The sequence below is a fragment of the Cellulosimicrobium cellulans genome (assembly GCF_001722485.1).
In the GTDB taxonomy this organism is placed as follows: domain Bacteria; phylum Actinomycetota; class Actinomycetes; order Actinomycetales; family Cellulomonadaceae; genus Cellulosimicrobium; species Cellulosimicrobium cellulans_A.
This window is the reverse complement of record NZ_LWGL01000001.1, coordinates 1-56,369: the sequence shown is the minus strand read 5'-3', so window position 1 is coordinate 56,369 and position 56,369 is coordinate 1. Positions and strand designations below refer to the sequence as shown.

Sequence of the window (56,369 nt, the reverse complement as noted above, 5' to 3'; positions counted from 1 at the left end):
CGCGTTGTTCGCCGTCTCGGGCGCCGCGACGCCCTCGATGGCGCCGCGCCCGAACCGCTCGGGCCGCTTGCTGACGCGCTTCTCCGTCGCGTAGGCCGCGAGCGACGCCATCACCGCGCCACCGCCGGGCAGCACGCCCAGGACGAAGCCGATCACCGACCCGCGCCCGATCGCCCCCGACGACTCCCGCAGCTCCTTGCGCGACGGCCAGACGTTGGCCACCGCCGCGGGGACGTGGGGCTTGCCGTGCCGCTGCTCAAGGTTGTAGAGGATCTCGCCGACGCCGAACAGGCCCATCGCGACGATGACGAAGTCGATGCCGTCGGACAGCTGCAGGCTGTCGAACGTGAACCGCTGCGCCCCGCTGAACGAGTCCCGGCCGATCGTGGCGAGCAGGAGCCCGAGCGAGGCGGAGATCATCGCCTTGACCATGCCGCCGCTGCCGATGGACGCGACGAGCAGCACGCCGAGCAGCGCGAGCGCCGCGTACTCGGGCGGGCCGAAGTCCAGGGCCCACTGCGCGACGAGCGGCGCGAGGAGCGTCAGTCCGATGATGGAGACCGTCGCGCCGACGAACGACCCGACGGCGGAGATGCCGAGCGCCGTGCCGGCCCTGCCCTGCTTCGCGAGCGCGAAGCCGTCGAAGACGGTGACCACGGACGACGCCTCGCCCGGCAGGCGCAGCAGCACCGAGGTGATGGTGCCGCCGTACTGGGCGCCGTAGTAGATGCCCGCGAGCATGATGATCGCGGAGACGGGGTCGATCGTGTACGTGATCGGCAGGAGGATCGCGATCGTCGCGGCCGGGCCGAGCCCGGGCAGGACGCCGATGAGCATGCCGATCAGCACGCCGACCAGGCAGTAGAGCAGGTTGGTCGGCTGGGTGACGAGCGCGAAGCCGTCGAGGAAGGCGGTCAGGTCCACGTCGCCTCCCTCAGATCAGGTGGGGCAGCGGCACGCGCAGCCCGTAGATGAACAGGACGTAGAAGACCGCGACCGCGCCCACCGACACGAGGACGGTGCTGCGCCACGACTCCCCGCCGAGCAGCCGCAGCCAGACGGCGCACAGCAGCAGGGCCGGGATCTCGAACCCGATCAGCGGCATGAGCGCGCCGAGCGCGACGAACGTCACGACGGCGACCGCCGGGACGAGGCTGGAGCGCGTGAACTCCTCCGTGTCCTCGCCGTGGCGCCCGCCGACGAGGAGCACGACCCCGAGGACCGCGATCACGACGCTCACGGCGAAGGGCCACAGGCCCGGCCCGGGCCGCTCGAGCGACCCGAGCCCGTACCCGAGCGCCAGGACGGCGCCGCCGACCCCGAGGGCGATGGTCACGAGGGCCCCGACCACCTGGTAGCCGGGCCCGCCGTGCGGCGGGCGCTCCTCCGCGAGCTCGCGCGCGACCTCCTCCTCGAGCTCGACGAGGATGTCGCGCCCGGTCTCGTCCCGCTGCGGGGCGTGCTCCTGGCTCATCCGCTGACCTCCTCCGCGTCCCGCCGGGTCAGCCCTCGCCGCCGAGGTCGATGCCGTACTCCTCGACCAGGTCGGCGTACCGCTGCTTGTCCTCCTCGAGCTGGGCCACGACCTCGTCGCCGGGGATCTCCATGGGCGTGAGGCTGTTCTGCTCGTTGAAGGACTGGTACTCCTCCGACTCGAACGTGTCCTGCAGGCCCTGGACCAGAGCGTCCTTGACGGCGTCCGGCGTGCCCTTCGGCACGGTGAGGAAGCGGTACTGCGCCACCTCGACGTCGAGGCCCTGCTCCTGCGCGGTCGGCACGTCGGGCAGGTACTCGATGCGCTCCGGCCCGAACACCGCGAGCGGCGCGAGCTTGCCGGACTCGATGTTCTCGATCGCCTCGCCGACCTGCAGGCACGCCGTGTCGACCTGGCCGCCGAGGACGGCGGTGAGGGCCGGGGCGCCGCCGTCGAACGGCACCGCCTCGCCCTGGACGCCCGCGCTGCCGAGCAGCAGCGCGCAGGACACCTGGGCGCCGGTGCCGACGCCCGTCGTGCCGTAGGTGACGGTCGACGTCGCGCCCTTGACCGCGTCGAGCGTCGAGTACGGCCCGCCGGCGGGGGCGACCATGACGTAGTCGTCGCGCGAGATGCCGTGGACGACGTCGAAGTCCTCGATGCTCGTCACCTCGTCCTCGCTCACCGCGAGCGGCGTGATGGCGAAGAGCGAGGCGTTCTGGATCGCGATCGTCGACCCGTCCGGCTCGGCGGAGGCGAGCTCCGCGGCGGCGATCGCGCCGTTCGCCCCCTCGCGGTTGATCACCGGGAACGACTGCCCGAGCGACTCGGACAGTCCCTGGGAGACGGCCCGGCTGATGAGGTCGGACGAGCCGCCCGCCGAGGCCCCGACGAGCATCTCGACGCTGCCCGTGGGGTAGTCCTGCGCGGTCTCGTCACCGCCGCCGGTCGTGGTCTCGACCCCGCTGCAGGCCGAGAGGATGAGGGCCGCCGTCCCGAGCGGGACGGCCAGGCGCATGGTGTGGTGGCGCATCGTTGCACTCCTTGTCCGAACGCTGTGACTCACGACACTAGACGTGTGCGACGATGCCCGTCCAAGCCCCGTTCGGCATGGGGTGTTCCACTTCGCGCATCGTCAGGAGACCCCCGTGATCACGTTCGAGCAGGTGCGTTCCTTCGTCGCCGTGGCCGAGGAGCTGCACTTCGGCCGCGCGGCGGAACGGCTCCGCATGACGCAGCCGCCCCTGTCGCGGCAGATCCAGAAGCTGGAGCGGGCCGTCGGCGCCCGGCTGCTCGAGCGCGACAACCGCCGGGTCGAGCTCACGGCGGCGGGGGCGGCCTTCCTCGAGGAGTCGTACCGGATGCTCAGCCTCGTCGAGGCCGCCGGGGACCGGACCCGCCGCATCGACGCGGGCGCCGCCGGCGTCGTCCGCCTGGGGTTCACGGCCGTCTCCGCGGTCTCGGTGCTGGGCCCCCTCCTGCGCCGGCTCGCCACCGAGCTGCCCGACGTCGACGTCCTCCTCTCCGAGCGCGTGACCATGGCGCAGGTGGAGGGCATCCGGCGGCGCGAGCTCGACATCGGTCTCGCCCGTCCCCCGTTCGACACCACGCTCACGGCGTCGCGCGTCATCCTCCGCGAGCCGCTCGTCGCGGTCGTGCCCGAGTCCCACCCGCTGGCCTCGCTCGACCGCCCGCTCACCGCCGACGACTTCGAGGGGCAGGCGGTGATCGGCTACCACCCGCAGCAGTCGCGGTACTTCCACGAGCTGCTCGTGCGGTTCCTCGCCAACGCCCACCCGCGGATCGAGCAGTCGGTCCACCAGGTGCTCACGGTCATGCTGCTCGTCGCGGCCGAGCAGGGCGTGTCGCTCGTCCCGGCGTCCGCCCAGTCGCTGCGCGTCGAGGGCGTGGTGTTCCGCCCCCTCGTGCACCACGGGGGCGACACCCGGCTCGACGCGGACCCCGAGCGCCCGGTCGAGCTGCACGCCATCTGGTCCCGCGAGCACGCGACCCCGGCGCTGCGCCGCGTGCTCAAGGTCGTCGCCTCGATGGGCCCCTGAGGCGCGCGGCGATGCCTGCGGCGCATCGTCGGATGCGCAAGAGAACCTGGACAGGCATCGGTGCCGGTCCCTAGCGTCGTGCCCACCGCTCCGACGACGACGACGAGGTGTCCATCCATGAGCGCGACCATCGCCCGGGTCGACGTGGTGCCCGTGGCGGGCCACGACTCGATGCTGCTCAACCTCAGCGGGGCGCACGCGCCCTACTTCACGCGCAACATCGCGATCGTGACCGACAGCGACGGCCGTGAGGGCGTCGGCGAGGTGCCCGGCGGCGAGCGGATCCGGGCGACGATCGCCGACGCCGCGGACCTGCTCGTGGGCCGCCCCGTAGCGCGGTACCGCTCGCTCCTGCGCGAGGTCGCCGCCCGCTTCGCCGGCCGGGACACCGGCGGCCGCGGGCTGCAGACGTTCGACCTGCGCACGACCGTGCACGCGGTCACCGCCCTCGAGTCGGCGCTCCTCGACCTGGCCGGCCAGGAGCAGGGCCTGCCCGTCGCGGAGCTCCTGGGGGACGGGCAGCAGCGCACGAGCGTCCCCGTGCTCGGCTACCTCTTCTACGTCGGCGACCCGGACCGCACCGACCTGCCGTACCTGCGCGAGCCCGACGGCGCCGACGACTGGGAGCGCGTGCGGCGCGAGGAGGCGCTCACGCCCGAGGCGGTCGTGCGCCTGGCGGAGGCCGCGAGCGCCCGGTACGGGTTCGAGGACTTCAAGCTCAAGGGCGGGGTGCTGGCCGGCGAGGAGGAGCTCGCCGCCGTCACGGCGCTGCACGAGCGGTTCCCGGAGGCCAGGATCACCCTCGACCCGAACGGCGGCTGGCTCCTGGCCGACGCCGTCCGCCTCCTGCGCGGGCAGGACGAGGTACTCGCCTACGCCGAGGACCCGTGCGGCGCCGAGGGCGGCTACTCGGGGCGCGAGGTCATGGCGGAGTTCCGCCGCGCGACCGGCTTGCGCACGGCGACGAACATGATCGCGACCGACTGGCGCCAGATGGCCCACGCGGTCCGGACCGACGCGGTCGACATCCCGCTCGCCGACCCGCACTTCTGGACGATGGCCGGGTCGGTCCGCGTCGCCCAGCTGTGCGCCGACTTCGGCCTCACGTGGGGCTCGCACTCCAACAACCACTTCGACGTGTCGCTCGCGATGTTCGCGCACGTGGGCGCCGCCGCCCCGGGCGACATCACCGCGCTCGACACCCACTGGATCTGGCAGGACGGCCAGGGGCTCACCGAGCAGCCGCTGCAGATCCGGGGCGGCGCGATCGAGGTGCCGTCCGCGCCGGGGCTCGGCGTGCGGCTGGACCGCGGCAAGGTCGAGGCCGCGCACGCGCTCTACCGCGAGCAGGGCCTCGGCGCCCGGGACGACGCCCTGGCGATGCAGTACCTCGTGCCGGGCTGGGCGTTCGACCCGAAGCGGCCCTGCCTCGTGCGCTGACCGGCCTGCCCCGGCCAGGACGGCACAGTCGCGGACGGCGCGGGCCGGGCGGGGCGCTCAGCGTGCCGCGACGAGGGCCTGCGCGACGCGCCGTGCCGTGCCGGTGGTCTCGGCAGGCCGGCGCAGCCGCATCGCGAGGTACCCGGTGACGACGAGGAGGAGCTCGTCGGCGAGCGCGTCGCCGCGCTCGGGGTCGACCGCGGCGGCGAGCGCGGCGAGCCGGGCGCGCATGGTCTCGGTGTCGGTGCGGATCGCCCGCTCGACCTCCGCGGGCGGGTCGGCGTACTCGGCGGCGGACCCGAGGAAGGCGCACCACCGCGACCCGACGGGACGGGTCCGGAACGCGTCGAGCGCGTCGAAGACCGCGAGCAGCCGCCCCTCGGGGGTTCCCTGGGCGGCGACGGCGTCGTCCCAGGTGTCGAGCCAGGCGCGGTGGCGCCGCTCGAGCGCCGCGGCGAGCAGCGCCTCCTTGCTCGCGTAGCCGCGGTACAGGGTCGCGGGCGACACCCCGGCCCGCTCGAGCACCGCGTCGACCGACGTCGCCGCGATCCCCCGCGAGAAGAACAGCTCGTCGGCGGCGTCGAGCAGCTTCGCCTCGGTCGTCGCGCGGATCGCCATGCCAGCACCTTAGACTCGTCGACATGAAACGCTCGTTTTCGTTTCAGGGTATCTACGCCGCGCCGCTCCTCGTGGCGGGGACGGCCCTCATCGCCGCGACGTACGGGCTCGTCCGCTTCGCGTACGGGCTCTACCTGCCCGACGTCGAGGACGAGCTCGGTCTCGACGTCGCGGCGGCGGGCCTCGTGTCCGGAGGCGCCTCCGTCGTCTACTGCGCGGGCGCGCTCGTCGGGTTCCTCGCGGCGGCGCGGCACGCGCGGGCGCTCGTCGTCGCGTCGGCGCTCGGCGCGGCCGTCGGAGCGCTGGGGATGGCGCTCGCGCCGGGCCCGGGGACGTTCGCAATCTTCGCCGTCGCGAGCTCCTCGGGGGCCGGCCTGGCCTCCCCCGCGCTCGTCGCCGTGCTGCAGCGCGACCCCAGGACGCGCGGCCGGCCACGGACGCGAAGAGCCGCTCCAGCGGGCCGCGGCCGAAGGCCCACCGCCACGCGGTCGCCGCCGCGAGCGTCACGAGGACGAGCACGAGCAGCGGGCCGTTCGTCGTCTGCTCGTACGCCTCCTCGCCCCACGCCCACAGCACGACGATCTGGGCCGAGTAGACGGTCAGGGCCATCGCGCCCACAGCGGCGAGGGGCGCGAGCACCCACCGTCCGACCCGGCCGGCGAACAGGCACAGGCCGAGCACGGCGACCGCGAAGCCGCCGGAGCCCACCACCTCGAGCAGCGTGTCGGTGTGCGGGCCGGCGAGCCAGAGGTAGACGGACGTCGGCCAGGGGTCGTCCCAGCCGAGCGGCTCGGGCCGCAGGGTGCTCGACCACGCCGCCGCGGCGTCCTCCACGGCCGGCGTGCCGCCGAGCGGCTCGACGACCGCCGCGGAGATGCCGTACGCGACCAGCGTCGCGAGCAGGCCCCCGCCGACGAGCGCGACGCGCACCGCCGTCGAGGTGAGGTCGAGCCGCCCGATCGCGAGGCCCGCGAGCACGTACGCCATCCAGACCGCCGCCGGGTAGTGGCCCGAGACGAGGAAGTCGGTGAGCGCGCCCGAGCCGTCCTCGGGCAGCCGCAGCCCGGCACGCGCGAGAACTTCCGGGCCGTAGTACGCGAGGACCGGGCCCCCGAGGGCGAACGCGCCGGCCGCGACCGCCAGCCGGCCGGGCGACCACCGCAGGAACGGCAGCGCGAGGACGAAGTACGCGGCGTAGAAGCCGAGGATGAGCAGCACGCGCGTCCCGAGCAGGTCGAGCAGGCCCACGAGCCCGAGCAGCAGCACCGCTCGCACGAGGACGCGCGTGCGCACCTGCAGCGCCGGCAGCCCGTCGAGCGGCGTCCGGCCCCCCGAGACGATCGCGAGCGAGACGCCCGCGACGAGCGCGAAGAGGATCGACGAGCGTCCGTGCGCCACCGCGAGCCAGTTCTCCGCGCCCGTGACCGGGTCCCTCGTGTACCCGACGTGCGCGGCGAACATGCCGAGGACCGCGATCCCGCGCGCGACGTCCACCCCGCTCACGCGCCCGGCGCCGCCGAGCAGGAGGGCGGCGTGCCGTCGCGCGAACGTCGGTGCGGGCGCGGCCGGCGGGGCGACGGTCATGCGTGCGATTGTCCCCCTGATCATGGTGCGGCCGCACCGCCCAGACTGTGAGAACGGGGTCGAGAACGACCGACGCGCCCCCTACGGTGCGGGTATGACCGAAACCCCCACGAGCGGAGTCGGCACGACCGACGACCCCCGCGGCGACGCCCCCACCGGGGCGGCCGGGTCCAACCCCGCCAAGGAGTCCGAGTCCTACACGCACGGGCACCACGAGTCCGTGCTGCGCTCCCACCGGTGGCGCACGGCCGAGAACTCCGCGGGATTCCTCCTGCCGCACCTGCGCGAGGGCATGAGCGTCCTCGACGTCGGCTGCGGCCCGGCGACGGTCACGGTCGACCTCGCCGAGCGCGTCGCGACCGGCCGCGTCGTCGGGGTGGACGCGTCCGCGAAGGTGCTCGACAGCGCCCGCGAGCTGGCCGAGCGGCGCGGCACCGAGAACATCACCTTCCAGCAGGCCAACGCCTACGAGCTGCCGTTCGCCGACGGCACGTTCGACGTCGTCTACGCCCACCAGCTCCTGCAGCACCTGTCCGACCCGGTCGCCGCCCTGCGCGAGATGCGGCGCGTCGCCAGGCCCGGCGGCCTCGTCGCCGTCCGCGACGCCGACTACGCCGCCATGACCTGGTACCCCGAGTCGCCCGGCCTCACCGAGTGGAACACGCTCTACCACGAGGTCACGCACGCGTACGGGTTCGAGGCCGACGCCGGTCGTCGCCTCTTCGCGTGGGTCCAGGACGCCGGGTTCGACCCGGCCGGCATCGAGCCGTCGGCGAGCACGTGGTGCTACGCGACGCCCGAGGACCGCACCTGGTGGGGTGGCCTGTGGGCCGAGCGGTGCGTCGCCTCGAACTTCGCGGTGCAGGCCAAGGAGTCGGCGCTCGCGGACGACGTCGCGCTCGAGCAGCTCGCGCAGGACTGGCTGCGCTGGGCCGAGGAGCCGGCCGGCTGGTTCGCGGTGCTCAACGGCGAGGTGCTCGCGCGGGCGTGACGCCCGGGTGCGCGGGCCGTCCGGCGGATAGCCTGTGCCCGTGCGCATCGCGAGATTCACCACCGGAGACGACCCCCGCTACGGCCTGGTCCAGCAGGAGGGCGACCGCACCTTCCTCGCGGTCCTCACCGGCGACCCGCTCTACATGCCGGTCACGCCCACGGGCGAGCGGCTCGAGCTGGGCGACGGCGTGCGCCTCCTCGCGCCGGTCATCCCTCGCTCGAAGGTCGTCGCCGTGGGACGCAACTACGCCGACCACGCCCGGGAGATGGGCAACGAGGTCCCGTCGCGCCCGATGGTGTTCCTCAAGCCCAACACGTCCGTCGTCGGGCCGGACGACCCGATCGTCCTGCCCGACTTCTCGCAGGAGGTCTCCTACGAGGCCGAGCTCGCCGTCGTCATCGGCCGGCTCGCGAAGGACGTCTCGCCCGAGGCCGCGCCCGCGTACGTGCTCGGCTACACCGTCGCGAACGACGTGACCGCGCGCGACGCGCAGCGCACCGACGGGCAGTGGGCGCGCGCCAAGGGCTTCGACTCGGCGTGCCCGCTCGGCCCGTGGATCGACACCGACCTGAACCCGGAGGACGTCGCCGTCCGCAGCCGCGTCAACGGCGAGACCAAGCAGGACGGCCGCACGAGCGACATGGTCTTCGACGTCGCCTACCTCGTGTCGTACATCTCCGAGGCGATGACGCTCCTGCCGGGCGACGTCATCCTCACCGGCACGCCCGCCGGTGTCGGGCTCATCGACGTCGGCGACCGCGTCGAGTGCGAGGTCGAGGGCATCGGCGTCCTGAGCAACCCAGTGCTGCGCCGCGGTTGAGCGTCGTGGCGCCGGGACCGTTCCGCACAGTCGTCCGCTGGACAGGAGCGGGCGTCGCGGTCCCGTGCGCGCTGCTCGCGATGCTCGGTGCGACGGTCGCGGTCGCCGGTGCGCCCGAGGGGCCGGTGAGCGTCGCCGGGACCTTCGTGCTCGCCGTGCTGTTCGCCGCACCGACAGGCGCGATCGTCGGCGCCCTAGCGGGCGTCGCCCACGTGGTGGTCCGCCGACGCCGCGCGGTGCCCGTGACCTCGGCCGCGGAGCCCGCACGGACGGGGGAGCGCGCGTCGTCGGGCAACTAGGCTGGGCGGCGTGATCCCCGCACCTGGTTCCTCGCCCGTCCGTGTCCGCTTCTGCCCGTCCCCGACCGGGACGCCGCACGTCGGGCTGATCCGTACCGCGCTGTTCAACTGGGCGTACGCGCGGCACGTGGGCGGCACGTTCGTGTTCCGCATCGAGGACACCGACGCCGCGCGCGACAGCGAGGAGAGCTACCAGCAGCTCCTGGACGCGCTGCGCTGGCTCGGGCTCGACTGGGACGAGGGCGTCGAGGTCGGCGGGCCGCACGCCCCGTACCGGCAGTCGCAGCGCGCCGACCTCTACCAGGACGTCATCCGTCGCCTCGTCGAGGGCGGGTACGTCTACGAGTCGTTCTCGACGCCCGAGGAGGTCGACGCGCGCAACGCGGCGGCCGGTATCAAGACGAAGGGCTACGACAACTTCGACCGCACGCTCACCGACGAGCAGCGCGAGGCGTTCCGGGCCGAGGGCCGCGAGGCGGTGCTGCGCCTGCGGATGCCCGACGAGGACATCACCTTCACCGACCTCGTCCGCGGCGAGATCACCTTCAAGGCGGGCTCGGTCCCGGACTACGCGCTCGTGCGTGCCAACGGGCAGCCGCTGTACACGCTCGTGAACCCGGTCGACGACGCGCTCATGGGGATCACGCACGTGCTGCGTGGTGAGGACCTGCTGTCCTCGACGCCGCGCCAGATCGCCCTCTACCGGGCGCTGCTGGAGATCGGCGTCGCGTCGGTGATGCCGGAGTTCGGCCACCTGCCCTACGTCATGGGGGAGGGCAACAAGAAGCTCTCCAAGCGCGACCCCGAGTCGAACCTCTTCCTGCACCGCGAGCGCGGGTTCACGCCCGAGGGCCTGCTCAACTACCTCGCGCTGCTCGGCTGGTCGATCTCGCCGGACAACGACATCTTCTCCGTCACGGAGATGATCGAGGCGTTCGACGTCCACGACGTCCTGCCCAACCCCGCGCGCTTCGACCTCAAGAAGGCCGAGGCCATCAACGCGACCCACGTGCGGATGCTCGCGCCCGAGGACTTCCGCGACCGCCTCGTGCCGTACCTCCACGCCGGCGGCCTCGTGCCGGCGGACTCGTTCGCCGACCTCGAGCAGCGCCACCAGGACCTGCTGACCGCCGCGGCACCGCTCGTCCAGGAGCGCATGGTGCTGCTCGGCGAGTCCGTCGGGATGCTCGGGTTCCTCTTCACGGACGACGACGCGGTCGCCTTCGAGGACGACGCCCGGGGCGCGCTGCGCGACGACGCGGCGGACATCCTCGCCGCGGCGACCGCCAGGCTCATCGAGCTGCCGGACGGCGAGTTCGCCACGGCCGCAATCGAGCAGCGCCTGCGCGACGCGATCGTCGACGGCATGGGCGTCAAGCCGCGCTTCGCGTTCACGCCGCTGCGCGTCGCGCTGACCGGGCGCCGCGTGTCGCCGCCGCTGTTCGAGTCCATGGAGCTGCTCGGCAAGGCGTCGACCCTCGCGCGCCTCGAGCGCCTGCGGGCCGCGCTGTGAGCAGGACGGGCGCGGTGACCGGCGCCGCGGTCGACGGCGTGCTGTTCGACGTCGACGACACGCTTGTCGACACCAAGACCGCGTTCGGCGCGGCGATCGCCGCGGCGTGCCGCGTGTGGCTGCCGCACCTGCCGGAGGACCGGTACGACGAGGTCCTCGCGATGTGGCGCGCGGACCCGAACCAGCACTACCGCGCCTACACGCGCGGCGAGATCGACTTCGACGCGCAGCGCATGGCCCGTGCCAACGAGCTCCAGGCGGCGTTCGGCGGCGACCTGCTGGACGACGCCGCGTACGTGGACTGGAAGGACCTCTTCTGGGGCACGTTCGAGCAGTCGTGGACGGCGTTCGACGACGCCCGTCCCGTGCTCGACACGCTCGCCGCCGCCGGGGTGCGCGTCGGGTCGCTGACGAACGCGAAGGTCGAGCTGCAGACGCGCAAGCTCGCGGCCTCCGGGCTCGAGGACGTCCCGCTGCTCGTGGGCGTCGACACGCTCGGCTTCGGCAAGCCCGACCCGCGCGTCTTCGCCGAGGCGTGCCGCCGGCTCGGGACCGACCCGGCGCGCACCGCGTACGTGGGCGACGAGCTCGACGTCGACGCCCGGGCCGCCCTGGCTGCGGGTCTCGTCGGAGTGTGGCTCGACCGGCCCGGGACGCGCCGCGGCGGGCCGCACCCGGAGGACCCGGATGCGGCCCGCGCGTCCGGCGTGCACGTGCTGCACGGCCTCGCGGACCTCCCCGCCGTCCTCGGCGTCATGGCGCCCGCCGGCGAGTCCTCCACCTCGCGGTAGGTGCCGAGATAGAGCTTCAGGTCGCGAGATAGAGCGCTGCGGGTTCTACGTCGCGACCGGAGGCTCTATCTCGGCGTACCCGACTCGCCTCCGGGCCCTGGCGCACGCGGTCAGGTGAGGAGGAGGACGCCGGCGAGGGCCGTCGTCGTCACGACGAACGCCGACAGCCCGCCCAGGGCGAGCGACCGGCGTCCCGTGCGCAGCAGGGAGGGCACGTCGACGCCGAGCCCGAGGGCGAACATGGCGGCGGTGAACGCGGCCGTCGTGGTGAGCGCGGCCGCGTCGAGCACGACGCTTGGCATCACTCCGGTCGACCGCAGGGCCACGGCCACGAGGAAGCCGACGACGAACCAGGGGACCGGGCTCACGCGCGCACGCCCGGCGCGGTCCCCGCCCCGGCGGGCCGCCACGACGCCCGCGCCGGCCACGACCGGCGCGAGCAGGGCGACGCGCGCGAGCTTCGCGACGGTGGCGGTCGCCAGCGCCGCCGCCGAGACGGACCCGGCCGCGGTGACCACCTGGGCGACCTCCTGCACGCTCGCGCCAATCCACAGGCCCGCCTGGGCGTCGTCGAGCCCGAGGAGCCCGGACAGCCACGGCAGGACGACGATCGCGAGCGTGCCGAACACCGTGACGAGCGCGAGCGAGGCCGCCACGGCGTCGTCGTCCTCGCGGACCTGCACGGCGGACCGCCCGGGCCGGGCGACGACGCCCTGCATCGCCGAGATCGCCGCGGCACCGCAGATCGAGAAGCCGGTCGCGACGAGCAGCGCCGTCGTGCGCGGGACGCGCAGGGCGCGCCCGAGCGCGAGCGTCGCCGCGAAGGTGACCGCGAGCGTCGTCGTGACGACGACGAGCCCGCGCCACCCGAGCTTGAGCACCTCCGGGAGCGACAGCTGCAGCCCGAGGAGCACGACGCCGGCGCGCAGGACGGTCGACGCGGTCCACGCGACGCCCGGCCGCGTCGCCGCCACGGCCGCCGTCGCCCGGGCGCCGCGGACGCGGCCGAGGACGGCCGAGCCCACGACGGCACCCGCGACGAGCGCGAGGACGAGCGGCGAGACCGTGGGTACGAAACGGGACACGAGCAGGACGACGGCCGCGGAGAGGGTGACCGCGAGGAGCCCGGGCAGCAGGGCACGAGGCCCGGTGGTCGGGGCGGACGGCGCGGGCTGCCGGGGTGCGGCGCCGGGCGCCGGGATGCCGGGTGCGGCGGGCGCGGTCGTGGACGTGTTCTCGGGCATGCTGCCAGCCTGCGCGCCGGCGTGGCGGCGGAGAAGGGCGAGATGGACGTCGAGCCATAGAGTGGACCTATGGCTTCTTCGACCCGCGCCACCCGGACGTCGCTCGGCACGCTCGAGCTCCTCGTCGCGACGGACTCGCACGGCTCGATCAGCGCCGCGGCGCGGGCGCTCGGGATCGCGCAGCCGACGGCGTCGGCCGGCCTGCGCGCGCTCGAGCGCCGCGTGGGGCACGAGCTGCTCGAGCGCACGACCCGCGGCGCCCGGCTCACCGGGACCGGGCGCGCGACCGCTGCGTGGGCCCGCGAGGTGATCGAGGCCTCCGACCGGTTCGAGCGGTCGGTCGCGTCGCTGCGCGAGCGGCCGGCCGAGCGCGTGCGCGTGGCGGCGAGCCTGACGGTCGCCGAGCACCTCGCGCCCCGCTGGCTGGCCCGCCTCGCGCTGTCGGAGCAGCCCGGCCGGGAGGGGCGGGCAACGCCCGACGTGGAGCTCGTCGTGCGCAACTCGAGCGAGGTCGCCGGGTTGGTGCTGGGGGGCGAGGTCGAGCTCGGCTTCGTCGAGAGCGCGACGCTGCGCCGCGGGCTGCGCAGCCGGACGATCGCGCGCGACGAGCTCGTGGTCGTCGTCGGGCCGGGCCACCGCTGGGCGCGCCGCAGCGCGCTGCGCGTCGACGAGCTGCTCACGGGCGGCCTCGTGGTGCGCGAGACCGGGTCGGGGACGCGCGAGACGCTCGAGCGCGGCCTCGCCGCGCTCGGGGAGCGGCTGCCCGCCCACCTGCCGCACCTGGGGTCGACGGCGGCGCTCAAGACCGCGGTGCAGCACGGCGGCGCGGTGGCCGTGCTGTCGACCCTCGCGGTCGCCGACGACGTGGCGCGCGGCGCGCTCGTGCGTCTCGCCGTGCCGGGGCTCGCGCTCGAGCGCCGGCTGCGGATGGTCTGGAAGGACGGGACGGCGTTGTCGGCCGGGGCGCGTCGGATCGCGGCGGCCGCGAGCTCGACGGCGGGCTGACGGCGCATTTGGTCCCGGACCCGGTCTCCGGTAATGTTCTCGGCCGGTGAGACCTCCACGAGAGGGGCCGAGGGGACGGGTGTCAGCCCGTCGCCGAGCTCCGTTCTCCGAGGCCTCATACCACCATGGGGTATGGTGTAATTGGCAGCACGAGTGATTCTGGTTCACTTAGTCTAGGTTCGAGTCCTGGTACCCCAGCGATGAGCTCCGGCTCCTGGAACGAGCGGTCAGACCCGCTCGGAACATGAGGTAGAGTTCTCACCGGTGAAAACGTCCGGATCGGACCGAAGCACCACAGGCCCCCATCGTCTAGCGGCCTAGGACGTCGCCCTCTCACGGCGGTAACACGGGTTCAAATCCCGTTGGGGGTACATCGGGAAGGCCCGGTCATCATCACGATGACCGGGCCTTCTGCGTTGCATCGGACAGCGTCCGACGAGGCCCTGCCGGCTCCGCGCGCCGGGTGTGACGTACGTCGCTACGCTCGCACCCATGGTGCGACTGCTGATCCGCCTCGCCATCCTGCTGGCGTCGGCCGCGCTCGGCCTCCTCGTCGCCGCGTCCGTGGTGGACGGCGTCGAGGTCACCGCGACGGGGTTCGTCGTCGTGGTCGTCGTGTTCACCGTCGCCCAGGCGGTGCTGTCGCCCTTCATCGCGAAGACCGCCGCCCGCTACGCGCCCGCCTTCCTCGGCGGCATCGGGCTCGTGTCGACCTTCGTCGCGCTGCTCGTCGCCTCGCTCGTGGGGGACGGGCTGCGCATCACGGGCGGCGCCGTGCCGTGGGTCCTCGCGACGCTCGTCGTCTGGCTCGTCACGGCGCTCGCGACGTTCCTCCTGCCGATGTTCTTCCTCAAGGAGAAGCTCGGCGACCGTCGCGGCGACGGGGAGGGTCCGGCGGCCCGAGCCGCGCGCGGCTGACACGGGCACGGGCGGTCAGGGGCCGGTGAGGCGCTCGCCCGCCTCGCCTACGACGCGCCGTCGCGCCCTCGTCCGGGCTCGTCCGGCCGGCGGACGGACGCCGACGCCGGCGTGGGGGTCACGCGCACGTACGGCGCGCGCTCCTCGTCCGAGACGGCCCAGCCGCGCTCGCCGTCCGGGTCGTCGTGCCCGACGACGGGGAGCGGCTGAGTGGGCCCGTCGGCCGCCCCTGGGGCCGGCGGCACCGGCGGGGGCGGTGCGGGCGGCGGTGGTACGGGTGGACGAGGCACGGGTGGACGAGGCATGGGCGGCGCCGGGTCGAGGACGGGCTCGTCCCAGGGCGGCGGCTCCAGGACGGGCGGCGCCGGGACGGGGTGCAGCTCGCCGAAGGTGGGCACGTCGGGCGCCGGGGGAGCGGCGACCCCGCGCGGGCGTGACGCCACGCCTGTCGGCCCGAAGAGGGTGTCGCAGATCTGGCGGTAGGTCGCCTCGGGCTGCGCGACCCAGTCGATCTGCCGCAGCGCCTGGTCCTGGCCGGCGGACTCCAGCAGGAACTGGCCGTAGCCGAGCACGCGCCCGACGGGGGAGCGGCCGTAGTTCATGTCGGTGACCTTGGTGAGCGGCATCATCGCCACCTTGTGCGTGATCAGCCCGTAGAGCAGGAGCAGGCGCTTGTCCGTCGCGACGAACCACTCGTTGCGCCACTCGAAGACCTTCCACGCGAGGCGCGCGGCGAGCAGCAGCCAGAGCAGCCCGAGGACCAGCACCCCGTCGCCCGCCGCCGGGCCGACCTGCGCGACGAGCCACACGACGACGAGCAGCCCGGCGATCGTCGACGCGACCGGCTCGAGCAGCATGCCCCAGTGGTGGCGCGTCGCGACCACGACCCGCTCGCCGCTGAGCACGTAGCGGTCGAGGATCCGGCTGCGCGGCCGGCCACGGGCGGCGGCCACCGGGTCAGTCCAGGAGCGAGCTGAAGAACTGGCCGATGCTGCGGAAGGCCCCGAGGACGACGTCCCAGATCCCCTCGAGGATGTCGGCGGCGCGTTCCGGGCTCGTGACGATCGCGTAGAGCGCGAAGATCACCAGCGCCCAGATGAGGATCGCCTTCACCTTCGGATGCATCGGGGTCCTCCCGTGTCGGGGGTCGGGTCGGCAGACGTGCGCCCCCCTGCTCGGACCGCGTGGGGCGGCCCGCACAGCATGCCAGCATTCGGGGTGATTTTGACAGGGCTGTCCCGTTTGGGTCACCTGTCTGCCCCGGAGTGTCGCCACCCCGTCCCGGTCCCGGCCGAGCGGGCCGCCGTGCGGACTACTCCCCGGCTCGGCGCAGCACCTCGGTGAGCCGGTTGGCGGCGGCGACGACCGACCCGGAGTGGAGGCGCCCGGGCTGGCGCGAGAGCCGCTCGACCGGGCCCGAGATGGAGACCGCGGCGACGACGCGCCCCGACGGCCCGCGCACGGGTGCGGAGACCGACGCGACGCCGAGCTCGCGCTCGGACACCGACTGGGCCCAGCCGCGCCGCCGGACGCCGGAGAGGATCGTCGCCGTGAACACGGCCTCGCGCAGCCCGCGGTGCAGGCGGTCGGGCTCCTCCCACGCGAGGAGGATCTGCGCGGCGGAGCCGGCGTTCATCGTGAGCGTCGCGCCGACGGGGATCGAGTCGCGCAGGCCCACGGGGCGCTCGGCCGCGGCGACGCAGATGCGGTGGTCGCCCTGGCGGCGGTACAGCTGCGCGCTCTCGCCGGTGTGGTCGCGCAGCGCGGTGAGCACGGGGTTCGCGGCAGCGAGCAGGCGGTCCTCGCCGGCGGCCGTCGCGAGCTCGTTGAGACGCGGGCCGAGGACGAAGCGCCCCTGCATGTCGCGCGCGACCATGCGGTGGTGCTCGAGGGCGACGGCGAGGCGGTGCGCCGTCGGGCGGGCGAGGCCCGTGGCCGTGACGAGCTGGGCCAGGGTGGCCGGTCCGGACTCCAGAGCGCCCAGGACGGAGGCCGCCTTGTCCAGCACGCCGACTCCGCTAGTATTGTCCATAGGTCGATATTGACGTCTCACTCACTGAGATGCAAGTCGGCGGGAGACGGTCCAGCCGCTGGACGGTTCCCCCGAGCGGTGCTCGAAGGACGGACCATCGGTCCAGCGGCGCCCGTGCCCCCGCGGGAGAAGCCGTGACACACGACGAGGAGTTGAGCAGCATGGCCGGCACGCTGGCGGAGAAGGTCTGGGACGCGCACCTCGTGCGCCGCGGTTCCGACGGGTCGCCCGACCTCCTCTACATCGACCTCCACCTCGTGCACGAGGTCACGAGCCCGCAGGCGTTCGAGGGGCTCCGCCTCGCCGGCCGCCCGGTGCGCCGCCCGGACCTCACCATCGCGACCGAGGACCACAACACCCCGACGCTCGACATCGACCTGCCGATCGCGGACCTCACGAGCCGCACGCAGATCGACACGCTGCGCAACAACGCCCGCGAGTTCGGCGTGCGGATCCACTCGCTCGGCGACGCGGACCAGGGCATCGTCCACCAGGTCGGCCCGCAGCTCGGTCTGACCATGCCCGGCCTGACGGTCGTGTGCGGCGACTCCCACACCTCGACGCACGGCGCCTTCGGCGCGCTCGCGTTCGGCATCGGCACGTCCGAGGTCGAGCACGTGCTGGCCACCCAGACCCTTCCGCTCGCGCCGTTCAAGACGATGGCGATCAACGTCGACGGCGAGCTGCCCCCGGGCGCCACGAGCAAGGACATCATCCTCGCGATCATCGCGAAGATCGGCACCGGCGGCGGGCAGGGCTACGTGCTCGAGTACCGCGGCGAGGCGATCCGCAACCTCTCCATGGAGGCGCGGATGACGATCTGCAACATGTCGATCGAGGCCGGCGCCCGCGCGGGCATGATCGCGCCTGACGACACGACGTTCGAGTACCTCAAGGGTCGCCCGCACGCGCCCGAGGGCGCCGACTGGGACGCCGCCGTCGAGTACTGGCGCACGCTGCGCTCCGACGACGACGCAATGTTCGACGCCGAGGTGACGCTCCGCGCGTCCGACCTCGAGCCGTTCGTCACGTGGGGCACCAACCCCGGCCAGGGCCTGCCGATCTCGGCGACCGTGCCGGTGCCGTCGGAGATCGCCGACGAGAACGAGCGCATCGCCGCCGAGCGCGCCATCGAGTACATGGGGCTCACGCCCGGCCAGCCGCTGCGCGAGATCCCCGTCGACACGGTGTTCATCGGGTCGTGCACCAACGGCCGCATCGAGGACCTGCGCTCCGTCGCCAAGGTGCTGCAGGGCCGCAAGAAGGCCGACGACGTGCGCGTGCTCGTCGTGCCGGCCTCGGCGCGCGTGCGGCTGCAGGCCGAGGCCGAGGGCCTCGACGTGATCTTCAAGGAGTTCGGCGCCGAGTGGCGCAACGCCGGCTGCTCGATGTGCCTCGGCATGAACCCCGACCAGCTGCAGCCGGGGGAGCGCGCCGCCTCGACGTCGAACCGCAACTTCGAGGGTCGCCAGGGCAAGGGCGGGCGCACGCACCTCGTCTCGCCGCTCGTCGCGGCCGCCACGGCCATCCGCGGCACGCTGTCGTCCGTGGCGGACCTGGACCTGCCCGCCGACGTCGACCTCACCTCGTTCGACGGCACGCCGCTCGCACCGCTCGACCCGGGCGTCCTCGTCCAGGTCTGACCGGACCACCCGCCGCGAACCGGCCCGCGTCCCCGTCGTCCGTCCCGCACCCCGAAGAGGCCCCACCATGGAGAAGTTCACGACCCACACCGGCGTCGGCGTCCCGCTGCGCCGCAGCAACGTGGACACCGACCAGATCATCCCCGCCGTCTACCTCAAGCGCGTCACCCGCACGGGCTTCGAGGACGCGCTGTTCGCGGCATGGCGCGGCGACCCGACGTTCGTCCTCAACCAGGACGCCTACAAGGCCGGCTCGGTGCTCGTCGCCGGCCCCGACTTCGGCACCGGCTCCTCGCGCGAGCACGCCGTGTGGGCGCTCAAGGACTACGGCTTCCGCGTCGTCCTCGCGTCCCGCTTCGCCGACATCTTCCGCGGCAACTCGGGCAAGCAGGGCCTCGTCGCCGGCGTCGTCGCGCAGGAGGACGTCGAGCTGCTCTGGAAGATCCTCGAGACGAACCCCGGCACCGAGGTGACCGTCGACCTCGTCGCGCGCACCGCGTCCGCGCTCGACGTCACCGTGCCGTTCCAGATCGACGACTACACCCGCTGGCGCCTCATGGAAGGGCTCGACGACATCGGCCTGACCCTCCAGCACGAGGACGAGATCTCCGCGTTCGAGGCGACCCGCGCGTCGTGGCGCCCGAGGACGCTGCCGGCCAAGACGCTGCCGAAGGTCGAGATCGAGGCGGCGCGGCCGGTCGGCTGAGCCAGCGCCGAGTCAGAGCCGGGTCAGCGCGGCGGACCCTGACGGATCGCGTCGAGGAGCGACGCCGGGGTCGCCGTCTCGGGGTTCCAGCGGGACTCGACCCACCAGGTGGCGCCGGCCTCGCCGAGCGCCGAGAGCCGGTCGGCCGCGGCCGCGCGGTCCGTCGGCAGCTCGCCCTGGAGCACGACGTCGAACGGCCGGTCCTCGAGGCCCAGCTCCGCGCGGCGCGCGGTGAGCCACGTGACGAGCGCCGCGACGTCCTCGGGCGTGGGGACGTCGAAACCGCGGTCGCCGCGCAGCTGGACGACGATGCCGTCGTGACGCAGCGCGCGGTCGAGCGACCGCAGGGGCGGGCGCTCGGCGTCCCACACGCCGACCGGCCACACCGGGACGCGCCGGCCCAGCACAGGGCGGTGGACCGGGCGGGGGAGGAACTGCATCTCGCCCGTCTCCAGGCGCGCGCCGGAGAAGGAGAACGGCTCGCCCGTCCACGCGCGGTCGAGGAACGCGAGCGCGTCGTCGAGCTGCTCCGCCCGGTCGCGCAGCGCCTGGGGCTGGTCCGGGACGGCCGAGAACCCGCCGTCGTCGAGCACGCCCACGCCCACCGGCAGGACGAGGCGGCCGCCGGACAGGTGGTCGACCGTGAGCGACTGTCGCACGACCTCCCACGGACGGCGGCGGGGGAGCGCGAACACCATCGCGCCCAGTGCCACCCGCTCGGTCCGCACCGCGGCCGCCGCGAGCAGGGCCCACGGGTCGAAGGTGTCGACGGCCATGATGCTCATGCCGTCCCACGTGAAGAAGCCGTCCCAGCCGTGCTCCTCGGCCGCGACGGCCATGCCGAGCACCTCGGCCGCGGAGCCGAAGCTCCCGACGACCCCGACCTTCGTCCCCGTACCCGTCGACGTCTCCATGGCGGGAAGGCTAGGAGTCGCCTCCGACAGGCACGGGACGGGGGGCCAGGTCGAGACGGACGAGCCGGCGCCTGTCCACCTCGGTCACGGTGAGGCGCTGCTCGCCGACGTCCACGTGGTCGCCCACGGCAGCGAGCCGCCCGAGCTGCGCGACGACGAAGCCCGCCACGGTCTCGTACGGGCCGTCCGGGAGCTCGACGCCGGTGCGCCGGGCGAACTCCTCGATCGTCTGGCCGGCGTCGACGCTCGTGCGGCCGCCGTGCTCGCGCGCGGCCGACGGCTCGTCGGGGTCGTACTCGTCGCGGATGTCGCCGACGAGCTCCTCGACGAGGTCCTCGAGCGTGACGATCCCGTCGGTCCCGCCGTACTCGTCGACGACGACGGCGATGTGCACGCCCTCGCGCCGCATCCGCGACATCGCCGGCAGGATCGCGTTCGTGGCGGGCAGCTCGAGGATGGGGCGCACGACGTCGCGCACGAGCACCGGCTCGCCGGAGGGATGGGTCTCGGGGTGCTCGGGGCAGTCGCGGCCGAGCAGGTCGCGCACGTGGAGGAAGCCGAGGACGTCGTCGAAGTCCTCGCCGGTGACCGGGTAGCGGGAGTAGTGCCCGTCGGCGACGGCGCGCGCCGCCTCGGCGAGCGTCGTGCTGCCCGGCATGAACGCGACCTCACCGCGGGGCGTCATCGCCTCGGCCAGGGACCGGTCGCCGGCGGCGAAGACGTCGTCGAGGATCCGGCGCTCGTCCTCGGGGATCGTCTCGTGCGCGAGGACGAGCTCGCGCAGCTCCTCCTCGCTCATCTCCTCGCCGCGCGCCGACGGGTTCCCGCCGAGGAGCCGCACGACGGCGTCCGTGGAGCGCGACAGGAGCCAGATGACCGGGCGCATGAGCGTGGCGAACCGGTCGAGCGGCGGCGCGACGACGAGCGCGACGCCCGCGGAGCGCTGCAGCGCGATGCGCTTCGGCACGAGCTCGCCGAGCACGAGCGAGAGGTAGGCGACGAGCAGGGTGAGGACGACGAGCGCGACGGTGGAGGCCAGGGCCTCGGGCAGGCCGACGCTCTCGAGCACGGGCGCGAGGTCGGGGGCCAGCGTGGACGCCCCGTAGGCGGCGGAGAAGAAGCCCGCCACGGTCACACCGATCTGCACCGCCGCGAGGAAGCGGTTGGGGTCGCGCGCCACCGCGGCGACGCGCTGGCCGCGGCCGGACTGCCGCTCGAGCTGGGCGACCTGGCTCTCACGCAGCGAGACGAGGGCGATCTCCGTGCCGGCGAACACGCCGCCGACGAGGACGAAGAGCAGGACGAGCGCGATGTTGGTCCATGTTCCGGAGTCCATCGCTCCATCCAATCAGCCGGGGATGCGTCCCGCGGGCCGAGAGGCGTCAGGCGTGCGCGCGCCGGTGCCGGAGGGTGTGGACGAGGTGGACGACGGCGACGACGACCGCACCGACGATCACGCCGACGACCGCCGAGCCGAGGGTGTCGACGAGCCACGCGAGCAGGCCACCGACGCCGGGCACCCCGTGGACGCCGTCCTCGAGGTGGTGCAGCAGGTCGTACGGCGCGTGCCAGCCGAGGTCGTACGTGCCCTGCAGGATGATGTGGCCACCGACCCAGAGCATCGCGACGATCCCGACCGTCGAGATCACCGACATGACGCGCGGCATCGCGGTCACGAGGCCGCGCCCGAACGACTGCACCCACCCGGTGCGCCGGCTCGCCAGGTGCAGGCCGATGTCGTCCATCTTCACGATGAGCGCGACGATCCCGTAGACGACCGCGGTGATGAGGAACGCGACGACCACGAGGATGACCGCGCGCGACCAGAAGCCCTCGCTCGCGACCTCGTTGAGCGCGATGACCATGATCTCGGCGCTGAGGATGAAGTCGGTGCGCACCGCGCTGGACACGACCCGGTCCTCGTCGACGGCCTTCTTCGCCGCCTTGTCGTCGACCTCGGCGTGGTGCGAGCCCGAGACCATCTCCCACAGCTTCTCGGCGCCCTCGAACGCGAGGTACGTGCCGCCCAGCATGAGCAGCGGCGTGAGGAGCCACGGCACGAACTGGCTGAGCAGCAGCGCCGCCGGGAGGATGAACAGCAGCTTGTTGCGCAGCGACCCGACCGCGATGCGCTTGATGACGGGCAGCTCGCGCTTGGCCGCCAGGCCCTCGACGTACCGCGGGGTGACGGCCGTGTCGTCGATGACGACGCCGGTCGCCTTGGCGCTCGCGCGCCCGGCGGCGGCGCCGATGTCGTCCACCGACGCCGCCGCGAGCTTGGCGAACGCCGCGATGTCGTCGAGGAGGGCTGCGAGTCCGACGGCCATGAGGGGTGGTCTCCGTCCGCGGGCCCGTGGTGCCGCGGGCGGGTCCGCCGGGTCGAGGGGGGTGCGCGGCCGCAGCATCGTAACGGCCGCGGCACCCGCTCGCGTCGTGGTGTCCGCAGTCGTCGTCAGGTCGCCCGGGTCACCACGTTGACCAGCCGCGGCGCGCGCACGACGACGCGCACCACCTCGCGTCCGCGGGCCGCCCGGGAGACGCCCGGCAGGGCGAGCGCGCGGTCCCGGAGCGTCGCGTCGTCGACGTCGGCCGGGACGACGACGCGGCCCCGCACCCTGCCGTCGACCTGGACGACGGCCTCGACCGTGTCGTCGACGAGCAGGGTCGGGTCGACGCGCGGCCAGCCGGCGTCCGCGACCGACGGCGCGTGCCCCAGCCGCTCCCACGCCTCCTCGGCGGTGTACGGCGCGAACATCCCGAGCAGCACCGCGACGGTCTCGGCCGCCTCGCGCACGGCGGCGGTGTGCGCCGCGGCGTTCTCGTCCCGCCCGTGACCGTCGGCCTCCGCGCGCCGGGCGGCGTTCACGAGCTCCATGAGCCGCGCGACGACGACGTTGAACCGCGAGCGCTCGAGCAGGTCCTCGGCGTCGTGCACGGTGCGGTGGGTCGCGCGGCGGAGGGCGTGGGCACGCGTGCCGGGCCGTGCGTCGGGGGTGATGCCCCGGCTGTCGGGTGCCGGACCGGTCGGCGACGTCCCCGACGCCGCGACGGCGTCGGCGAGGCGCAGCACGCGGTCGCAGAAGCGGCGCATCGCCGCCGGGTCCACGTCCGCCCAGTCGACGTCGTCCTCCGGCGGGCCGGCGAACACCATGGCGAGGCGCACGGCGTCGACGCCCCAGCGGTCGAGCTGGCCGCCGAGCTCGACGCCGTTGCCCAGCGACTTGCTCATCGCCCGACCCCCGTAGAGCACCTGCCCCTGGTTGAGCAGCGTCGCGAACGGCTCGACGACGTCGACCCACCCCAGGTCGTGCAGCACCTTGGTGACGAACCGGCTGTAGAGCAGGTGCAGGATCGCGTGCTCGACGCCGCCGACGTACTGCGCGGCGGGCATCCAGCGGCGGGCGTCGTCGGGACGGAAGGGAACGTCGTCGGGCAGGCCGGACGAGCCGGGCGAGCAGTACCGCAGGAAGTACCAGGAGGAGTCGACGAACGTGTCGAGCGTGTCCGGGTCGCGCTCGGCGTTGGCGCCGCACCGCGGGCACGGCACGCGGCGCCACGCGTCGGCGGCGGGGGAGGCCAGCGGTGAGCGGCCGCGGGGGAGCAGGTCGTCGCCGGCCAGGTCGGGCAGGCGGACGGGCAGCTCGTCGTCGGGCACGGGCACGACGCCGCACGTCGCGCAGTGCACGACCGGCACCGGCGCGCCCCAGTACCGCTGCCGGGACACGAGCCAGTCGCGCAGCCGGTACGACGTCGCCCGCTCGCCGTGGCCCGTCGCCTCCAGCCGGCCGGTGGCGTCCTCGACGGAGGGCCACGTGGCGCCGTCGCCCACGGAGAGGCCGTGGGCGCGCGCGAAGGCCGCGTCGCGCTCGTCGTGCGCGGGCACGCCCAGGACGACGCCGGTGCCGTACCCGGGCAGCACGTAGTCGGCCGCCCACACGGGCAGCCGCGCGCCCGTGACGGGGTGCACCGCCCACGCACCGAGGAACACCCCGCGGCCGCCGCCCGGGCCCGACCGCGCGATCTCGCCGGCGTCCCGGGCGTCGCGGCACAGGGCGACGAGCGCGTCGGCGCGGTCCGGCGCGCACAGCGCCGCGGCGACCGGGCTTTCCGGCGCGACGGCGAGGAACGTCGCGCCCGGCAGGGTGTCCGGGCGCGTGGTGAAGACGGTGACGGGCGTGCTCGCGGCCGGCGCGGCGTCCTCGTAGCCCGCGACGTCGAACCGGACGCGGGCGCCCTCGCTGCGCCCGATCCAGTGGCGCTGCATCGCGAGAACGCGCTCGGGCCACGCGCCCTCCAGCGCGGCCATGTCGTCGAGCAGGCGGTCGGCGTACGCGGTGACGCGCACGAACCACTGCGTGAGCTCGCGCTGGACGACGGGCGTGCCGCAGCGCTCGCACCGGCCGCCGACCACCTGCTCGTTCGCCAGGACGGTCCGGTCCTGCGGGCACCAGTTCACGGGCGCCGTCGCGCGGTACGCAAGGTCGTGCTCCAGGAGGCGCAGGAACAGCCACTGCGTCCAGCGGTAGTACTCGGGGCGGTGCGTCTCGAGCCGGCGCGACCAGTCGAACGAGACGCCGTACCGGCGCGCGGTCGCGGCTTGCGTCGCGATGTTCGTCTCGGTGAAGACGGCGGGGTTCTCGCCGCGGCGGATCGCGGCGTTCTCCGCCGGCAGCCCGAACGAGTCCCAGCCGATCGGGTTGAGCACGTCGTACCCGCGCAGGCGCCAGTACCGGGCGACGACGTCCTCGAGCGCGAAGACCTCCGCGTGACCCATGTGCAGGTCGCCGGAGGGGTAGGGGAACATCGTCAACAGGTAGCGGCGCGGGCGTGTGCCGTCGTCGCGCGCGCGGAACGTGTCGTGCTCGGACCAGTACCGCTGCCAGCGGTCCTCGACCTCGGCGGTCGACGGGCGGGTGGTCGGGGGCGGCGCGTCGATGGGGTTGTCGACGGCGGCGTCGACGGGGTAGGGATGTGCGGCGTCCACGGTGGGGCTCCTCGATGCGGTGGGCTTCGTCGTCGGGCACTCGCCGTGCACTCACCGGAAACACCGTCACCGGGACGCGCAGGCACCGCCGCGCTGAGCGTGCCCGCCCGGCGGGCTCAGCGCGGCCGGCGAAGGAGGAGCCGCATGCGTCGCATCCCGGGCATCGTGGCGCGGTCCCGCGCCCGCGGTCAAGGATCGACGGTCGCCCGACAGGGCGTGGCAGTGTGGCGGACGTCGCCCGCGCGCGCCGTCCGCGGCCGTGCGCACGCCAGTAGGCTTGCCACATGGCATCCCACTACGACGTCGTCGTCCTCGGTGCAGGTCCCGGTGGTTACGTGGCCGCGATCCGTGCAGCCCAGCTGGGCCTGCAGGTCGCGGTCGTGGAGGAGAAGTACTGGGGAGGGGTGTGCCTCAACGTGGGCTGCATCCCCTCCAAGGCGCTCCTGCGCAACGCCGAGCTCGCGCACATCTTCACGCACGACGCGAAGACCTTCGGCATGTCCGGTGACGTGAGCTTCGACTTCGGCGCGGCGTTCGACCGCTCGCGCCAGGTGGCCGAGGGCCGCGTCAAGGGCGTGCACTTCCTCATGAAGAAGAACAAGATCACCGAGTACGACGGGCGCGGCACGTTCCGCGACGCGAACACGCTCGACGTCAAGCTCTCGGACGGCTCGACGGACCAGGTCACGTTCGACAACGTCATCATCGCGACCGGCTCCAAGGTGCGCCTGCTGCCCGGCGTCGAGCTGTCCGACAACGTCGTGACGTACGAGAAGCAGATCCTCACGCGCGACCTGCCGAAGTCGATCGCCATCGTCGGCGCCGGCGCGATCGGCATGGAGTTCGCCTACGTCATGAAGAACTACGGCGTGGACGTCACGATCATCGAGTTCCTCGACCGTGCGCTGCCGAACGAGGACGCGGACGTCTCCAAGGAGATCGCCAAGCAGTACAAGAAGCTCGGCATCAACCTGCTCACGTCGACCGCCGTCCAGACGGTGAAGGACGAGGGCTCCTCCGTGACCGTCTCCTACAAGGGCGTCAAGGACGACAAGCCGGGCGAGCTCGTCGTCGACAAGGTGCTCATGGCCGTCGGCTTCGCGCCGAACGTCGAGGGCTTCGGCCTCGAGAACACGGGCGTGCAGCTCACCGAGCGCGGCGCCATCGCGATCGACGACGTCATGCGCACGAACGTCCCGCACATCTACGCCATCGGCGACGTCACCGCGAAGCTCATGCTCGCGCACGTCGCGGAGGCCCAGGGCGTCGTCGCGGCCGAGACCATCGGCGGCGCCGAGACCCTCACGCTCGGCGACTACCGCATGATGCCGCGCGCCACGTTCTGCCAGCCGCAGGTCGCCAGCTTCGGCCTCACCGAGCAGCAGGCGAAGGACGAGGGCTACAAGGTCAAGGTCGCGACGTTCCCCTTCATGGCGAACGGCAAGGCCCACGGCCTCGGCGACCCCGTCGGCTTCGTCAAGCTCATCTCCGACGAGACCTACGGCGAGCTGCTCGGCGGCCACCTCATCGGCCCCGACGTCTCCGAGATGCTGCCCGAGCTCACCCTCGCGCAGAAGTGGGACCTCACCGTCAACGAGCTCGCGCGCAACGTGCACACGCACCCGACGCTGTCCGAGGCCGTCCAGGAGTCGATCCACGGCCTCGCGGGGCACATGATCAACTTCTGAGTCGACCGCTCAGCCGGTGTTCGCGGGCAGAGCGCGCTAGGAGGCCCGGATCTGCGGAGAACCGCAAATCCGGGCCTTCTTCGCGTTCCTCAGCGTGAAGGGTCCTCGGCAGCGGCCTTGAGCCCGGCGGCCTCCATCGCGAGATACCGCCGGGTGAGCCCGCGGTACAGCCGCCCCATCACCGCCCCCAGCGCGCCGCTCATCACGACGCCCAGCTCGACGCGGGTCCCGCCACCTGGCACCGGCGTGCACTCGTGGCGCGCAGTCACCGTGCTGCTGGGCTGCCGCTGCTCCCAGGTGAAGGCACGGCCGGGCTCCAGCGCGGTCACGGTGTACGTGCCGGTCGGGATGCGTGGCTGCGCGACCTCGACCCGCGACCCGACGACGAGGGGGCCGGCGTCAAGCGCCCGGACGCGGGTCACGGACTCGGTCCACTCCGGCCACCGCTCGACGTCGGCGAGCACGTCCCACACCCGTTCGGGCGGGGCGGCCACGTCGATGCTGGTCCGCAGGTCCACGCCGCCCATGGTGGCAGCGGACACGCGCCGTGGGGAAGAGGTGCGCCGTCTGGCGCGCCGTCGAATCCCTCCTTGCCGGAACTCGACGGCGGATGCCCGGGACAACGGTCTCGGGATGATGGGATGGGGGTGACCCCACCACGAAGGAGACCCATGGCCCTGCCCGCCACGCCCACGCGCGAGTTCATCACCGGCCTGCCGAAGGCCGAGCTGCACCTGCACCTCGAGGGGACGCTCGAGCCGGAGCTCAAGCTGCGCCTCGCGGAGCGCAACGGCATCGACATCGGCCAGACGACGGTCGAGGAGGTGCGCGCGACGTACGAGTTCGACTCGCTCGCGAGCTTCCTCGCCGTGTACTACCCGGCGATGGAGGTGCTGCAGACGGCGGACGACTTCTACGAGCTCGCCGACGCGTACCTCGCGCGCGCCGCGGCCGACGGCGTGAAGCACGTCGAGATGTTCTTCGACCCGCAGGCGCACACGTCGCGCGGCGTGCCGTTCGAGGCTGTCGTGACGGGCTACCACCGCGCCGCCGCGGAGGCACCGGCGAAGCATGGCGTCGACGCACAGCTCATCCTGTGCTTCCTGCGCGACATGTCGGCCGAGAGCGCCGCGGAGACGCTCGAGGCGTCGGTGCCGTTCCGGGACCGGATCGTCGGCGTCGGCCTCGACTCCGACGAGCGCGGCAACCCGCCGGAGAAGTTCGCCGACGTGTTCGCCCGGGCGCGCGAGCTCGGCTACCGCCTGACGATGCACTGCGACATCGACCAGGAGGGCAGCATCGACAACATCCGCACGGTGCTCGACCGCATCGGCGTCGACCGCGTCGACCACGGGACGAACGTCGTGGAGGACCCGGCGCTCGTCGACGTCGTGCGCGAGCGCGGCCTCGGGCTCACGTGCTGCCCGATCTCCAACTCGTTCGTCACCGACGACATGAAGGCGACGGAGATCGCCGGCCTCCTGCGCGACGGCGTGCGCGTGACGGTCAACTCCGACGACCCCGCGTACTTCGGCGGCTACGTCGCGGACAACTACGTCGCGCTGGCGGAGGCCGCCGGCCTCACGACGGCCGAGGTCGTCCAGCTCGCGCGCAACTCGTTCGAGGCGTCGTGGCTGACCGACGAGCAGCGCGCCGACTACCTCGCCGCGATCGACGGCTACGTCGCCGCCTTCGAGGCCGAGGCCGCCTGACGGATCGCCACGAGATAGAGGGATCCCCGCGAGGTAGAGGCCTGAATGGCTCTATCTCGCGGGGATCCCTCTATCTCGGTGTCCGGAGCGCTCCGGGTGTCGGCGGGCCGCCAGACGTCAGGAGACGTTGTCGGTGTACGCGACGTCCTTCGTCTCCTTCGACGCGAGCAGCGCGACGAGGGTGATCACGGCCATGACGGACAGGTACACGCCGACCAGCACGGTCGAGCCGTTCGCCTGCGTCCAGAGCCACACCGCGATGAACGGCGCGACGGCGGCGCCGAGGATCGACGACAGGTTGTACGCAACCGCGGAGCCCGTGTAGCGGACGTTGGCGGGGAACAGCTCGGGCAGCACGGCGGCCATCGGCCCGAACGTCAGGCCCATGAGCGAGAACCCGACGACGAGCAGCGCCATGACGCCGACCGTCTCGCCGGAGAACAGCGGCACGAACAGCGCGCCGAACACGGCGATGCCGATCGTCGTCCAGATGAGGTGGCGGCGGCGCCCGAAGCGCTCGGCCATCGGGCCCGACGCGAGGGTGAGGATGCCGAAGAACACGACGCCGACGATGAGCATGATGAGGAAGTCGGTGCGCTCGTAGCCGAGGCCGGCGGGCTCGTCCGTCGTCGGGGCCGTCCCGTAGGTCAGCGTGAACGTCGTCATGAGGTAGAACAGCACGTACGTCGCCAGCATGATGAACGTGCCGGAGACGATCTGGCGCCACGACGTGCGGAACACGCGCGCGACCGGCACCTTGGCGACGGCCTCGGCCTCGACGACCTTCTGGAACGCCGGGGTCTCGATGAGCTTGAGGCGCACCCACAGGCCGACGATGACGAGCACGGCGCTCGCGAGGAACGGCACGCGCCAGCCCCAGTCGAGGAACTGCGCCTCGTCGAGCACCTCGGCGAGAACCAGGAACACGCTGTTGGCGAGGATGAAGCCGATCGGCGCGCCCAGCTGCGGGAACGTGCCCCACACGGCGCGCTTGCCCTCGGGCGCGTTCTCCGTCGCGAGCAGCGCGGCGCCGCTCCACTCGCCGCCGAGCCCGAGGCCCTGGCAGAAGCGCATGAGGACGAGCAGGGCGGGGGAGAGGATCGCCCACCCGGGCGTGTCCGACGGCGGCAGCACGCCGATGAGGAACGTCGCCACTCCCATGGTCAGCAGCGAGGCGACGAGCGTCCCCTTGCGGCCGACGCGGTCGCCGAAGTGGCCGAAGAGCACCGAGCCGACGGGGCGGGCGACGAACGCGACGCCGAACACCGCGAACGACTGCAGGAGCGCGTAGGTGGGGTCCTCGCTCGCGAAGAACACGGACGGGAAGACGAGCACGGCCGCGGTCGCGTAGACGTAGAAGTCGTAGAACTCGATCGACGTGCCGATGAGGCTGGCGAAGATCACGCGTCCCCGGGAGTTGCTCGGGGCAACTGGTGGCGCGGCGGTGTCGGTCGTGGATGTCACGGGTTCTCCTGCGGACGCGGGCGGTGCGAGAGCGTACCGATGGGTACGCTGCCCTCGACGGTAACCGCGCTTCTCGCATGCCGAGCGCGCCGTCTCACGATGCGACCACGGGCGTGCGTCGTGCGGTGTCTCACCCGCCCCGTGTTCTCGCCGGTCGCGCCGCAGGACGAGCGGGTCCAGCGCCGCGACCGCGCGACACCTCCACGGGTCCTCCACGGCGGCGCGGGCGCTCGCGGGCGCCGGGGTGAATAATCTCCGGGTGCCGCGCGTTGGCCCCCACCGGGACCGGACGACACGGCGCACCGTGCCCCGACCGGGGCCGAGACACCGGCTCCATCTCTACCGGCATCTGCGAGAGGGCGACCTGAGCTCATGAACGACGTGCTGTACGTGAACGGCGGGACCCCGCTCGAGGGCACCATCACCGTGCGCGGCGCGAAGAACTTCGTGTCCAAGGCGATGGTGGCGTCGCTGCTGGGCGAGTCCCCGAGCGTGCTGCGCAACGTCCCGCAGATCCGCGACGTCGGCGTCGTGACCGGGCTGCTCGAGCTGCACGGTGTCGCCGTCACGGCGGACGCCGAGGCGGGGGTCCTCGAGCTCGACCCCTCGAACGTCGAGTCGGCGCACGTGGCCGACATCGACGCGCACGCCGGCTCGAGCCGCATCCCGATCCTCTTCTGCGGCCCCCTCCTGCACCGCCTCGGCGAGGCGTTCATCCCCGACCTCGGCGGCTGCCGCATCGGTGACCGGCCGATCAACTACCACCTCGACATCCTGCGCCAGTTCGGCGCCGTCGTGGACAAGCGCGAGAACGGCATCCACATCCGCGCCCCCCGCCGCCTCCAGGGCACGAAGATCGCGCTGCCCTACCCGTCGGTGGGCGCCACCGAGCAGCTGCTCCTCACCGCCGTGCGCGCCGAGGGCATCACCGAGCTGTCGAACGCGGCCATCGAGCCCGAGATCATGGACCTCATCGCCGTCCTGCAGAAGATGGGCGCGATCATCTCCGTCGACACCGACCGCGTCATCCGCATCGAGGGCGTCGACCGCCTCGACGGGTACACCCACACCGCGCTCGGCGACCGCATCGAGGCGGCGTCCTGGGCGTCGGCGGCGCTCGCGACCGGCGGCGACATCACCGTCAAGGGCGCGACGCAGCCCGAGATGATGACGTTCCTCAACACGTTCCGGAAGGTCGGCGGGCGCTTCGACGTCCAGGACGACGGGATCCGGTTCTGGCACCCGGGCGGCGACCTCGACCCGATCGTGCTCGAGACGGACGTGCACCCCGGCTTCATGACCGACTGGCAGCAGCCGCTCGTCGTCGCGCTCACGCAGGCCAAGGGCCTGTCGATCGTCCACGAGACGGTCTACGAGAACCGCTTCGGCTTCACCGACGCGCTGCGCGGCATGGGCGCGACCATCCAGGTCTACAAGGAGTGCCTCGGCGGGCGCGACTGCCGGTTCGGGCAGCGCAACTTCCACCACTCCGCCGTCGTGTCCGGCCCGACGCCGCTCGAGGCCGCCGACATCGAGGTCCCGGACCTTCGCGGCGGGTTCTCCCACCTCATCGCCGCCCTCGCGGCGAAGGGCACCTCCACGGTGCGGGGGATCAGCCTCATCGACCGTGGCTACGAGAACTTCCAGGACAAGCTCACCGCCCTCGGCGCCGACGTCTCGCGCGGCTGAGCCGCGACCGCACCGGCGCGCGGCGCCACCCTCATGACGCGTGTCACGGGGGTCGGCGCCCGCGCCGTGACAGGCTGACGTCGTGAGTCCCTCGCGCACGTTCCTCGAGTCGTGGACCCGCCGGTCCGCGCCCGCGCGGTTCGACGCGTACACGCGCTGGTCGCTGTACCTGCTGTCGGCGGGCGAGCCGTTCGTCGCGCTGTTCGTGGTCGCCGCTGACCCCGGTTTCTCCCGGGCCACGGTGCTGCCGTGGATGCTCCTGACGCTCGTGCACACGGTCGTCTGCCTCGTCGTGCTGCGGCGCGGGATCGCCCACTTCCTGGGGGGTCCGCCCGTCCCGCGGTGGCTGCTCGGCGTCCTCGCCGCGCTGTCCGCCGCGCTCTTCGCGCTCGCCTTCGTGACGTTCCCGGTCGAGGGGCCCGCGGACATCGTGGGCAGCGGCCGGTACTGGGCCCTGATCGTCGGCCTCGGGTACGGCGTGCTCGCCGTGACCCCGCTCGTCGGGTTCGGCCGGCTCGCCCTCGTCGGTCTCGGGCTCGCCGTCGTGCTCGGCTGCTCGACCTGGATCGGCACCGGGCCGGTCACCGCGACGACCGCAGGCGTCGCCGTCGGCATCGGCCTGTCGTTCGCGCTCATGCTCGTCGCGCTGTTCGGCTCGTACCGCGTCTCCGTGTGGATGCTCGGCGTCGTGTGGGAGCAGGAGCGCAACCGCGTGCTGCACGCCCGGCTCGCCGTCGCCGAGGAGCGGCTGCGGTTCTCGCGCGACCTGCACGACGTCTTCGGCCGCACGCTGTCCGTCGTCGCCGTCAAGAGCGAGCTCGCCGCCGAGCTCGCCGCACGTGGGCGCCCCGGCGCGGAGGAGCAGATGCTCGAGGTGCGCCGCATCGCCCAGGACGCGCTGCGCGAGGTGCGCGCCGTCGTCGCCGGGTACCGCACGGCCGACCTCGCCGCCGAGCTCGCCGGGGCGCGCTCCGTGCTGCGGTCCGCCGGCGTCGACACCGTCGTCCACGGCGACGAGACGCCCGTCGGCCCCTCCGCGCAGGAGGCGCTCGCGTGGGTCGTGCGCGAGGGCGTGACGAACGTCGTGCGGCACTCGACCGCGTCGTCGTGCACGATCACGCTCCACCACGACGGCGCTGCGAGCGTCCTCGAGGTCGTCAACGACGGCGTCCCGCCCGGGACGCGCGCGGGCCGCGGCTCCGGCCTGCTCGGCCTCGCGGAGCGCCTCGCCGGCGCGGGCGGCTCGCTCGACACCTGGGCCGAGGACGGCCGCTTCGGCCTCGTCGCGCGCGTTCCCGACGACACCGCCGCAGACCTGACCCCCGCTCGCACCACCGGAAGGACCACCGGCGCGTGATCCGCATCCTCCTCGCCGACGACGAGAACCTCATCCGCGACGCCGTGGCGTCCCTGCTCGCCCTCGAGGACGACCTCGAGATCGTCGCCCAGGCGGCGTCCGGCCCCGAGGCCGTCGCGGCCGCGCTCAAGCACCGCCCCGACGTCGCGGTGCTCGACCTGCAGATGCCCGGCCTCGACGGCGTCGAGGTCGCGGAGCGCCTCGCGACCGAGCTCCCGGGCTGCGGCGTCGTCGTCGTCACGAGCCACGGGCGCCCGGGGTATCTCAAGCGGGCCCTGGAGGCCGGCGCACGCGGGTTCCTGCCCAAGACGGTGTCGTCGCGCGTGCTCGCCGACGTCGTGCGCCAGGTGCACGGCGGCGGCCGGTACGTGGACCCGGAGCTTGCCGCCGAGGCGATCGCGGCCGGCGCGAGCCCGCTCACGGCGCGCGAGGCCGATGTCCTCGAGCTCGCCGCCGACGGCGCCCCGGTCGAGGAGATCGCGACGCGCGCCCACCTCGCGCCCGGGACGGTCCGCAACTACCTGTCGTCGGCCGCGGCCAAGCTCGGCGCGGCCAACCGCCACGAGGCCGCGCACGTCGCCCGGCGGCACGGCTGGATCTGAGTCGTCCGCGTCCACGGGGCGGCCGGGCGCGTGCGGGCCGACGGGTAGGCTCGGTGCTCGTGCCGAGCCTCCCTCCCACGCCGCGCGCGTACCGCGTCCTCGCGTTCTTCCTGCGCCCGATCCTGTTCCTCATCACGCGACGGGACTGGCAGGGCGCGGAGAACCTGCCGCAGCGCGGGTTCATCGCCGCGGCGAACCACGTCACCGAGGTCGACCCCGTGACGCTCGCCCACTTCCTCTACGACCAGGGCCGGGCGCCGAAGATCACCGCGAAGGCGTCGCTGTGGAAGGTCCCCGTGGTCGGCGCGGCCCTGTCGCGCACCGGCATGATCCCGGTGCACCGCGGGACGGGCGGCGCCGCACAGGCGCTCGTCGACGCCACGGCCCGCCTCGACGAGGGGGAGTGCGTCGTCTTCTTCCCCGAGGGCACGCTCACGCGCGATCCCGACGGCTGGCCGATGGTCGGCAAGACGGGCGTCGCACGCCTCGCGCTCACGAGCCGCGCGCCCGTCGTCCCGATCGGGCAGTGGGGCGCGCACCGCCTCCTCGCGCCCTACGGCAAGGCGTTCAAGCCGATCCCGCCGAAGCACGTCGCCGTGCACGCCGGCCCGCCCGTCGACCTCAGCGACCTGTACGACCGCCCGCTCGACACCGCGACGCTGCGCGAGGCGACCGAACGCATCATGACCGCCATCACCGTCCAGGTCGAGCAGATCCGCGGCGAGAAGGCGCCCGCCGAGCGGTTCGACATGCGCAAGCACCCGGGCTCGGAGCGCCGCCGGTGACGGGGACGCGGCCCTTCACCGAGCCCGCCGCAGTGCCCGGCGCGGAGCCCGACGACGGCCCCGTGGTGGCCGCCGTCCTCGGGTCCGGCAGCTGGGGCACGACCTTCGCGGCCGTCCTCGCCGACGCCGGCTGCGAGGTGCGCCTGTGGGGCCGCGACCCCGAGGTCGCGGAGCTGGTCAACGCGCGCCGGCGCAACGAGAAGCGCCTGCCGGGCATCGACCTCCCCGCGGGGATCGTCGCCACGACCGACGCGGAGCAGGCGCTCGCCGGGGCGGGCCTCGTCGTCGTCGCGATCCCGTCGCAGGTCGCGCGCGCGACGCTCGAGCAGCTGCGCCCGCACGTCGAGCCCGGCGCGGTCGCCGTCTCGCTCATGAAGGGCGTCGAGCTGAGCACCGACCGCCGCATGAGCGAGGTCGTCGCCGAGGCGCTCGACCTGCCGGCCGAGCGCGTCGCCGTCGTCTCCGGGCCGAACCTCGCGCGCGAGATCGCGCACCGCCAGCCGACCGCGACCGTCGTCTCGTGCGTCGACGAGGACGTCGCGCGCTTCGTCGCGCGGGCGTGCTCGTCCACCTACTTCCGCCCGTACACGAACCGCGACGTCGTCGGCGTCGAGCTGTGCGGCGCGGTGAAGAACGTCATCGCGCTCGCGGTCGGCATCGCCCAGGGGCGCGGCTTCGGCTACAACACCACCGCGACGGTCATCACGCGCGGGCTCGTCGAGATCACGCGCCTCGGCCTCGCGCTCGGCGCGGACGCCGAGACGTTCCCCGGGCTCGCCGGTCTCGGCGACCTCGTCGCGACGTGCTCCTCGCCGCTGTCGCGCAACCACACGCTCGGCAAGCACGTGGGCCAGGGGATGACGCTCGACGAGGCGGTCGCCGCGACGGGCGGCACGGCCGAGGGCGTGAAGTCGTGCCGGTCGGTGCTCGAGCTCGCGCAGTCCGTCGGCGTGGAGATGCCCATCACCGCCGGGGTCGTCGCCGTGCTCCACGAGGGCATGCCCGTCGACGAGATGGCGCGCGGGCTGCTGTCGCGGCCGCAGAAGGCCGAGGGGCTGTCCGCCGAGCGGTGAGCAGGGGTGCCGCACCGCTCGGCGGGGCGGCTCAGCCGTCCTGGCCGCCCGCGTGCTGGACGTCGACGACGACCCGTGCCGGGTTCTCGAGCAGGAACGCCCGGAAGGGCCGCTGCGCGTCGTCCACCCCGACGAACGCCTGCGTGTAGCCCTCGAAGACGCCGCGCAGGAGGACCTCCTCGATCTCGCCGTCCTCGACCTCGACGGGGTTCGGGCTGGAGTACTCCTCCACGCCCGTGTCCATCGGGTAGCCCGAGCCGGAGATCATGACCTGCAGGTACGCGTCGCCGTCCATCTCGATCGCGGTGCCCTTGCCGTCCTCGACCGGCTGGTCGACGTACTCGACGCGCCACCCGGGCGTGCCCTCGCCGCCGAGCTCGAAGACGACGCGGTCGTAGCCGTCGTGGTGGCCGACGCGGATGTCGGAGACCGTGAGCATCGCGCCCGCTGACGGCTCGGCGACGTCGGGCTCGGTGTTCGCGGGGAACGGGTCGGACGGCTCCTGCGCTTCGTCCGCCGGTGCCGACGCGTCGTCGGTGGGGGTGGAGGTGGCGTCGTCGGTGGGGCTGGGCTCGACGGTATCGGTGGCGGTCGTCGTCTCGGTGACGGTCGCGTCCTCGGCCGGGTCGTCCGAGGCGCACGCCGCCAGGGCGAGGGTGAGCGTCAGGGGCACCGCCCACAGGGCCGGCGTGCGTCGGGAGGTCGTCGTCCTGGGGTGGTGAGCCATGCCCCGATCGTAGGGACGGGGTGTCACGCCTGCGTGCAGGCACGGCCACGGGCGTGTCTCGGTCGTGTCTCGATCCGGCCTCGCCCGAGCGGGCGCCGGACCGCCTCGGCCCGGCGCCCGTCCGGTCAGGAGGCGGCGGCGCGCAGCGCCTGGTCCAGGTCGCGCCAGAGGTCCTCGACGTCCTCGATCCCGACCGACATCCGCAGCAGGTCCTCCGGGACGGTCGCGGACTCGGTCGCGAAGCGGCGACGGCGCTCGAGGCTCGACTCGACGCCGCCGAGGCTCGTGGCGGGCACCCAGAGGCGCACGGCCGCCACGACGGCGTCCGCGGCGTCGGGGCCGCCGACCGGCCGCAGACCGAGGATCGATCCGAACCCGGTCATGAGGCGCGCGGCGCGCTCGTGGCCGGGGTCGTCGGGCAGGCTCGGGTGGCGCACCTCGGCGACGCCAGGGTGGTCGGCGAGGCGGCGCGCGAGCTCGGCGGCGCTCGCCTGCGACCGCTCGACCCGGAGCGCGAGCGTGCGCAGACCGCGCAGCGCGAGCCACACCTCGAAGGGCCCCGGGATGGCGCCGTGCAGCGTCCGGTACGCCCGGACCCGCTGCGCGAGCTCGTTCGTGGACGCGACGACGGCGCCCAGCACGACGTCGGAGTGCCCGGCGAGGTACTTGGTCACCGAGTGCACGACGAGGTCCGCGCCGTGGTCGAGCGGACGCTGCCCGAGCGGCGTCGCGAACGTGTTGTCGACCGCCGTGAGCACGCCGCGCTCGCGCGCCGCCGCGAGCAGCACCGGCAGGTCGGCGACCTCGAGCATGGGGTTGGTCGGCGACTCCAGCAGGAGGAGCGACGCGCCGTCGAGCGCGGCGACGACCTGGTCGGTGTCCGCGACGTCGACGCGCACGACCGTCACGCCCGCGCGCTGCGCGAGGTCGTCCGCGAACCCGAGCGTCACCTGGTACGCGTGGCGCGGCACGACGACCGTCCCGCCGGCCGGGACGAACGCGAAGACGGACGCGATCGCCGCCATGCCGGAGGAAAACACGACCGCCGGTCGCCCGGCACCCTCGAGCGCGGCGAGCGCCTCCTCGAACGGGTGCCACGTCTCGGTGTCCATGCGGGCGTAGAGCAGCTCGCCGGGCCCCTGCACGCCCTGGGAGACGTACGTCGAGGACATGACGATCGGCGGGTTCACCGGCGCGCCCTGGGCACGCTCCGGGCGGCCCGCCGCGACGACGACGGTCGCGGGGGACAGGGCGGCGGGACCGGGGTGGTCGTGCGGGGTCATGGGCGCAGGCTACGCCGCGGGCGCGGTCGTGTGCCCCGGGCGACCACTCTGCGGCGAGATCCGCCCGACCGGGGGGCACGAGGCCTACTCGAGCGGGCCGAGGAGCGACTGGGCGACGGTCGAGTGGGCCGACTCGTCGTCGGACGGGTGGAAGATCCCCGCGAGCACGTCGCGGTACAGCCGGCCCAGCTCGTTGCCGGAGAAGTAGCTCGAGCCGCCCGCGACGCGCACGGTCTGGTCGACGACCGTCTTCGCCGTCTCGGTCGCGCGGACCTTCAGACCGGCCGTGGCGCGGAACCAGCCCGCGCCCCGGTCGACGAGCGCGTCGATCTCCCCGGCCGCGGTGTCGAGCTGCGGCCAGATCGCGTCGAGCGCGAGGGCCGCGTCGGCCAGCCGCCAGCGGATGTCGGGGTCCTGGGACAGCGACGCACCGTCGTTCTTCATCGACGTGCGACGGCGTGCCGCGGCGACGCCGAGCTCGAGCGCGCGGTCGGCGATGCCCGTGTACACCGCGGCGAGGAGGATCTCGAACGTCGTGAAGATGCCCACGACCAGGGGGTCGAGCGTCGGCCCCGGCGCGAGCCGGCGCACCACCCGGTCGCCCGGCGCGGGCGCGCCGTCGAGGAGCGTCGAGCACGACTGCGACGCGCGCATGCCCATCGTGTCCCAGTCGTCGGCGATCTTGATCCCGCCGCCGTCCCGGGTGAGGAACGCGTGCACGAGGCGCGGTGCGTCGTCGGACGTGCTGTCGAGGCCGAGGACGCCGAGGCGCGTCCAGCCGGGGGAGTTCGAGGTGAAGATCTTGCGTCCGTGGAAGGTGTAGCCGCCCGCGCCGTCGGGCCGGGCCTCGGTGCGCGAGCCCAGCAGGACGAGGTCGTTGCCGGCCTCGGAGTACCCGAACCCGAAGACCTCGCCGCGGCCGGCCTCCTCGAGCAGCCAGTCGAGCGAGGAGTCGCCGCGCTCGTGCAGGTAGCGCGCGACGCCCGTCCACACGTGGTGCATGTTCACCGCGAGCGCCGTCGCCGGCGCCGCGCCGGCGAGGCGCGCCTGCTCGCGCGCCGTCTCCCGCAGGCCGAGGCCGGCCCCGCCGAACGACTCGGGGACGAGCGCGCGCAGGTACCCGGCCTCGACGAGATCCGCCATGTCGTCGTCGAACCACGTGTTCTCGCGGTCGTGACGGGCGGCCCGGGACCGGACGGCCTCGAGCAGGTCGTCGCCGAGGAGGGTGCGCGGGGCGGGGAAGGGGACGGGCGTGGGCATGGCCTGCCTTCGGGTCGGGTCGGGTCGGGGCGTGGAACGGGAGTGGGGCCCGGCGACGTGCCGCCGGGCCCCACCACCGTACGCCGGGCCCCTGGCCCGTCGTCGCTCAGGCCCGCGGCGCCGGCGTCTTCTCGCCGGGCCGCCCGCCGAGGTAGAGCTCGGACAGCTGCGGGTCGGCCAGCAGCTCGGGGGCGGGGCCCGAGATGTGGACGCGGCCGAGGTCGAGGACGCAGCCGATGTCCGCGGTCTCCAGGGCGCGCCGCGCGTTCTGCTCGACGAGGAGCACGGCGACGCCCGCGTCGCGCATGCGCACGACCTGCTCGAACACGGTCGCCGTCGTCTTGGGGTCGAGACCCATGGACGGCTCGTCGAGGAGCACCACGCGCGGGCTCACCATGAGCGAGCGGGCGAACTCGACCTGCTTCTGCTGCCCGCCGGACAGCAGGCCGGCGAGCTGCTTCCACCGCTCGCCGACGATCGGGAACAGGTTCTGCACGAACTCGACCCGCTCGGCGACCTGCGCCTTGTCCCGGAGCGTGTACGCGCCGAGCAGGACGTTCTCCGCGACGGTCATCTCGCGGAACACGCTGTGGCCCTGGAGCACGTGCGCGAGGCCCGAGGTCAGCATCTCCTGCGGCCCCTGGCCGGTGACGTCCTGCCCGTCGACGAGGATGCGGCCCCCGCGGGGCTTGAGCAGCCCCGACGCGACCTTGAGCACCGTCGACTTCCCGGCGCCGTTCGGCCCGACGAGGCACACGACCGTCGAGGCCGGGACCTTGATCGTCAGCCCCCGCAGCACGAGCGCCGCCCGGCCGTAGCCGGCCTCGACGTCCTCGAGCTCGAGGAGGTACTTCTGCTCAGACACCAAGGTAGGCCTCCAGCACTCGGGGGTCGGACTGGACGACCGAGGGCGGGCCCTCGGCGATGGGCCGGCCCCGGTCGAACACGATGACGTGGTGGGACAGGCTCATGACCATGTCCATGTTGTGCTCGACGACGAGGAAGGTCCTGCCCTCGGCGTTGAGCTCCTCCACGAGCGTCCCGATGCGCCCGATGAGCGCAGGGTTCACGCCGCCCGCCGGCTCGTCGAGCATGATCGTGTCCGGGTCGCCCATGAGCACCCCGGCCAGCTCGAGCAGCTTCTGCTGCCCGTAGGACAGGTTGCGGGCCTCGGCGTTCTCCAGGTGGTCGATCCCGACGCGCACGAGCAGCGCGCGCGCCTTCTCGATCTCCTCGGGGTTGCGGGCTCCTCCGAGGAGCTCGCGCACGGACGTCCGCCGGACGGCGACGAGCATGTTCTCCAGCACCGTCATGCGGGGGAAGACGCGGCACAGCTGGAAGCTGCGCCCGATCCCGGCCCGCGCGATCCGGTGCGGCGCCTGGCGCGTGATGTCCGCGCCGCGGTACGTGACCGTGCCGGAGTCCGGCTTGATCATGCCCGTGACGCAGTTGAAGAACGTCGTCTTGCCCGAGCCGTTCGGCCCGATGAGGGCGTTGATCTTGCCCTCGTGGAACGTGACGGTCGCGTCGCGGACGGCGTGGACGCCGCCGAACGACTTGGTGAGCCCGACGGTCTCGAGGTTCCGGGTCGTCGGGGGTGCGGTGGTCGTCGTCATCGGTCGTCCTCCTCCGGGCCCGTCCGAGGACGAGGGGCCGCGTCTACCATCCGCTCGCTCGTCCCTCGCGAGCTCGCGCCAGGCCCGCCACGACGCGGCCCCTCGTCCTCTCCCGTGCCCTCGGCGGTCGGTGCACCCGACGCCGCGCGGTTGCGCTCGAGGAGCTCGGCCGCCGTCATCTCGCGGATGGAGGAGTCCTGCGGGCCGAAGCGGCGCACGAGGGCCTGCAGGGCGGGGATGATGCCGTCCGGCATGAACAGCACGACGACGCCGAGCAGGATCGCCGTCGCGACGAGGTGGAACTGGGTGTCGCCGAACTCGAGCTTGAAGTACTCCAGCCCCGTGCCGACGATCAGCGCGCCGAGGAGCGGGCCGAAGAGGTGCCGGACGCCGCCGAGCAGCGCCATGAGCACCATGTACGCGCCGAGCATGATCGAGAACTGGAAGATCGGGTCGAGGTCGCCGAACCACAGCGCGTACATGCCGCCCGCGAGGCCGGTGAACGTCGCCGAGACGACGTAGGCGACGAGCTTGTAGTTGCGCGTCGGGACCCCGAGCGCCTGCGCCTTGTCCTCGTCCTCACGGACCGCCTTGAGCCCCGTGCCGAATCGCGACCGGTCGATCGCCCACCACGCCACCAGCATGACGGCGAGCAGGCCGACGAACAGGTAGAAGAACGTCTGGTGGTGCTCCGGGCGCAGCATGTCGGGGAAGGGGCGCGGGACGACGAGGCCGTCCGACCCGCCCGTGAACGTCCCCCACGCCTGGAACACGAGCAGAAGGATGAGCACGAACGCGATGGAGACGATGACGAACGACGCCCCGCGCACGCGCAGCGCGGCGATGCCGACGGGGATCGTCACGAGGAGGACGATCACGCCGGCCACGAGCCACGCGACGAAGCTCGGCAGGCCGACGTCGCGGATGAGCAGCCCGGTCCCGTAGGCGCCGAGACCGAAGAAGGCGGCGTGGCCGAGCGACACGTAGCCCGTGAAGCCGCCCATGAAGTTCCAGGCGGTGGCGGTGCACGCGTAGCTCGCGACGACGATGCCGGCGGACAGGATGTACGCGTTGGGCGCCGCCGTCGGGAAGGCGAGGATCGCCGCGGCCCCGACGAGCAGCGCGGCCAGGCGGACGATCCGCGTCCACGGGCGCGGCGTCGGCCCCGCGGACCCGCCCGGGCGCGCGCCGGCGCTCGCCGCCGGGCCTCCCGCGGCACCGCGGCCCGCGGCCCGCGGCGGTCTGGTGTCAGAAGCGTTGGGCAAGGCGACCTCCGAAGAATCCCTGGGGCCGCAGCATCAGCGTCGCGAACAGCGCGACGTAGAAGATGGTCTGCGCCCACGTGGTGCCGAGGGGCACCTGGAGCAGGCTCTGGCCGATGCCGAGCACCATGGCGGCCATCGCGGCGCCCGGGATCGACCCCAGGCCGCCGACGACGATGATCGCCATGAGCGGGCCGATCCAGTGCCAGTGCAGCGACGGGTAGATCGTCGCGTCGAGCGACAGCGCGGTGCCGCCGATCGCCGCGGTCGCGAGGCCGAGGCCGAAGCCGTAGCCGGCGACGCGGTCGGTCTTGATCCCGACCAGCTGGGCCGCCTCCCGGTGCTGGATCGTCGCCCGCAGCGCCTGCCCGAACCGGCTGTGCTTCATGAGCAGGTAGAGCAGGCCGAGCGACAGGGCGGCGAGCCCGAACGCGACGAGCTTGACGACGGCGATCCGTGCCCCGAACAGCTCGAGGCTCGCGCCCGAGTACGGCAGCTGGATGCGCCGCTGGGTGCCGCTCCAGACGAAGCCGATCATGCCCTCGATGAAGAGCGCGATCGCGAACGTCAGGAGCACCGACATCATCGTGAGCGTCGCCGGCCGCAGGCGCGTGATGAGCAGGCGCTGCATGCCCACGCCCACGAGGAAGAACAGCGGGACCGTGACGACCAGCGAGAGCAGCGGGTCCATCCCGGTCTGCTGGTGGAAGAACCAGGCGAGGTACGCGGCGAGGATGAGGAACGCCGAGTGGGCGATCATCACGACGCGCATCACGCCGAAGTACAGGGTGAGGCCCGCCGCCAGGAGGGCGTAGAGCCCTCCCAGCAGCACGCCGAGCACGAGGCTCTGGAAGAGGAGCGTCCCTGTCACGAGCCGATCACCACGCCGGCTTGGGGAAGATTAGGTCGGCTTCCTTCGCGTCCTCGGGCAGGACGATCTGGATCTCGCCGTCCACGTACTGCTGGATGAGGTGGGCGCCCTGCGGCTTGCCCGTCTCGTCCCACGTGAGCGGTCCGACGACCGTCTCGACCTCGTTCTCGCGCAGCCAGTCGATGAGCTCCTGCTGGCACTCGCCCTGCTCGGCGCAGCCGACGGCCTCGACGGCGGCCGCGACGACCTGCCCGGTCGTGTACGCGTTCGCCTCGTCCTCGCCCGGGGGGTTGCCGTGGAGCTCGGTGTACCGCTCGACGAACTCGACGTTCGAGGGCCAGCTCGCGGTCTCGGTGTACCCGGTCGGGGAGAGGATGCCCTCGGTCTTCGCGCCGATCGCGGCGGAGAACTCGGGGTTGGTGGGGGCCGTCGAGAACGCGGCGATCTCGGGCTGGTAGTTCAGCTGCTGCAGCGCCACGATGAGGTTGACGGCGTCCTGGTACTGGGTGCCGCCGATGACCATCTCCGCCCCGGAGTCGGCGATCTTCGCCGCGATCGAGGAGAAGTCCGTCGTGTTGGGCGGGTACACCTCGTCGACGACGATCTCGAGCCCCGCGTCGGCGAGCTTGTCGCGCAGGCCGTACGCCGTGCCCTGGGCGAACGGGTCGTCCATGGCGGCCACCGCGACCGTCGTCGGCCGCTCGCCCTCGGGCATCGCGAGGATGTGCTCCGCGAGGTAGTTGTAGTGGTCGTCCGCCACCGCGGGCGCGGCGTAGAAGAGGTTCTCGAAGCCCTGCTCGAAGACCTCGTTCGCGGCTCCGGCCGGCTCGACGAAGAGCATGCCGTACTCCTCGGCGACGCGGGCGCTCGGGACGACGAGACGCGTCGAGAACGGCCCGAAGACGAGGTCCACCTCGTCCTGGGCGATGAGCGCCTCGTAGTCCTGGACGACGCGGTCGGCGTTGGACTGGTCGTCGAGGATCTTCAGCTCGACCTGGCGCCCCAGCAGGCCACCGTCCTCGTTGACGAACTGCGCCCAGGCCTCGTACCCGCGCTGGACGCCCTTGCCGGGTTCGGAGAAGTCGCCGGTCAGGGGCAGGGAGATGCCGATGACGATGGGGTCGTCGGCACCCCCGCCCCCGCCGCCACCGGAGCCGCCGCCCGAGCAGGCGGTGAGGACCAGGGCGGTCGCGGACAGGCCTGCCGCGACGGCGAGCGCGCGCTGCTTGCGGGTGCGCTGTGGCATCCGAGGGGACATCCGTGGGGACATGGAGCTGACTCTCCCTACCTCGTCGTAGTGAGTACTCGACCGTACATCGGCGTACGTAAGCGCTTTCGTAAGCGCTTCCGCCAGGCTACGCTGCGGGACAGGGATGTGGCAAGCGTCACGTCGGGTGGTCTCGCGGACCGACGGCGTGCGCCCGGACGGACGGGGTCGCGGTGCGGCGTGAGGGCAGGACGGCGGGTCGCGGCGGGCTCCGGCTCGCCGACGTGGCGGAGCGGGCCGGCGTGTCCCTCGCGACCGCGTCCCGGTCGCTCTCGGGGAGCCAGGGCGTCTCCGAGGAGGTCGCCGCCCAGGTGCGCCGCGTGGCGGCGGAGATGGGGTACGTCGCGAACCCGCACGCCCGCACGCTCGCGGGCGGCACGACGTCCGTCGCCGGTCTCGTCGTCTACGAGATCGGCGACCCGTACTTCTCCGAGATCGCGAGCGGCGTCGTGCGCGTGGCCGCCCAGCACGGCTGGAGCGTGCAGATCAGCCACACCGAGCGAGAGCCGAGCGCGGAGGTCGCGCAGATCCGCCTCATGCGCGCCCACCGGGTGGGCGCCGTCCTCATGGCGGGCTCGGGCTACGTCGACCCGGCGATGGAGGCGGACGCCGCGCGCGAGCTCGCCGCGTTCCAGGAGGCAGGAGGGCGCGTCGTCGTCGTCGGGCGTCACCACCTGCGCTGCGACGCGGTCCTGCCCGACAACGCGCCGGCGGGGGAGAGCGTCGCCGAGCACCTGCTCGGGCTCGGGCACCGACGCCTCGCGGTCGCCGCCGGGCCGGATCAGCTCACGACGATCGCCGACCGGCTCGCGGGCGTGCGCGCGGCCGTCGCGCGCCACGGGCTCGACGCGGACGCCCTGCCCGTCGTGCACGCACCCTTCACGCGCGAGGGCGGCCGGGACGCCGCGCGGCGCCTGCTCGACGAGCACCCCGGGACGACGGCGATCCTCGCTCTCAACGACGCGATGGCCACCGGCGTGCTGTCCGTCCTGCGCGAGCGGGGCGTCTCCGTGCCGCACGAGGTGTCCGTCACCGGCTTCGACGACATCCAGGTGGCCCAGGACCTCGCGCCCGCGCTGACGACCGTGCGCCTGCCCATGAGCGAGATCGGCGCGGCCGCGCTCGAGCTCGCGCTGCGCCCGGCGTCGGAGCGGCCCCGGCGCCGCGCCACGGGGCACGCCCTGGTCGTGCGCGACTCGACGGCGCCGCCGCCCGTGCGAGGCTGACGGCGCCCCGACGGCGTCCGTCGTCGCACGACCCGACGCCAGAGGAGGTGTGCGCGGGACCCGCGCACACCCCCTCACGTCAGGCCGTGGGTCAGCCGCAGGCGTGCGCCCCGTGGTCGACCTCGACCTCGGACGTCACCTCCTCGCCGTCCACCGTCGCGATCGCCGACACCGTGACGGTTCCGGCCTCCACGGACGTCGCCCGGACGGCGAACGCGTGGTACGCCGCCGCGCCGGGAGCGACGTCGGCGAGCGTCCGGCTGCCGTACGCCGTGGAGAGCGTCACGTCCGCCGGCACCGCGCTCGCGTTCGTCGCGGCGACCGCGAGGTACACGCGACCGGCGAGGCAGCGCGGGGCGACCTCGACGTCCAGGTCGACGCCCGCCGGCTCCTCGGCCGCCGTGACGGTGAGGTCGCGGATCCGGCCGGTGTTGTCGAACGACCCGAACCCGACGCGTCCGGTCGCGAACGTCGTGTCGTTCGCCGTGAGGAGCGGGGTGTCGAGCCCGTCGACGTAGACGGCGACGTCGCCGCTGTCCGCGCACCGCACGACGCGCACGTCGTGCCACTCCTCGTCGGTCACGGCCGGCGGGGCGCCGACCGTCCCGTCCCACTGGTCGTCGATCCGCTCCCGGTCGCGGCCGTCGACCTTGAAGATGCCGTTGTGGGCGTAGATCGTGTTGTCCTGCGACAGGTGGGCGTAGTAGTACTGCGTGTCCGACTGCCAGCCGAAGACGACGATGACGTCCCGGTTGTTCACCGACGCCGGCGCGTCGAGCCGGACCTCGGCGTCGAGTGCGAACGAGCCGAGCTCCGGGCCCTCGGTGAGCACGGCGTACTCGAACGGCCGTCGGATGCCGTCGTCCGGGTCGGTGCCGGCCTCGGCGAGCACGACCTCCTCGCCGGGGAACTGCCACTTGGACGGGGTGCGCGGTGCCCAGTGCTCGGCGTCCATGACGTCCGTGACCTGCTCGCCGGCGGGCGAGCACGACGGCGGCGCGGGCGGCTCCACCGGCTCGGCCCCGAACAGCGCGTACTGCGCCGCGACCTGCTCGGGCGTCGGGACGACGTCGAGGAACATGAGGTCGTCCATGCGGCCGTTGAACGGGTTGGCCTCACGCGTGTCCTGCGGGTAGCTGCCGCCGATCTTGATCCCGGCGGGGTCGGACGGCGACGTCGCGCCGGCGCCCCACGGGTTGGTCGACGACGTGTACCGGCCCTCGAGCTTCTCGCCGTTCATGAACAGCTGCATCTCGCCGCCCGCGAAGTCGAAGGTGGCGGCCAGGTGGACCCACTTCCCGCGCTCGAGGATCTGGTCCCACGGCAGGTCCGCGGCGAAGGTCCACGACCCCGCCCCGTCGACGCGGCGGCCGAGCGCGACGAGCTTGAGCTCGCCGTCCACGGTGATCACCTCGAGCAGCGCGCGCACCGCGTGGCCGTCGGAGGTGCCCGTGAGCACGCCGGCGAGGCCGATCGCGTTGTAGCGGTCGTCGGGGTTCGCGGTGCCGGAGTTCAGCGCGGGGTGCTCGCCGGTCGGCTTGAACCACCCCATCACCGAGATCTCGTCGGCGTCGGCGAAGGCCCCGAGCGTCTTGACGCCCTCGGGGTCGTGGACGCCCGCCTTCCAGTCGTCGTTCGAGGCCGTGCGCGGGCTCATCTGCTGCGTCTGCAGCGCCTCCCCCGCTCCGGGGTACGCGCGGTCCGCGACCCGCATCTCCGTGCCGCCGTTGACGAGCTGGATGTCCGTGCCGGACCAGCCCTGGTCGTCCTCCCGCGTCGCGTCGCCCGCGACCGGGTGGTCGAAGTCGTAGTGCGCGACGAGGTTCGGCGCGAGCTCCGGCAGGGCGTGCGGCGACGACGCGCCGACGTGCCGGGCGCCCGTCACCTTCCACACCTTCCCGTCCGCCTTCGACACGAGGTAGAGCTCGCCGTCCGCGTCGGCGCCGAAGCGCAGGTCGACGCGCCTGTCACCGACGAGGTCCTGGAAGGTCGTCTCGACGCCGTCGCGGAAGACCTTGAGGTGCTCGATCTCCGCGAGGTCCTCGAGGTCGCCGTCGTTGCGCTGCATCTCGTCGGCCTGCGTGGACAGCACCCAGCCGCGCACGAGGTCGGTGAACAGGTAGCGGCCGCGCAGCTCGGGGATGTCGCCGCGGTACACGAACCCGCCGTTGAGCGCCACGCCCGCGTCGCCGGTCTGGCCGGGGTCGCGGTTGTGGTCGTACGCGGCGACGGGGTAGGTGAAGCCGTTCTCGGCGTCGTCGGCGGGCAGCGGGAAGATCTGCCGGTTCTCCGCGAGGAACGGCCCCTCGCGGTCGGACCAGCCGAAGTTGTCTCCCGGCTCGACGGCGTAGACCGACTCGACCTGCCACTCGCCGATGTGGCCGAGGTACATCGTGTGGTCGCCCTCGGGGTCCCAGCTGATGCGGTGCGGGTCGCGCATGCCGACGGCGTAGATCTCGGGCAGCGCGCCCGGCGTGCCGACGAACGGGTTGTCCGCCGGGATCCCGTACTGCCCGTTCGCGCTGTCGTCGCCCATCGGGTCGATCCGGAAGATCTTGCCTTGCGGCGTCGCGAGGTCCTGCGGGTTGTCGTTGCCGACGCCGTTGCCGCCGTCCCCGACGAGGACGTAGAGCATGCCGTAGTCGGGCTCGCCGGGCTCGACGGTGGGGTTGAAGGCGATCTGCTGGACGGTGTGCACCCGGCCCGCGAACGGTACGCGCATGAGCTCGCGGCTCGTGCCCGCGAAGGTCTCCGCCGCCGGGTCGGTCGCGGTCCACTCCGTGATCACGCTGTGGTAGTTGGTGCCGCCGAACGCGGGGAAGTCGGGCGTGTCCTCCGTCAGGGCACTGCCGGCCTCGGTGTGCACGGTGTAGAAGACGCCGTTGTCCGCGAACTCCGGGTGGAACTCGACGAAACCGAAACCGGTGCCGAGCCCGGCGTGGTTGTGGAAGTTGTCGACGAACTGGTCGCGCACGTTGAGGTAGGCGACGTGCTCGCCGGTCTCCTCGTCGACCATGTAGAGGATCTCGTTCATGTCCGGGACCGCGAGGCGGCCCGAGCCGTCGGGCACCTCGTCGAGGTGCGTGATGCGGTTGTGCCGCACGAGGCGCTGGTCCGAGGTCGCGGGCGTCGTCTGCGACTCGGGGAGCTGGACGAGCTCTTCCACCTCGATGCCGAGGGCCGACGGCGTCGGGTCGGGTAGCGGGTTGAGCAGCGGCTCGCTCGGCGTCGTGCCGCCGGACGCGCAGTCGCCCGGGTTCCCGGTGGCGATCGCGAGGTTCTCGCCGGACGGGTCGACGGCGACGTCGTCGAGCATGAGCCGGCCGGCGCTGCTCGCGCCGTTGATCCAGAAGAACCGGTCGAGCGCCGTGCTCACGCCCTGGCGGAAGCCGAACTGCTGCTCCGTACCCTCGGGCAGGCGCGTGATCTCCTCGTACGGGCCGCCCTGGCTGTAGACGGACACCTTGTCAGTGGCGTTGTCCGCGACGATCCACACGCACTGCCACGTGTCGCGCGACCACACGCCGGCCGGCTTGAACGACCCGCCGTCGCGCACGAGCATGACGTCGCTGTTCTGGTTGTTCACGTACGCCCGGCTGTTCACGTAGTCGGACGGCGCGTCGACGTCCGTGAGGCCGAACGACGTGTCGACGCTCCCGGTGCGCATGAAGCGGAAGAACAGGGTGCCGGTGCCGCCGTCGGCGACGGGTGGGACGGCGCGGTAGGACTTCTGGCCGCCGCCGACCTGCTCGAGGATCTGGTTGTTGGCGTTGAGCGGGTCGGCCACGACGCGGGCGGCGGCCGAGGCGGTCCACCCGTCCTGGCCGTGGAGCGCGGTGCGCTCGTACTCCTCGAAGTCGAGGATCTCGGTGAACCCCTCGTCCGCCGCGACCTCCGCGGCGGCGGGCGGCCCGAGGAGGGTCCCGCCCAGGACGGTCGCCAGGGTGACCGCGAGCGCGGCACTCCCTCGGCGACGGGAACGCGTAGACGTCATCGTCTGCTCCACTTCGTCGGTTGCTGCTCCTGCAGATCTCGCTGGTGCTGCCGGGGCGTCGTCGCCCCGGCGCCGCGCGGGTCCCACCCCGGCAGGCATTGGCCCCCTGTCATGTCGAGTGCACGTCCCTGTGCGCGACCTTCGAAGGCTAGGAAAGGGCTTTCCCGCTGTCAACAGGTGCCGGTCGGGTCGGCTCGGACGCACGAAGGCCCGGCAGCACGCGCTGCCGGGCCCTCGCTCGGTCCTGTCCCGCCGGTCGCTCAGCCGACGAGCGCCGCCGCGGGCTCCTCCGGTCGCGGCAGGATGCGCCGCAGCACGTCCGCGAGCGTCACGACGCCGACGAAGCGCTCGCCGTCCATGACGATCGCGAGCTGCTCGCTCGACTCGCGCATCCGCGCGAGCGCGGCGTGCACGGTCGTGCCCGACTCCAGGACGAACCCGGGGCGCGCGAGGTCGTGCGCCGGGCGGTCGTCCGGCTCGAGGAGCGTGTCGCGCACGTGCACGACGCGCGGCACCACGCTGCCGTTGCGGACGAGGATGCGCAGGTGCCCGGACGCGGCGGACGCCGCCCGGACGTCGGCGGCCGTCGCGTGCGCGGGGACGGCCGTCGGGCTGCTGCCGGTCGGCACGAGCGCGTCGACCGTCAGCGTCTGCAGCTCGAGCGCACCTGAGATCTGCGCGCGGTAGGACGCCTCGAGCGCCCCGACATTGGCGGAGTGCTCGACGAGGTGGCGCAGGGTCGCGGCGTCCTGGCCGCCACCCTCGACGTTCTCCACGGGCTCCACGCCGACGGCGCGCACGCACCGGTTGGCGAGGGCGTTGAGCCAGCGCAGCAGCGGCCGGAAGAGCGCCATGAACCCGCGCATCGGCAGGGCGAGCAGGGTCGCGGAGCGCTCCGGGTGGGCGATGGCCCACGACTTGGGCGCCATCTCCCCGACGACGAGGTGCAGGAACGTGACCACGACGAGCGCGAGCACGAACCCGGCGACGTCGGCGGCCCACACCGGCACACCCCACGCCTCGAACACCGGCGTGAGCCAGTGGTGGACGGCCGGCTTGGTGATGGCTCCGAGCGCGAGCGTGCACGCCGTGATGCCGAGCTGCGCGCCCGCCATGAGGAGCGTGAGCTCGTTCGAGCTGCGCAGCGCGGCGCGCGCGGCGCGGCTCGTCGCGGCGGCGTCCTCGAGCCGGTGCCGCTTGGCGCCGAGGAGCGCGAACTCCACGGCGACGAAGAACGCGCTGAGCGCGATGATGGCGACGGTCGCCACGACGACGACCCACGGGTTGCTCATCGGGTCTCCTCCCCGGTGGTCGTCTGGCGTACGGCGTCGTCCCCGGCGCCCTGGTCGGTGCCGTGCCCGGTCCCGTGCCCGGTCCGCTCGGCGGCGTCGGGCGCGGCCTGCTCGGCCGCGTCCCCGCGCCGCTCCTCGAGCCGGACGCGCACCAGGCGCGGCACGTGGCGCTCGACCGACAGCACGTCGACGACGAGCGATCGCGTGACGGGCTCGTCGTGCACGAGGTCGGCGGGGTCGTCGGGCAGCGGGACCTCGATGGTCTCGCCCGCGCGCGGCAGCGCGCCGTGCTGGGCGATGAGGAGGCCGGAGACGGTCTCGTGGTCGCCGCGCGGCAGGTCGTGCCCGATGGCGCGCTCCGCCTCGTCGACGTGGACGTCGCCGCCCATGACCCACACGTCGTCGTCCTCGGCGGTCACCGTGACGGGCTGCTCGGGGTCGTGCTCGTCGGTGATCTCGCCGACGACCTCCTCCGCCAGGTCCTCGACGGTCAGCACGCCGGTGAAGCCGCCGTACTCGTCGATGACGCACGCGAGCTGGTTGCGCGAGCCGGTGAGCTCGGCGAGCGCGTCGGGGAGCGCCATCGACGTCGGCAGGACGACCGCGGGCCGCATGAGCTCGGTGACGGGCGCGTCGTCCGCGAGCGGGGTGTCGAGCACGTCCGCGAGCTGCACGACGCCGAGCGGCTGGTCGGTCTCGTCGACCACCGGGTAGCGCGTGTGCGCGCGGGCCATGAGCTGGCGCACCTCCGCGACGGTGGTCCCCGGTCGGACCGTGCCCACGCGCGAGCGCGGGATCATCGCGTGCTCGACGTCCTGCTGCGGGAAGTCGAGGATCCGGTCGAGCAGCACGGACAGCTCGTCGGGCAGGTCGCCGCTCTCGCGCGACTCGGCGACGATGTGCTCGAGGTCGCGCGCCGTGGCGGTGCTGTCGACGTCGTGCACCGGCTCGATCCTGAGCAGGCGCAGCAGGGCGTTCGACGCCTTGTCGAAGACGGCGATGAGCCAGCCGAACACCGTGAGGTACGCCGAGGTGGAGCGGGCGAGGCCGCGGGCGAGCGGCTCGGGCCGCGCGATGGCGAGGTTCTTGGGGAACAGCTCGCCGAACAGCATCTGGATGATCGTCGAGAGCACGAGCGCGAGCACCGTGCCCACCGCGACGCCGACGCCGGTCGGCACGCCGGCACCGCCGAGCATCGTCCCGAGGGACTCGCCGATGAGGGGTTCGGCCACGTAGCCGACCAGCAGGCCGGTCACGGTGATGCCGAGCTGCGCGCCCGACAGCACGAACGACGTGCGCCGGGTGACCGCGAGCGCGCGCCGGGCGGACGCGTCACCGGCGTCGGCCTTGGCGCCGAGCCGGGACCGGTCCACGGTCATGTAGGCGAACTCCTGGGCGACGAAGTAGGCCGTCGCCGCCGTGATCGCGAGGACCACGAGGAGTCCGAGGAGAAGGGAGAGGAACGTCGTCACCGGGCCCGCACCGCCCCTCGGTCGTCACGGACGCGGTGTCGCGTCCTGGTGAGGCCGGGGCCGGTGCGGCCGGGACTATGGTCGGGGTCGTCGGCCGCAGGGGCCTCGAGAGTCATCTCTTCCACGGCACCCACAACGCCACCGCCGCCGGATTGGTTCCCGGATCGCCGACGAGTTTCTTCGCGATCCCTCCACGGTGGGGGCGCGGGGGTGCGGAGGGCGCCACGAGCCGGTCCGGTAGGGTCGTCCGCGATGTCCAGCCAGCAGCCCGTCCCGCATCCCGCCGCGCCCGAGCCGGCCCCGGTCGCGCACCCGTCCGAGCCCCGCAAGGTGCGGGTCCTCGTCCTGTTCGGCGGGCGCTCCGGAGAGCACGCGATCTCCGCCGCCACCGCGGCCGGGGTGCTGCGCGCGATCGACCGCACGCGCTACGACGTCCTGCCCGTCGGGATCACGCCCGACGGCGAGTGGGTCGTCGCCGCGGACGACCCCGAGCGCTGGCAGATCACCGACGGACGGCTCCCGCAGGTCGAGGCCACGGGCGAGGAGGTCGTGCTGCCGCTCGCGGCGGACCGCCGCGGGCTGCGCGTCCTCGCGCCGGGGGAGATCCCGCGCGAGCTCGGCGACGTCGACGTCGTCTTCCCGCTGCTGCACGGGCCGTACGGCGAGGACGGCACGGTGCAGGGGCTGCTCGAGCTCGCCGACGTGCGGTACGTCGGTGCGGGCGTCCTCGCCTCGGCGGTCGGCATGGACAAGCACTTCATGAAGCTCGTGCTCGCCGGCCAGGGGCTGCCGGTCGGCCCGTACACCGTGATCCGCCCGGGCGAGTTCGAGCGCAACCCGCAGGCCTGGACCGAGACGGTCGCCGGCCTCGGCCTGCCCGTGTTCGTCAAGCCCGCACGCGCCGGCTCGAGCCTCGGCATCTCCAAGGTGGACGACCTCGCGGACCTGCCCGCCGCCGTCGCGGAGGCGCAGCGCCACGATCCGAAGGTGGTCGTCGAGGCGGGCATCGTCGGTCGGGAGATCGAGTGCGCCGTGCTGGGCGGGCGTGGCGGGGAGCGCCCGCGGGCGTCGCTGCCGGGCGAGATCGTCGTCACGGGCGCCGACCACGCGTTCTACGACTTCGAGGCGAAGTACCTCGACGAGGCCGGCGTCGAGCTGTCGTGCCCGGCGGACCTGCCGCCGCACCTGGTCGAGGAGGTGCGCGACGTCGCGGTCCGCACGTTCGAGGCCGTCGGCGCCGAGGGTCTGTCCCGCGTCGACGTCTTCGTCACCGACGACGGGCAGGTCGTCGTCAACGAGATCAACACGATGCCGGGCTTCACGCCGTTCTCGATGTACCCGCGGATGTGGGAGAAGTCGGGCCTGAGCTACCCGGAGCTCATCGACGAGCTCATCGCGCTCGCGCTGGAGCGGCCCACCGGCCTGCGCTGACCTCGGCGACGCCGGCCCTCAGCCGGTGAGGTCGGCCGCGTCCAGGCACTGGCGCGTCTGCGGCACCGACTGCACCGCGGGCCCGAGGTCGGCGATGAAGGACGTCGAGCGATTCGCCGTCACCGCGGGCGGCACGACCACCTCGACCGCCGGGTCGCGGCCGTAGGTCGTGAACGTCCACGTGCCCTCGCCGTCCTCGACGACGAGCCAGTCCACCGTGCCCGAGCCCGTGCCCACGCTCTGGCACAGGTCCGTCGTCGGGCCGGGGACCTCCACGCCGCACCGCAGGGTCACCGCGGCGCCCGGTGCGCCCCACGCCGTCGTCGCCTGGCTCGTCGTGCCGAGCTGGGGCAGGTCCTCGCCGAGCGACTCGGGCACGGCGAGCACGACCTCGGCGCAGAGCGGGTTCGCCGCGTCCTCGGCGACCTCGACGCCGATGCGCGGCGCGCACGGCGCCGTCGCGCCGGCCGCGCCGACGACGAGGACTGCGGCGAGCGAGCAGGCGACGGGGCGTCGCGCGGCGCGACGGGACGGGACCGCCGGAACGGTGGAGCGGGGGAGGACGTCGGGCACGCGACCACGGTAGCCGCCCGCCAGGGGTGCCTCGCACGCACGTCGTCGACCGCGGGCGGCCACTAGGGTGACCGGGTGAGCGAGACGCCCCTGCTGGTCCGCGACGTGCCCGAGGAGGCGCTCCTCGCCCGGATCTTTCCCCTCCTGCCCGCCGCACCCACGACGCTCGTCGGGCCGGGCGACGACTGCGCGGTGGTCGCAGCGCCCGACGGCCGGTACGTCGTCTCCACGGACGTGCTGGTCGAGGACCGCCACTTCCGGCGCGCGTGGTCCACCGGGTACGACGTCGGGTGGCGGGCCGCCGTGCAGAACCTCGCCGACGTCGTCTCGATGGGGGCGCGACCGGCGGCGCTCGTGGTGTCGCTCGTCATGCCCGGCGACCTGCCGGTCGAGTGGGTGACCGGTCTCGCACGCGGCCTCGCCGCGGCCTGCACGCCGGTCGGGGCGGCCGTCGTGGGCGGTGACCTGTCCGGCGGCGAGCAGGTGGTGGTCGCGGTGACCGTCCACGGCGACCTCGAGGGGCGCGCCCCGGTGCTGCGCTCCGGCGCGCGCCGGGGCGACGTCGTCGCGCTCGCCGGGACCGTGGGCCGCTCGGCGGCAGGGCTGGCGCTGCTCGAGGCCGGCCAACCGGACGCCGCGCTCACGCAGGCCTACCTGCGGCCCGACCCGCCGCTCGCGGCCGGACCGCTCGCGGCGGACGCCGGCGCGACGGCCATGATGGACGTCTCGGACGGCCTCCTGCGCGACGCGGGACGCATCGCACGGGCGAGCGGTGTGCAGCTCGACCTCGCGAGCGCCTCGCTCGACGGGGACCGCACGTCGCTGGCCGACGCGGCGCGCACCGTGGCGGCCGCGGGCGGAGCCGAGCCCGGGGACGCGGAGGACCGGCGAACAGTCGTCGACGACTGGGTGCTCGCCGGGGGAGAGGACCACGCGCTGCTCGCGACGTTCCCGCCCGGAACGGCGCTGCCGGCGCCGTTCCGCGTCGTCGGCGCGGTGACCGCGCCCGACGGGTCTCCGGGCGTACGCGTCGACGGCGTGGCGCCGCACCGCCGCACGACGGGGTGGGACCACTTCGGGCCTGAGGCCTGAGGCCTCGGGGCTCGACAGCTCCGACGGGTCGGGAGGCCGATGGGCGCGGGCGGTCAGCGGCGGCGGAAGCGGACCATCGTCAGGTCCTTGCCGCCGATGTCGTCGCGACGCTCCACGCCGTCGGGCGAGAAGCCGTGGCGGCGGTAGAAGCGCAGCGCGCGCTCGGCGTCGGCCAGCACCCAGAGCGTCACGGTGACGCCCGGCGGGACCTCGGCGAGCATGGTGCGCATGAGGTCGCGCGCGACGCCGCGCCCCCACGTCTCGGGGTCGAGGTAGATCGCGTAGATCTCCAGGTCGCCGGGCTCCGCGTCCTCGTCGCGGCACGGGCCGATGGTCGCGAACCCGATGGTGCGGCCGTCGGCGTCCGCGAGCCAGGTCCGCGCGCCCGCGGTGGAGAGGCTGTCGACCCAGTGCTTCTCGCGCTGGTCGACGTCCAGCGAGGCCAGGTACTCGTCCGGCACGATGCCGGCGTACGCCCCGCGCCACGACGCCACGTGCACCCGTGCGATGGCGCTCGCGTCGGCGGGACCGGCAGGGCGGATGGTTACCTCGCTCAGTTCCGTCACCATGGGCAAAGCCTGCCACCGGGCCCCGGTTCCGCCAAACCGGAATGTCCGTGCTCCAGAGGATCTCCGCATCCGGGGGGAGCGGCCCCGGCGTGCGGGCCGACGTGGGCCCGCGCGGTCGGCCCAGGGCCGCCCGGGGACGACGCAGCGCCCGCCGGCGATGCCGACGGGCGCTGCGAGGAAGGCGGGTTCGCGCGGGCTCAGGCCGGGCGCGTGACCTTGCCGGCCTTGAGGCACGAGGTGCACACGTTGAGGCGCTTGGGCGTGCCGCCCACCACGGCGCGAACACGCTGGATGTTCGGGTTCCAGCGACGCTTCGTGCGGATGTGGGAGTGCGAGATGCTGTGCCCGAAGCCCGGGCCCTTGCCGCAGACGTCGCAGTTGGCAGCCACGGTTTCTCCTGATCGTCGTGCACGTCGCGCAGGCAGCGGCGACGTATGAATGGTCTGTAGGGTGTCTCGCCCGGTCGCTCGTGCGGCAGCGGGCACGCCGAGCACCCGGGCAACCTCGTCAGGGTAGCCGATCGGACGGCGCCGGCTCAAGTGAGGTCGCGCACGCCCGGTGGCGGCGGGCCTCCCGTCGCAGACTACGGTGTTGCCGTCGTCCGCCCGGGCGGCGCACCGCATCCGTCCCCGCGACCCAGGAGCCAGACCGACGTGAGCCCCGCCACCGACGTGATGGACGGGACGGCCGTCGTCACGTGGGCGCGCGAGGGGGTGCGCGCGCTGGGTGCGGCCCGCCGGGCGCTCGACCGGGTCAACGTGTTCCCCGTCCCCGACGCGGACACCGGGACGAACATGTACCTGACCTTCCTCGACGGTGCGCGCGCCCTCCCTGCCGGCCGCACCGGCGAGGCCGGCGCCGGAGAGCTGCTCGCGCTGCTCGCGCGCGGCGCGCTCGTGGGCGCGCGCGGCAACTCGGGCGTCATCCTCAGCGAGTACCTGCGTGGCCTCGCCGTCGCGCTCGCCCGTCACGACGCCGTCCCCGCACGCGCGCTCGCCGAAGGGCTGGCGGCCGCCGCGCGCACC

General features: G+C 73.6%; 51 protein-coding genes and 2 tRNA genes (1 of these 53 running past the window's edge). 24 read left to right on the top strand and 29 right to left on the bottom strand.

What is annotated here, in order from left to right; genetic code table 11:
- The 3 genes in view from JZ5iCDA_RS00260 to JZ5iCDA_RS00250 are tightly spaced (at most 28 nt apart) and all read right to left on the bottom strand, a layout consistent with a single transcriptional unit that may run on beyond the window.
- Positions 1-924 carry the 5' portion of a tripartite tricarboxylate transporter permease gene (locus JZ5iCDA_RS00260; protein ID WP_069385267.1) on the bottom strand. It extends 621 nt beyond the left edge of the window, so only the first 924 of its 1,545 coding nucleotides appear in the window; it begins with the start codon at positions 922-924; its stop codon lies off the left edge, out of view.
- Positions 925-934: 10 nt separating this feature from the next.
- A complete protein-coding gene (locus tag JZ5iCDA_RS00255; RefSeq protein WP_083259482.1) occupies positions 935-1,474 on the bottom strand; it encodes a tripartite tricarboxylate transporter TctB family protein in 540 nt (179 codons plus the stop codon).
- 28 nt (positions 1,475-1,502) lie between these two features.
- A complete protein-coding gene (locus tag JZ5iCDA_RS00250; protein WP_069385266.1) occupies positions 1,503-2,507 on the bottom strand; it encodes a Bug family tripartite tricarboxylate transporter substrate binding protein in 1,005 nt (334 codons plus the stop codon).
- 115 nt (positions 2,508-2,622) lie between these two features.
- On the opposite strand from JZ5iCDA_RS00250, the gene JZ5iCDA_RS00245 reads away from it, so the two are divergent.
- Both JZ5iCDA_RS00245 and JZ5iCDA_RS00240 read left to right on the top strand, forming a co-directional pair.
- Positions 2,623-3,534 carry a LysR family transcriptional regulator gene (locus JZ5iCDA_RS00245; protein WP_069385305.1) on the top strand — a complete coding sequence of 304 codons (912 nt, stop codon included), beginning with the start codon at positions 2,623-2,625 and terminating at the stop codon, positions 3,532-3,534.
- Positions 3,535-3,651: 117 nt separating this feature from the next.
- Positions 3,652-4,974: an enolase C-terminal domain-like protein gene (locus tag JZ5iCDA_RS00240; protein WP_069385265.1), complete on the top strand. Its 1,323-nt coding sequence runs from the start codon at positions 3,652-3,654 to the stop codon at positions 4,972-4,974.
- A 57-nt stretch (positions 4,975-5,031) separates the two neighbouring features.
- On the opposite strand, the gene JZ5iCDA_RS00235 is transcribed toward JZ5iCDA_RS00240, so the two are convergent.
- Both JZ5iCDA_RS00235 and JZ5iCDA_RS00230 read right to left on the bottom strand, forming a co-directional pair.
- The gene (locus tag JZ5iCDA_RS00235) at positions 5,032-5,592 is read right to left on the bottom strand and encodes a TetR/AcrR family transcriptional regulator (RefSeq protein WP_069385264.1); all 561 of its coding nucleotides are present in this window, start codon (positions 5,590-5,592) and stop codon (positions 5,032-5,034) included.
- Positions 5,593-5,679: 87 nt separating this feature from the next.
- Complete coding sequence (locus tag JZ5iCDA_RS00230) at positions 5,680-7,176, bottom strand: heparan-alpha-glucosaminide N-acetyltransferase domain-containing protein (RefSeq protein ID WP_069385263.1); 1,497 nt, start codon at positions 7,174-7,176, stop codon at positions 5,680-5,682.
- Positions 7,177-7,270: 94 nt separating this feature from the next.
- On the opposite strand from JZ5iCDA_RS00230, the gene JZ5iCDA_RS00225 reads away from it, so the two are divergent.
- The 5 genes from JZ5iCDA_RS00225 to JZ5iCDA_RS00205 are packed head-to-tail and all read left to right on the top strand — an operon-like array spanning position 7,271 to position 11,593.
- The gene (locus JZ5iCDA_RS00225; protein ID WP_083259481.1) at positions 7,271-8,167 is read left to right on the top strand and encodes a methyltransferase domain-containing protein; all 897 of its coding nucleotides are present in this window, start codon (positions 7,271-7,273) and stop codon (positions 8,165-8,167) included.
- A gap of 40 nt (positions 8,168-8,207) precedes the next feature.
- On the top strand, positions 8,208-8,990 hold the full coding sequence (locus JZ5iCDA_RS00220; protein WP_069385303.1) for a fumarylacetoacetate hydrolase family protein: 783 nt from the start codon (positions 8,208-8,210) through the stop codon (positions 8,988-8,990).
- A 5-nt stretch (positions 8,991-8,995) separates the two neighbouring features.
- Complete coding sequence (locus JZ5iCDA_RS00215; protein WP_069385262.1) at positions 8,996-9,289, top strand: hypothetical protein; 294 nt, start codon at positions 8,996-8,998, stop codon at positions 9,287-9,289.
- A gap of 10 nt (positions 9,290-9,299) precedes the next feature.
- On the top strand, positions 9,300-10,802 hold the full coding sequence (gene gltX, locus JZ5iCDA_RS00210) for a glutamate--tRNA ligase (protein ID WP_083259480.1): 1,503 nt from the start codon (positions 9,300-9,302) through the stop codon (positions 10,800-10,802).
- 14 nt (positions 10,803-10,816) lie between these two features.
- Positions 10,817-11,593 carry an HAD family hydrolase gene (locus JZ5iCDA_RS00205; protein WP_069385261.1) on the top strand — a complete coding sequence of 259 codons (777 nt, stop codon included), beginning with the start codon at positions 10,817-10,819 and terminating at the stop codon, positions 11,591-11,593.
- Positions 11,594-11,703: 110 nt separating this feature from the next.
- Here the strand turns inward: JZ5iCDA_RS00205 and JZ5iCDA_RS00200 are convergent, their stop codons facing one another.
- Complete coding sequence (locus tag JZ5iCDA_RS00200; RefSeq protein WP_083259479.1) at positions 11,704-12,837, bottom strand: YeiH family protein; 1,134 nt, start codon at positions 12,835-12,837, stop codon at positions 11,704-11,706.
- A gap of 69 nt (positions 12,838-12,906) precedes the next feature.
- Between JZ5iCDA_RS00200 and JZ5iCDA_RS00195 the strand changes: the two genes are divergently transcribed.
- The 4 genes from JZ5iCDA_RS00195 to JZ5iCDA_RS00180 all read left to right on the top strand — a co-directional run bounded on the left by JZ5iCDA_RS00195 (position 12,907) and on the right by JZ5iCDA_RS00180 (position 14,760).
- Positions 12,907-13,842, top strand: coding sequence for a LysR family transcriptional regulator (locus JZ5iCDA_RS00195; RefSeq protein ID WP_069385260.1), 936 nt, complete (start codon positions 12,907-12,909; stop codon positions 13,840-13,842).
- Between the two features lie 126 nt (positions 13,843-13,968).
- Positions 13,969-14,040 (top strand) — tRNA-Gln (locus JZ5iCDA_RS00190).
- Positions 14,041-14,140: 100 nt separating this feature from the next.
- A tRNA-Glu gene (locus tag JZ5iCDA_RS00185) sits at positions 14,141-14,213 on the top strand.
- 121 nt (positions 14,214-14,334) lie between these two features.
- A complete protein-coding gene (locus JZ5iCDA_RS00180; RefSeq protein WP_069385300.1) occupies positions 14,335-14,760 on the top strand; it encodes a phage holin family protein in 426 nt (141 codons plus the stop codon).
- Between the two features lie 47 nt (positions 14,761-14,807).
- Here the strand turns inward: JZ5iCDA_RS00180 and JZ5iCDA_RS19305 are convergent, their stop codons facing one another.
- The 3 genes from JZ5iCDA_RS19305 to JZ5iCDA_RS00170 all read right to left on the bottom strand — a co-directional run bounded on the left by JZ5iCDA_RS19305 (position 14,808) and on the right by JZ5iCDA_RS00170 (position 16,792).
- The gene (locus JZ5iCDA_RS19305; protein WP_069385259.1) at positions 14,808-15,713 is read right to left on the bottom strand and encodes a PH domain-containing protein; all 906 of its coding nucleotides are present in this window, start codon (positions 15,711-15,713) and stop codon (positions 14,808-14,810) included.
- Between the two features lie 4 nt (positions 15,714-15,717).
- Positions 15,718-15,885 (bottom strand): hypothetical protein, encoded by a 168-nt coding sequence (locus tag JZ5iCDA_RS18650; protein ID WP_171905256.1) that lies wholly within the window; start codon positions 15,883-15,885, stop codon positions 15,718-15,720.
- 187 nt (positions 15,886-16,072) lie between these two features.
- Complete coding sequence (locus JZ5iCDA_RS00170; protein ID WP_024840729.1) at positions 16,073-16,792, bottom strand: IclR family transcriptional regulator; 720 nt, start codon at positions 16,790-16,792, stop codon at positions 16,073-16,075.
- A 161-nt stretch (positions 16,793-16,953) separates the two neighbouring features.
- Here JZ5iCDA_RS00170 and leuC point away from each other — a divergent pair, with 161 nt between their 5' ends.
- Together leuC and leuD are read left to right on the top strand one after the other, a co-directional pair.
- On the top strand, positions 16,954-18,435 hold the full coding sequence (gene leuC, locus JZ5iCDA_RS00165; RefSeq protein WP_069385258.1) for a 3-isopropylmalate dehydratase large subunit: 1,482 nt from the start codon (positions 16,954-16,956) through the stop codon (positions 18,433-18,435).
- Between the two features lie 67 nt (positions 18,436-18,502).
- Complete coding sequence (gene leuD / locus JZ5iCDA_RS00160) at positions 18,503-19,141, top strand: 3-isopropylmalate dehydratase small subunit (protein ID WP_069385257.1); 639 nt, start codon at positions 18,503-18,505, stop codon at positions 19,139-19,141.
- 23 nt (positions 19,142-19,164) lie between these two features.
- Here leuD and JZ5iCDA_RS00155 read toward each other — a convergent pair whose 3' ends face one another.
- From JZ5iCDA_RS00155 to JZ5iCDA_RS00140, 4 genes are all read right to left on the bottom strand, one after another.
- Complete coding sequence (locus JZ5iCDA_RS00155) at positions 19,165-20,055, bottom strand: LLM class flavin-dependent oxidoreductase (RefSeq protein ID WP_069385256.1); 891 nt, start codon at positions 20,053-20,055, stop codon at positions 19,165-19,167.
- A 10-nt stretch (positions 20,056-20,065) separates the two neighbouring features.
- Positions 20,066-21,391, bottom strand: a complete 1,326-nt coding sequence (locus JZ5iCDA_RS00150) for a hemolysin family protein (protein ID WP_069385255.1) — start codon at positions 21,389-21,391, stop codon at positions 20,066-20,068.
- A gap of 46 nt (positions 21,392-21,437) precedes the next feature.
- Positions 21,438-22,382, bottom strand: coding sequence for a DUF808 domain-containing protein (locus JZ5iCDA_RS00145; RefSeq protein WP_069385254.1), 945 nt, complete (start codon positions 22,380-22,382; stop codon positions 21,438-21,440).
- Positions 22,383-22,507: 125 nt separating this feature from the next.
- Positions 22,508-24,991, bottom strand: a complete 2,484-nt coding sequence (locus JZ5iCDA_RS00140; RefSeq protein WP_069385299.1) for a leucine--tRNA ligase — start codon at positions 24,989-24,991, stop codon at positions 22,508-22,510.
- A 332-nt stretch (positions 24,992-25,323) separates the two neighbouring features.
- On the opposite strand from JZ5iCDA_RS00140, the gene lpdA reads away from it, so the two are divergent.
- Complete coding sequence (lpdA, locus tag JZ5iCDA_RS00135; RefSeq protein WP_069385253.1) at positions 25,324-26,727, top strand: dihydrolipoyl dehydrogenase; 1,404 nt, start codon at positions 25,324-25,326, stop codon at positions 26,725-26,727.
- A gap of 89 nt (positions 26,728-26,816) precedes the next feature.
- On the opposite strand, the gene JZ5iCDA_RS00130 is transcribed toward lpdA, so the two are convergent.
- Positions 26,817-27,269, bottom strand: a complete 453-nt coding sequence (locus JZ5iCDA_RS00130; RefSeq protein ID WP_253181888.1) for an SRPBCC family protein — start codon at positions 27,267-27,269, stop codon at positions 26,817-26,819.
- Between the two features lie 129 nt (positions 27,270-27,398).
- On the opposite strand from JZ5iCDA_RS00130, the gene JZ5iCDA_RS00125 reads away from it, so the two are divergent.
- Positions 27,399-28,439: an adenosine deaminase gene (locus JZ5iCDA_RS00125; protein ID WP_069385252.1), complete on the top strand. Its 1,041-nt coding sequence runs from the start codon at positions 27,399-27,401 to the stop codon at positions 28,437-28,439.
- 117 nt (positions 28,440-28,556) lie between these two features.
- Here the strand turns inward: JZ5iCDA_RS00125 and JZ5iCDA_RS00120 are convergent, their stop codons facing one another.
- Positions 28,557-29,903, bottom strand: coding sequence for an MFS transporter (locus tag JZ5iCDA_RS00120; RefSeq protein WP_069385251.1), 1,347 nt, complete (start codon positions 29,901-29,903; stop codon positions 28,557-28,559).
- A 372-nt stretch (positions 29,904-30,275) separates the two neighbouring features.
- Between JZ5iCDA_RS00120 and murA the strand changes: the two genes are divergently transcribed.
- The 5 genes from murA to JZ5iCDA_RS00095 all read left to right on the top strand — a co-directional run bounded on the left by murA (position 30,276) and on the right by JZ5iCDA_RS00095 (position 35,409).
- Positions 30,276-31,592, top strand: a complete 1,317-nt coding sequence (murA, locus tag JZ5iCDA_RS00115; RefSeq protein WP_069385250.1) for a UDP-N-acetylglucosamine 1-carboxyvinyltransferase — start codon at positions 30,276-30,278, stop codon at positions 31,590-31,592.
- An 82-nt stretch (positions 31,593-31,674) separates the two neighbouring features.
- Positions 31,675-32,949 (top strand): sensor histidine kinase, encoded by a 1,275-nt coding sequence (locus tag JZ5iCDA_RS00110; RefSeq protein ID WP_069385249.1) that lies wholly within the window; start codon positions 31,675-31,677, stop codon positions 32,947-32,949.
- Positions 32,946-33,551 carry a response regulator transcription factor gene (locus tag JZ5iCDA_RS00105; protein WP_069385248.1) on the top strand — a complete coding sequence of 202 codons (606 nt, stop codon included), beginning with the start codon at positions 32,946-32,948 and terminating at the stop codon, positions 33,549-33,551. The genes JZ5iCDA_RS00110 and JZ5iCDA_RS00105 overlap by 4 nt, the downstream gene beginning before the upstream one ends.
- Positions 33,552-33,610: 59 nt before the next feature.
- Positions 33,611-34,336, top strand: coding sequence for a lysophospholipid acyltransferase family protein (locus JZ5iCDA_RS00100; RefSeq protein WP_069385297.1), 726 nt, complete (start codon positions 33,611-33,613; stop codon positions 34,334-34,336).
- 62 nt (positions 34,337-34,398) lie between these two features.
- Complete coding sequence (locus JZ5iCDA_RS00095; RefSeq protein ID WP_069385296.1) at positions 34,399-35,409, top strand: NAD(P)H-dependent glycerol-3-phosphate dehydrogenase; 1,011 nt, start codon at positions 34,399-34,401, stop codon at positions 35,407-35,409.
- A gap of 31 nt (positions 35,410-35,440) precedes the next feature.
- On the opposite strand, the gene JZ5iCDA_RS18155 is transcribed toward JZ5iCDA_RS00095, so the two are convergent.
- From JZ5iCDA_RS18155 to JZ5iCDA_RS00055, 8 genes are all read right to left on the bottom strand, one after another.
- Positions 35,441-36,136 carry an AMIN-like domain-containing (lipo)protein gene (locus JZ5iCDA_RS18155; RefSeq protein ID WP_069385247.1) on the bottom strand — a complete coding sequence of 232 codons (696 nt, stop codon included), beginning with the start codon at positions 36,134-36,136 and terminating at the stop codon, positions 35,441-35,443.
- A gap of 125 nt (positions 36,137-36,261) precedes the next feature.
- A complete protein-coding gene (locus JZ5iCDA_RS00085) occupies positions 36,262-37,419 on the bottom strand; it encodes a trans-sulfuration enzyme family protein (protein ID WP_069385246.1) in 1,158 nt (385 codons plus the stop codon).
- 84 nt (positions 37,420-37,503) lie between these two features.
- Positions 37,504-38,679 (bottom strand): acyl-CoA dehydrogenase family protein, encoded by a 1,176-nt coding sequence (locus JZ5iCDA_RS00080; RefSeq protein WP_069385245.1) that lies wholly within the window; start codon positions 38,677-38,679, stop codon positions 37,504-37,506.
- A gap of 106 nt (positions 38,680-38,785) precedes the next feature.
- Positions 38,786-39,544, bottom strand: coding sequence for an ABC transporter ATP-binding protein (locus JZ5iCDA_RS00075; protein ID WP_253181887.1), 759 nt, complete (start codon positions 39,542-39,544; stop codon positions 38,786-38,788).
- On the bottom strand, positions 39,537-40,295 hold the full coding sequence (locus JZ5iCDA_RS00070) for an ABC transporter ATP-binding protein (protein ID WP_069385243.1): 759 nt from the start codon (positions 40,293-40,295) through the stop codon (positions 39,537-39,539). Before JZ5iCDA_RS00070 ends, JZ5iCDA_RS00075 begins: the two co-directional genes overlap by 8 nt.
- The gene (locus JZ5iCDA_RS00065; protein WP_253181886.1) at positions 40,292-41,560 is read right to left on the bottom strand and encodes a branched-chain amino acid ABC transporter permease; all 1,269 of its coding nucleotides are present in this window, start codon (positions 41,558-41,560) and stop codon (positions 40,292-40,294) included. Before JZ5iCDA_RS00065 ends, JZ5iCDA_RS00070 begins: the two co-directional genes overlap by 4 nt.
- On the bottom strand, positions 41,544-42,428 hold the full coding sequence (locus tag JZ5iCDA_RS00060) for a branched-chain amino acid ABC transporter permease (RefSeq protein WP_069385242.1): 885 nt from the start codon (positions 42,426-42,428) through the stop codon (positions 41,544-41,546). The genes JZ5iCDA_RS00065 and JZ5iCDA_RS00060 overlap by 17 nt, the downstream gene beginning before the upstream one ends.
- Positions 42,429-42,435: 7 nt before the next feature.
- Positions 42,436-43,674: an amino acid ABC transporter substrate-binding protein gene (locus JZ5iCDA_RS00055; RefSeq protein WP_171905255.1), complete on the bottom strand. Its 1,239-nt coding sequence runs from the start codon at positions 43,672-43,674 to the stop codon at positions 42,436-42,438.
- Between the two features lie 194 nt (positions 43,675-43,868).
- Here JZ5iCDA_RS00055 and JZ5iCDA_RS00050 point away from each other — a divergent pair, with 194 nt between their 5' ends.
- A complete protein-coding gene (locus tag JZ5iCDA_RS00050; protein WP_069385241.1) occupies positions 43,869-44,921 on the top strand; it encodes a LacI family DNA-binding transcriptional regulator in 1,053 nt (350 codons plus the stop codon).
- A 91-nt stretch (positions 44,922-45,012) separates the two neighbouring features.
- Here the strand turns inward: JZ5iCDA_RS00050 and JZ5iCDA_RS00045 are convergent, their stop codons facing one another.
- The 3 genes from JZ5iCDA_RS00045 to JZ5iCDA_RS00035 all read right to left on the bottom strand — a co-directional run bounded on the left by JZ5iCDA_RS00045 (position 45,013) and on the right by JZ5iCDA_RS00035 (position 51,679).
- Positions 45,013-48,915, bottom strand: a complete 3,903-nt coding sequence (locus JZ5iCDA_RS00045; protein WP_083259486.1) for a PQQ-dependent sugar dehydrogenase — start codon at positions 48,913-48,915, stop codon at positions 45,013-45,015.
- A gap of 260 nt (positions 48,916-49,175) precedes the next feature.
- Complete coding sequence (locus JZ5iCDA_RS00040) at positions 49,176-50,207, bottom strand: CNNM domain-containing protein (protein WP_069385240.1); 1,032 nt, start codon at positions 50,205-50,207, stop codon at positions 49,176-49,178.
- Complete coding sequence (locus tag JZ5iCDA_RS00035) at positions 50,204-51,679, bottom strand: hemolysin family protein (protein WP_083259477.1); 1,476 nt, start codon at positions 51,677-51,679, stop codon at positions 50,204-50,206. Before JZ5iCDA_RS00035 ends, JZ5iCDA_RS00040 begins: the two co-directional genes overlap by 4 nt.
- A gap of 252 nt (positions 51,680-51,931) precedes the next feature.
- On the opposite strand from JZ5iCDA_RS00035, the gene JZ5iCDA_RS00030 reads away from it, so the two are divergent.
- A complete protein-coding gene (locus JZ5iCDA_RS00030; RefSeq protein WP_069385239.1) occupies positions 51,932-53,110 on the top strand; it encodes a D-alanine--D-alanine ligase family protein in 1,179 nt (392 codons plus the stop codon).
- An 18-nt stretch (positions 53,111-53,128) separates the two neighbouring features.
- Here JZ5iCDA_RS00030 and JZ5iCDA_RS00025 read toward each other — a convergent pair whose 3' ends face one another.
- Positions 53,129-53,683 (bottom strand): DUF3515 family protein, encoded by a 555-nt coding sequence (locus JZ5iCDA_RS00025; RefSeq protein ID WP_069385238.1) that lies wholly within the window; start codon positions 53,681-53,683, stop codon positions 53,129-53,131.
- 75 nt (positions 53,684-53,758) lie between these two features.
- Here JZ5iCDA_RS00025 and JZ5iCDA_RS00020 point away from each other — a divergent pair, with 75 nt between their 5' ends.
- Complete coding sequence (locus JZ5iCDA_RS00020) at positions 53,759-54,775, top strand: thiamine-phosphate kinase (RefSeq protein WP_069385237.1); 1,017 nt, start codon at positions 53,759-53,761, stop codon at positions 54,773-54,775.
- Positions 54,776-54,828: 53 nt separating this feature from the next.
- Here JZ5iCDA_RS00020 and JZ5iCDA_RS00015 read toward each other — a convergent pair whose 3' ends face one another.
- Together JZ5iCDA_RS00015 and rpmB are read right to left on the bottom strand one after the other, a co-directional pair.
- The gene (locus tag JZ5iCDA_RS00015) at positions 54,829-55,344 is read right to left on the bottom strand and encodes a GNAT family N-acetyltransferase (protein ID WP_069385236.1); all 516 of its coding nucleotides are present in this window, start codon (positions 55,342-55,344) and stop codon (positions 54,829-54,831) included.
- A gap of 197 nt (positions 55,345-55,541) precedes the next feature.
- On the bottom strand, positions 55,542-55,733 hold the full coding sequence (gene rpmB, locus JZ5iCDA_RS00010; RefSeq protein ID WP_069385235.1) for a 50S ribosomal protein L28: 192 nt from the start codon (positions 55,731-55,733) through the stop codon (positions 55,542-55,544).
- A 264-nt stretch (positions 55,734-55,997) separates the two neighbouring features.
- Between rpmB and JZ5iCDA_RS00005 the strand changes: the two genes are divergently transcribed.
- The coding region (locus JZ5iCDA_RS00005; RefSeq protein ID WP_253181884.1) for a DAK2 domain-containing protein at positions 55,998-56,369 on the top strand (372 nt) is incomplete at its 3' end.

Bases quoted from the DNA above. Each gene is read 5' to 3' on its own strand.
- JZ5iCDA_RS00255 (WP_083259482.1), bottom strand. From the start codon at position 1,474: ATGAGCCAGGAGCACGCCCCGCAGCGGGACGAGACCGGGCGCGACATC.
- JZ5iCDA_RS00250 (WP_069385266.1), bottom strand. From the start codon at position 2,507: ATGCGCCACCACACCATGCGCCTGGCCGTCCCGCTCGGGACGGCGGCC.
- JZ5iCDA_RS00240 (WP_069385265.1), top strand. From the start codon at position 3,652: ATGAGCGCGACCATCGCCCGGGTCGACGTGGTGCCCGTGGCGGGCCAC.
- JZ5iCDA_RS00235 (WP_069385264.1), bottom strand. From the start codon at position 5,592: ATGGCGATCCGCGCGACGACCGAGGCGAAGCTGCTCGACGCCGCCGAC.
- JZ5iCDA_RS00230 (WP_069385263.1), bottom strand. From the start codon at position 7,176: ATGACCGTCGCCCCGCCGGCCGCGCCCGCACCGACGTTCGCGCGACGG.
- JZ5iCDA_RS00225 (WP_083259481.1), top strand. From the start codon at position 7,271: ATGACCGAAACCCCCACGAGCGGAGTCGGCACGACCGACGACCCCCGC.
- JZ5iCDA_RS00200 (WP_083259479.1), bottom strand. From the start codon at position 12,837: ATGCCCGAGAACACGTCCACGACCGCGCCCGCCGCACCCGGCATCCCG.
- JZ5iCDA_RS00195 (WP_069385260.1), top strand. From the start codon at position 12,907: ATGGCTTCTTCGACCCGCGCCACCCGGACGTCGCTCGGCACGCTCGAG.
- JZ5iCDA_RS00180 (WP_069385300.1), top strand. From the start codon at position 14,335: ATGGTGCGACTGCTGATCCGCCTCGCCATCCTGCTGGCGTCGGCCGCG.
- JZ5iCDA_RS18650 (WP_171905256.1), bottom strand. From the start codon at position 15,885: ATGCATCCGAAGGTGAAGGCGATCCTCATCTGGGCGCTGGTGATCTTC.
- JZ5iCDA_RS00170 (WP_024840729.1), bottom strand. From the start codon at position 16,792: ATGGACAATACTAGCGGAGTCGGCGTGCTGGACAAGGCGGCCTCCGTC.
- leuC (WP_069385258.1), top strand. From the start codon at position 16,954: ATGGCCGGCACGCTGGCGGAGAAGGTCTGGGACGCGCACCTCGTGCGC.
- leuD (WP_069385257.1), top strand. From the start codon at position 18,503: ATGGAGAAGTTCACGACCCACACCGGCGTCGGCGTCCCGCTGCGCCGC.
- JZ5iCDA_RS00155 (WP_069385256.1), bottom strand. From the start codon at position 20,055: ATGGAGACGTCGACGGGTACGGGGACGAAGGTCGGGGTCGTCGGGAGC.
- JZ5iCDA_RS00150 (WP_069385255.1), bottom strand. From the start codon at position 21,391: ATGGACTCCGGAACATGGACCAACATCGCGCTCGTCCTGCTCTTCGTC.
- JZ5iCDA_RS00145 (WP_069385254.1), bottom strand. From the start codon at position 22,382: ATGGCCGTCGGACTCGCAGCCCTCCTCGACGACATCGCGGCGTTCGCC.
- lpdA (WP_069385253.1), top strand. From the start codon at position 25,324: ATGGCATCCCACTACGACGTCGTCGTCCTCGGTGCAGGTCCCGGTGGT.
- JZ5iCDA_RS00125 (WP_069385252.1), top strand. From the start codon at position 27,399: ATGGCCCTGCCCGCCACGCCCACGCGCGAGTTCATCACCGGCCTGCCG.
- murA (WP_069385250.1), top strand. From the start codon at position 30,276: ATGAACGACGTGCTGTACGTGAACGGCGGGACCCCGCTCGAGGGCACC.
- JZ5iCDA_RS18155 (WP_069385247.1), bottom strand. From the start codon at position 36,136: ATGGCTCACCACCCCAGGACGACGACCTCCCGACGCACGCCGGCCCTG.
- JZ5iCDA_RS00085 (WP_069385246.1), bottom strand. From the start codon at position 37,419: ATGACCCCGCACGACCACCCCGGTCCCGCCGCCCTGTCCCCCGCGACC.
- JZ5iCDA_RS00080 (WP_069385245.1), bottom strand. From the start codon at position 38,679: ATGCCCACGCCCGTCCCCTTCCCCGCCCCGCGCACCCTCCTCGGCGAC.
- JZ5iCDA_RS00070 (WP_069385243.1), bottom strand. From the start codon at position 40,295: ATGACGACGACCACCGCACCCCCGACGACCCGGAACCTCGAGACCGTC.
- JZ5iCDA_RS00055 (WP_171905255.1), bottom strand. From the start codon at position 43,674: ATGCCACAGCGCACCCGCAAGCAGCGCGCGCTCGCCGTCGCGGCAGGC.
- JZ5iCDA_RS00045 (WP_083259486.1), bottom strand. From the start codon at position 48,915: ATGACGTCTACGCGTTCCCGTCGCCGAGGGAGTGCCGCGCTCGCGGTC.
- JZ5iCDA_RS00040 (WP_069385240.1), bottom strand. From the start codon at position 50,207: ATGAGCAACCCGTGGGTCGTCGTCGTGGCGACCGTCGCCATCATCGCG.
- JZ5iCDA_RS00030 (WP_069385239.1), top strand. From the start codon at position 51,932: ATGTCCAGCCAGCAGCCCGTCCCGCATCCCGCCGCGCCCGAGCCGGCC.
- JZ5iCDA_RS00015 (WP_069385236.1), bottom strand. From the start codon at position 55,344: ATGGTGACGGAACTGAGCGAGGTAACCATCCGCCCTGCCGGTCCCGCC.